The organism is Streptomyces kryoterrae, assembly GCF_054072135.1.
In genome coordinates this window covers 7,540,414-7,595,994 of record NZ_CM133358.1, presented here as the reverse complement: position 1 = coordinate 7,595,994, position 55,581 = coordinate 7,540,414, and the positions used below count along the sequence as shown (strand labels likewise).

Sequence of the window (55,581 nt, the reverse complement as noted above, 5' to 3'; positions counted from 1 at the left end):
CTGGAGTCCGGCGCTGTGGAAGGTGCCGACCAGCTCGTCGAGCCGGTGCAGACCGGGCGCGGGCTCGGTGGGTGCCGCCGGGTCCCCGGACTGGCGCAGCAGCCCGACGGTCGCGCGCAGCTCGTTCAGCGCCGAGCGGCTGGCCTCCCGTACGTGGGCGAGGGCCTCCTTGGCCTGGTCGGGGCGCTTGTCCATGACGTGTGCGGCGACCCCGGCCTGGACGTTGACCAGGGCGATGTGGTGGGCGACCACGTCGTGCAGGTCACGGGCGATGCGCAGCCGCTCCTCGGCCACGCGTCGGCGGGCCTCCTCCTCGCGGGTGCGTTCCGCCCGCTCGGCGCGCTCTCTCATGGCGTCGATGAAGCCACGGCGGCTGCGTACGGCGTCCCCGGCGGTCGCGGCCATGCCGGTCCAGGCGAAGATGCCGAGGTTTTCCTGCGCGTACCAGGGCAGCGGGCCGGCCAGCATCGCGGAACCGGTGAGGACGGTCATCGTGAGGAGGCCGACACGCCAGGTGGTGGGGCGGTCGGTGGTCGACGCGACGGTGTACAGGGCGATCACCGCGGACATCGCGACGGGAGCACGTGGGTCGGCGGTGACCGACTCGACGAGGGAGGCGGCGCCGGTGAACGCGAGCACCTTCATGGGGTCGCGTCGGCGCAGGATGAGCGCCGCGGCGCCGAGCACCATGAGGACCAGGCTGAGGACGTCCGGGGTGCGGGCGGTCCAGGCGCCGCCGTCCTGCCCGTGCGGGTCGACGAACGAGGTGCCCAGCATGCAGACGAGGACGGCTGCGGCGAGGGCCACGTCCAGCGCGAGGGGGTGCGCTTTTAGATGGCATCGGGCTCGCTGGAGGGCGGTCACATTCGTCAAGGTAGTCACCTGGGCGTTGCTGGGGGTTGCACCCCCAGACCCCTGCTACGGCCCTGAACGGGCCTTGTCCTCAATCGCCGGACGGGCTGAAGTTGATCAGGCCGCCGTCGCTCAGCAGCTCCCGGACCTGCTCCAGTGTCGCGTCCGGCGACGGAAGGATCAGTTCCGAGGGTTCCAGGGAGTCGTCCGGCAAGGGGTCGCCGAGTTCGCGGACCTTGTCCAGGAGGGACTGAAGGGTGCGGCGGAAGCCCGGGCCGTCGCCGAGCTCCATTTCCGCCAGGAGCACGTCGTCCAGCTTGTCCAGCTCGGTGAGGTGGCTGTCGGCCAGCCTCACCTGGCCCTCCCCCATGATCCGTACGATCATGTCGCCCTCCTCAGGCGTGGCCTACTGCTGTTGGCTACTGCGGTGGCTTACTGCTTGTCGAAGCGCGGAGCGTCCTTCGGCTGCTGCTGGGACTGCTGCTGGCCGCTGCCGCCCTCGATGGCCTGCTGCCCCGACGACGAACCGCCGGCCAGCTCCGCCTTCATGCGCTGCAGCTCCAGCTCCACATCCGTACCACCGGAGAGCCGGTCCAGCTCGGCCTGGAGGTCGTCCTTGGCCATGCCCGTGGGGTCGTTCAGGGCGCCGGAGGCGAGCAGCTCGTCGATCGCACCCGCCCGCGCCTGGAGCTGTGCCGTCTTGTCCTCGGCCCGCTGGATCGCCAGGCCCACGTCGCCCATCTCCTCGGAGATACCGGTGAACGCCTCACCGATCCGGGTCTGGGCCTGGGCCGCGGTGTACGTCGCCTTGATCGTCTCCTTCTTGGTGCGGAAGGCGTCGACCTTGGCCTGGAGGCGCTGCGCCCCGAGGGTGAGCTTCTCCTCCTCGCCCTGGAGGGTCTGGTGCTGCGTCTCCAGGTCCGTCACCTGCTGCTGGAGGGCGGCGCGGCGCGAGAGAGCCTCGCGGGCCAGGTCCTCACGGCCCAGCGCGAGCGCCTTGCGGCCCTGGTCCTCCAGCGTGGAGGACTGCTTGTTCAGCTGGGCGAGCTGCAGTTCCAGTCGCTTGCGGCTGGTCGCCACGTCGGCGACACCGCGGCGCACCTTCTGGAGCAGCTCCAGCTGTTTCTGGTACGAGTAGTCGAGGGTTTCGCGCGGGTCCTCGGCCCGGTCAAGGGCCTTGTTCGCCTTCGCGCGGAAGATCATCCCCATACGCTTCATGACACCGCTCATGGGCTTCGCGCGCCCCCTTCTGACGGACTCCAGCTCCAGCACCTGCAACAGGACCAACAGTACGGGCCCTGCCTCCATTACCGCACTGTTCCGGGCCCGATGCGCTCATCCCCAAGGACGACTGCGATCTGTCCCACTCCGGCGTAGGGAGTAGGTGACCCCCTACTGTCTGTCTCGTAAAGACGACCGGTGTTGCCGGATCGTTCCCCACTCGGCTGGGGTCCATGCCCCGATACCCATTACCCTTGGGTTTTGTGTTCCGTAGCCGCGCCAAGGAAGAGAAGGCCCCCGCCGACAAGGCGCTGGTGACCGACTCCAAGCAGACCCGTGACCCGCAGGCCCCGAAGGGCAGGCCCACTCCCAAGCGGAGTGCGGCCCAGTCCCAGCGCCGCAGCGTCGCCAGTACCCCCACGACGCGCAAGGAGGGGGCCAAACGACAGCGTGACGAGCGCCGAGCCGCGATGGAACGCCAGCGCCAGGCACTCGCCAGCGGGGACGAGCGTTATCTCCCCGCCCGCGACAAGGGCCCGGTGCGCCGTTTCGCGCGCGATTTCGTGGACTCGCGCCTCTGTGTCGCCGAGTTCTTCCTGCCGATGGCCGTGATCATCCTCGTCCTGAGCATGGTCCGGGTCGGCGCGCTGCAGAGCATCGCGCTGCTGCTGTGGCTCTTCGTGATCGTGCTGATCATCGTCGACTCGGTCTTCATCGCGCTCCGGCTGAAGAAGCAGCTGGCCGCGCGCCACCCGAACGAGCGGACGAAGGGCGCGGTCGCCTACGCGCTGATGCGTTCCCTCCAGATGCGTCGCCTCCGGCTGCCCAAGCCCCAGGTCAAGCGCGGAGAGCGGCCCTGAGCACGACGTCGTTCTCCGGGGGCGCGGCGGATGCCTGGCTGGACAGGCTGGGCGGGCTGCGGAATGTCGTACGGCAGGAGCTGGTGGCCCGGCAGCTCGACGAGCAGATAGCCGGGCGGTTCCCGGTCGGGCAGCGGCTGCGGGTGCTCGACGTCGGTATGGGCCAGGGCACGCAGGCGCTGCGGCTGGCCCGGGCCGGCCATCAGGTCACCGGTGTCGAGAAGGACCCGAGGATGCTCGGCGCTGCCCGTGAGGCGCTGGCCGCCGAGCCGGAGGGCATCCGTGATCGCGTCCGGCTCCTGGAGAGCGACGGCCGCGACACCGGGGTGCACTTTCTGCCGGGCAGCTTCGATGTCGTGCTCTGCCATGGCGTACTGATGTACGTCGAACTGCCGGACGCCCTGCTGGCGGGGCTGGCGCGGATGCTGGCGCCGGGCGGGCTGCTGTCCCTGCTGGTGCGCAACGGCGACGCGCTGGCCATGCGGCCGGGGCTCGCCGGGGACTGGGCGGGAGCGCTGGGCGCCTTCGACGCCGACTCGTACGTCAACCGGCTCGGCCTTGAGGTGCGCGCCGACCGGTTGTCCGTCCTCACCGGCACGCTCGCCGGTATCGGGGCGCCGCTGCACGCGTGGTACGGGGTGCGGGTGTTCACCGACACGGCGGACGACGACGCGGAGATTCCTTCCGCCTCCGACGTCGACGCGCTGCTGGCCGTGGAGGAGCGGGCGGGGCGGACGGATCCCTATCGGCAGGTGGCTGCTTTGTTGCACCTGTGCGGGGTCCGGGGCTGAGAGACGTCGTCGGCCGCGGGCCGGTCGAGGCTTGTCGCGCCCCGCGGCGGAGCCGCACATCAGATACAGCCCCGCGCCCCTGAAGGCTCGCCCCTGGCGGGGCGCCTTCGTGGCGCCCCGCCAGGTACCGCTACGCCTCCTGGGCGTCCTTCAGGCTCATCGGGCCGTAGATCTCTGTGGTGTCCTCGAACAGCCGTACCTGGTCCGCGCCGCCTGCGAGAAGTTCTTTCCAGTACTCACCGATCCAGGACTCGGCGTCCCCCTGCGTCGTGAACTCCTCGGGCTCCAGCGCGGGCTGGACCTCCGCCCCGTCGGTCTTCTCGAACCGCCACGTCCATGCCGCCATGTACGCCTCCAAGATATGAACCGCTGCAGACCAGGAGCCGGATCTTGATCCCGCTCCTGGTCCGAGAGCCTAGGGCCTGTCCGGCGGATCATGTCGGAGACGCAGGCCCCGGCACGCCCGTCTGCGGCGTTGTGTTCCCTCGCCGACGCTCCGCGTCGACTCCCTCCTCCGCCTTGCGGCCAGACGCACCAAGCCCCGCTCACCTGCGCTGATGAGGCGCCGCAGCTGTTCTCCGACCTGATCCGCCGGACAGGCCCAGGCCGGACGCGCAGGACCTGCGGGGACACGCGAAAATCAGGTTCGTGGAACTCACTCTGCTCGGTACCGGTGCCCCCGCGGGTCTGCCCCGCCCCGACTGTGCGTGCGCGGCCTGCACCGGCGCGCTCGGTGTGCACGCGCGCGCGGCCACCGCGCTGCTCGTGGACGGCACGCTGCTGCTCGACCTCACCCCCGGCGCCGTACTCGCGGCGGCGCGTGCCGGGCACTCGCTGGGCGGCGTACGGCAGGTGCTGCTGTCGCATCCGCACGACGGGCCCGCCGTCGAGGTGCCGGTGGGGCTCCCGCAGCCCGGACGGGTGCCGGACGGGCGGGAGTTGGCGCTGCTGACCGGCCACCGGGTGTGGGCGGTCCCGATGGACGCGCCGGGTACGGGGTACGCGGTGACCGGTCCCGACGGGCAGCGCCTGCTGTATCTGCCGCCGGGCGCGGCGCCGGCCGGGCTCGACGGGAACGGTCCCCCGTACGACATGGTCCTCGCGGACGTCGTCGGGCGGCCGGACGCCCTGGCCCGGCTGCGGGCGGTGGGTGCGCTCGGGCCGGCCACGGATGTCGTCGCCGTTCATCTGGACCATGACGTGCCGCCGGGTGCCGAGCTGCGACGCCGGCTCGCGGCGGCCGGCGCGCGGGCGGTGGCGGACGGTACGACGTTGACGGTCGGGGTCTACGAGGACGTACCGGACGTGCCCCGGCGGACGCTGGTGCTGGGCGGGGCGCGGTCCGGGAAGTCGGTGGAGGCGGAGCGGCGGCTGGAGGCGTTCCCGGACGTGCTGTACGTGGCCACGGGCGGGACGCGGAACGGGGACGGGGAGTGGGCGGCGCGGGTGCACGCGCACCGGGAGCGGCGGCCGGGGTCGTGGCGTACCGCCGAGACCTGTGACCTCGTACCGCTGCTGCGGGACGAGGGGGCGCCGCTGCTCATCGACTGTCTGTCGCTGTGGCTGACGGACGCGATGGACCAGGTCGGGGCATGGGACGACGCGGAGTGGGCGGGGGGCGGGGAGCGCGAGTTGCGGCGGCGGGTACGGGAGTTGACGGCGGCGGTCCGGTCCACGCGGCGGACCGTCGTCGCCGTGTCGAACGAGGTGGGGTCCGGGATCGTGCCCTCCACGGCGTCCGGGCGTCGGTACCGGGACGAGCTGGGGCGGCTGAACTCGGTGTTCGGGGCGGAGTGCGAGCACCTGCTGCTGGTGGTGGCCGGGCAGGCGCTGGTGCTGCGGGGGTGAGCGTTCTCCTCAGCCGGGCTCCTCAGCCGGTGGGATCGCGGCGCGCGATGATCCGGTACGTGTTCGCGAAGCGGGTGCGGCGCAGGAGGGGGGCCAGGGCGTGGTCCAGGGCTGTGGCGGCGGCCAGGAACGGGGTCGTCGCCCGGAGCAGGGCCGTGCGGGTTCTTCGCTGGAGCGGCGTCGGCGGGGTGGAGCGCCAGTGGGCGTCCGGGGCCGGGAGGGCGCGGGTGACGGCCAGGGAGAGGGCACCTGTCAGGTCGTAGGGGATGTGGGGTTCCCGGCGGTCCGTCGCGATGATCGTGCAGTGCTGGGACTCCAGTTCCGCCACCAGGTTGGCCAGCGGCATCAGGTGGAGGTGGCGGGGCTGGGCGTACCAGGGCCACCACTTGCCCAGCAGGGTGCCGAACGCGCAGTTCGGGTCCGGGACCTCGATGAGGAGGTGGCCGCCGGGGCGCAGGGCCCGCAGGGCGGCGCGGAGTTCCTCGCGGGGATCCTCGGTGTGTTCCAGGTGGTGAAACATGCTGACGACGTCGTACCGGGCGTGCAGACGGTTGACGATGTCCAGGTCGGTGAGGCGGCCCCGGTGGGCTTCCTCGATGTGGCCGGAGGCGCGGGCCTTCTGGACGCGGCGGGTGGTGTCCACGCCGTCGAAGGCCGTGTAGGGGAAATAGCGTTTCGCCGCCGCCGGGAAGGCGCCTTCGCCCGTGCCCACGTCGAGCCAGCTCTCCGGTTCCGGGAAGGGGAGCATCGCCCGGGCCGCCGCGCGGTGGCGGCGGGGCGCGACCGGGTGGGGTGCCTCGGGCAGGTCCTGGTGGTGGAGGGCCAGGCCCTCCGCGGTGAGGCGCGGGTTCTGGAAGGCGTGGGCGCAGTCGCGACACTCGTCGACGACGAACGTACCCGGCCCGCGCCGCCGGAGGTCCGACGTGCGCAGACGGGTGCGCAACCGCCTGGAACCGCACCAGGGGCAGTCCTCGCGGCGCGGTTCGTGGAACCCGTCGGCCCCGGTCTCCTGCGGGGCTGTCGCCTTGGGGGCGGGGGACATGGGCGGCTCCTGCTGAAGCGGTGTACCGAAGCGGTGCACTGATGCGGTGCGCTGAGGCGCCGTGCGACATTACGCATCAAAACGTTACGTAGGGGATCGCGATCCCGGGTGCAATGACATGGCTCCAACGTGACGGCGCCCTGTTCGATCGCTGCCGGTACTGTTCGGCGAATGAGCTCGCTTAATCTCGACGACTTCACCGATCTGATCGAGCGCCCCGACGGCGGCGTGCGCCGCGACGCGGAGGCACGGCGGGAGCGCCAGATCGTGCCGCCCGGGTCGCTCGGGCGCCTCGACGACCTGGGTGAGTGGCTCGCGGCGGCGCAGTCCTCCGTGCCGGTACGGGCGGTGGAGCGGCCGCGTGTCGTGCTGTTCGCGGGGGATCACGGGATCGCCGGGCAGGGTGTGTCGGCGCGCCCCGCCGGCAGCGCCGAGCGGTCCGTGCGGGCCGTACTGGACGGCTCCAGCCCCGTCGCCGTGCTCGCGCGGCGGCTCGGCGTGCCCGTGCGTGTGGTCGACATGGCGCTGGACTGCGAGCCGGACGCGCTGCCCGACGAGGTCGCGGGGCACCGGGCGCGGCGCGGCAGCGGGCGGATCGACGTCGAGGACGCGCTGACCCTCGAGGAGGCGGAGGCCGCCTTCCTGGCGGGGGTCGCCGTGGCCGACGAGGAGGCCGACTCCGGTACGGATCTGGTGGTGCTCGGCGATGTGAGCGTCGGCGGCACCACGGCCGCGTCGGTGCTGGTGGCCGCGTTGTGCGGGACGGACGCGTCCGTCGTCACCGGGCGGGGCGGGCTGCCGATCGACGACCTGGCGTGGATGCGCAAGTGCGCCGCGATCCGCGACGCGCTGCGGCGTGCCCGGCCGGTGCTCGGGGACCAGTTGCAGCTGCTGGCGACGGTGGGCGGCGCCGACCTCGCCGCGATGACCGGGTTCCTGCTGCAGAGCGCGGTGCGCAAGATGCCGGTGATCCTGGACGGTGTGGTGTCGGCCGCGTGCGCGCTGGTCGGGCAGCGGATCGCCTTCCGGGCGCCGGACTGGTGGCTCGCCGGGCACAACAGCGGGGAGCCGGCCCAGGCGAAGGCGCTCGACCGGATGGCACTGGAGCCGCTGCTCGACCACGGGGTGACCGTGGGCGAGGGAGCCGGGGCGCTGCTGGCCCTCCCGCTGGTCCAGGCCGCGGCGGCACTGGCGGCGGAGCTGCCGGAGGCGCCGGAGGCGTCCAAGACGGAGGACGTCGAGGAGCCGGAGGACGTAAAGGAGCCCGAGGAGCCCGAGGAGCCCGAGGCCCTCTGACCGCCGGGCCGACCACCGAGAGGCATATGGGGCATGTAGCACAACATGCCCCATATGATCACTCTCCATGGGAGATGACCGGCTCACGCCGAACGTTCAGCGCAGCGCCAGCACCACCGCCTCGCGGCGCGCCGCCGCGTTCGCCGTCTGGTATCTGCGGGTCGTCACCTTCGTCAATCTCCTCAGCGCGGTGTGGGTCTCCTTCGGGAACGACGTGCGGCGGCACAACGAGGAGAACTTCTTCACGCCGTACCTGCTGACCGCCGGCTTCGCCTCCGGTGTGTTCACGATGTTCCTGGCCATCACCATGCGGCGCCGCAAGCGGGCCGCCTGGATCCTGAACATCGTGATCAGCACGCTGTTCCTGCTGCTGTTCGCGTTCGCCATGTTCTTCGCGGAGATCCGGGAACACGGGCAGAACTGGATCTCGCTCGTCCTCACGGCCGCCTTCGTCGCCGCGCTCGTCGTCGGACGGCGCGAGTTCTACGCCAAGGGCGACCGGTCCAACCCGCGGCTCGCCGCCGCCGTCGCGGTCGGCGGCCTGCTCGTCTCCTCGCTCCTCGCCGCGCTCCTGGTCACCGTCGCCAACCAGGCGCACGACAGCCACCGCTCGACGTTCCTGGAGCGCTGGGGCTACGGCACGATGCGGCTGATCTCCGTCGCCGCCGACGACACGGGCTTCGCCGGGATCTCCACGCCCAACTGGGTCGACGTCACCATCAACGTCATCAGCACGGTGCTGATCCTCGCCGTCCTCTACGCCGCCTTCCGCTCCCGCCGTGCCGTCGACCCGCTCACCGAGGACGACGAGGCCCGGCTGCGCGCCCTCCTCGACCGGCACGGCGACCGCGACTCCCTCGGCTACTTCGCCCTGCGCAGCGAGAAGAGCGTCGTCTGGTCCCCCACCGGCAAGGCCGCCGTCGCCTACCGCGCCCTGGGCGGGGTCTCCCTGGCCGCCGGTGATCCGATCGGCGACCCGGAGGCCTGGCCCGGCGCCATCGAACCGTGGCTCGCCGAGGCCCGCGCCCACGGCTGGATCCCGGCCGTGATGGGGGCGAGCGAGGAGGCCGGCACGGTGTACGCGCGGCACGGGCTGGACGCCCTCGAACTCGGTGACGAGGCCATCGTCGAGACCGCCGAGTTCGCGTTGGAGGGGCGGGCCATGCGGACCGTCCGGCAGGCCTACAACCGGGTCGGGCGGGCCGGGTACACCGTACGCATCCGGCGCCACGCCGACATCCCGGCCGACGGGATGACGTCCCTCCTCCAGCGCGCCGACGACTGGCGGGACGGCGCCACCGAGCGCGGGTTCAGCATGGCGCTCGGACGGCTCGGCGACCCGGCCGACGGGCAGTGCGTGATGCTCGAGTGCTCGGACGGCGACGGGGAGCTGAGAGCGCTGCTCTCCTTCGTGCCCTGGGGGCCGCACGGCCTCTCGCTCGACCTCATGCGGCGCGACCGTGACTCCGACAACGGGCTGATGGAGTTCATGGTGATCGAACTTCTCCAGCGTGCCCAGGAGATCGGGATCACTCAGGTCTCACTCAACTTCGCGATGTTCCGTTCCGTCTTCGAACGTGGCGGGCGCATCGGCGCGGGGCCGGTGCTGAGGCTGTGGCGCTCGCTGCTCAGCTTCTTCTCCCGCTGGTGGCAGATCGAGTCGCTGTACCGCGCCAACGCGAAGTACCGGCCCATCTGGGAACCCCGGTTCCTGCTCTTCGAGAAGAGCGCGGACCTGCCGCGCATCGGCATCGCCGCCGCGCGCGCGGAGGGCTTCCTGGAGGCGCCGGGACTGCCGAAGTGGCTGCACCGCAGGCACCTCGGGCCGAAGAGATGAGCACGTAGACAGGGCACGCACGGATGAGGGTCGGGAGATGAGCACGGTCGCCCGCTGGGTCCGCGCCGAATGGGGGCGGCTGTACGTCGCCGTACGTGGGCCCCTGCTCCGGCGGCGGTGGCGGGCGGTGCCCATGACGCTCGGGGTGGTGTGCCTGACCGCGCTCGTCCAGTTCACGCAGAACCGGTCCTGGGGCTACCGGTTCGTCCAGGACGCCGGTGCCGTCCGCGCCGGGGACCCTCTCTGGCTCGCCCTTCTGCGCACCCCGCTCTCGCTCTTCGTGCCCGCCCCCGACCTGCCGGTGTGGGGCGCCCTGGCACAGATCCTGATCGCCTTCGGCCTCGCCGAGATCTGCCTCGGCCGGTGGCGCACCCTTGTCGTCGCGTACGCCGGCACGCTCTACGCGCGCGTGGGCATCGCCGTGGGCCCGGCGGGCTTCCTGGGGCTGCCCGGCACGGACGCGCACGTCGTGGACACCGGCCCGTCGGCGGCCGTGGTGGGCCTCGCCGTGTTCCTGGGGTGGCGCTACCGGGCTTGTGCGACCGCCGGTGCGGTGATCGTCGCGATGGTGGTGGAGGTGACCCTCAAGGACAACCTCGCGGGCAAGGAGCATCTGGCCGCCATCGTGGCCGTACTCGTCGTGTGCGGGGTCTCGGCGACGCGTCACCGGCTCACGGGGGTGTGGGCCGGCCGGGGGTCGGGCTTGCCGCCGATCAGGTCCTGGATACGGCGCCGGGGGCCGGCCCAGCGGCGGTCGTGGCGGTAGGCCCGCAGGGTGGAGCGGGAACGGGCGCGCGGTCGGCGGCCGTAGAAACGCTTCGCCCAGGGGGAACCGGGGCGGGCCAGGCGGAACGCGCCGAGGAGCGCGACGAAGGGGACGATCACGCCGAAGATCGCCGTGCGGGCCTTGCCCTTGCTCAGGGCGAGGAGGGAGAAGAAGAAGTTGACGCCGACGCTGAGCATGGCTTCGCCCCGGTTCTGGATGTCCTCGTCGGTGAGGTCGTTCACCCCGAACGGCAGGAAGCCCAGGAGGACCAGGCCGACCAGGGCCGCCGTCAGCACCACCACCTCGACGCTCTGCCGGCCGGCCTCGGTCCAGTAGACGTCGTCGAGGTGCAGGATCAGCGCGAACTCGTCCAGCACCAGACCGGCGCCCATCCCGAACAGCACCGCGCACAGACCCGCGCCGAACCCGCTCTGCCCGCTGGCCACGGCCCCGAACCCGCCCACGACGGTCAGCACGACGCCGGGGACGACGTGATGGATGTGCATCCCGCCCGCCTTGACGTTGCCGAACGGCCCCTTGCCCGCGCGGATCATCCGGGTGACGACCCGGGTGATGAGGAACGTCAGTACGAAGGCGGCGAGCGCCAGGAGCAGGGGCAGCTTGCCCGGCTCGATGATGTTCCGCTCCAGCCAATGACCCATGGGTGCACTTTATCCAGGTATGCACCATCCATGACGCCCGCTCACTGCCCGCCCTGGGCTGCCCGCACCCCGCCGGGTAATCTGCGCCGGTGTCCACACCCCCTCCCCCGCCCACGGAATCTCCCGGACCCCCCGCCTCCCTCGACGGGCTCCGCTTCGCCTTCGGCACGCTGACCGTGTTGCCGGTGCGGGTGACCCGCTGGGACCGGGACGCGGCGCGTGGCGGCATGCTGTGCGCGCCGGTGGCGGGGCTGGTCGTCGGTGTGTGCGCCGCCGGGGCCGGGCTGCTGCTGCTGTTCCTGGGCGCCGGTGCGCTGCTCGCCGCCGTGGCGACGGCCGCCGTGCCCGCCGTCCTCACCCGGGGGCTGCATCTCGACGGTCTCGCGGACACCGCCGACGGGCTGGGCAGCGGCAAGCCCGCCGAGGACGCGCTGCGCGTCATGAAGCGGTCGGACATCGGCCCGTTCGGTGTGCTCGCCCTCCTGTTCGTGCTGCTGGCCCAGGTGGCCGTGCTCGCCCAGGTGTACGGCGACTCGTGGGCCAGGGGTGCGCTCGCCGCCGTCGTCTCGGCGACCGCCGCCCGGCTGGCCCTCACCCTGGCCGCCCGCACCGGCGTACCGCCCGCCCGGCCGGACGGACTGGGGGCGGCGGTCGCGGGAACGGTGCCCGTGCGCTCGGCGCTGCTGGTCGCGGCCCTGGTGACGCTCGCGGCGGCCGGCTGCGGCGCGTTCTTCGGGGCGTTCGACACCGTCCGCACCGCCTTCGCGGTCGTCGTGGCCTGCGCCGCCGCCGAACGCCTCCTGCGGCACTGCACGCGCCGCTTCGGCGGAGTCACCGGCGATGTCTTCGGCGGCCTCGCGGAGACGGCGGCCACGGCGGCACTGGTCGTGCTGTCACTGGGCTGAGGGACCGGCCGCTCGGCCCACGGGCACGGCGTGGGGCAGGGTGCCCCAGGGGTGGTCCCCGGTGCCGGGCACCGCGCAGTGCAGGTCGGCGCCCCGGTTCCTGGCCTCGGTTTCGAGATCGGCGTCCGGCGGGACGCCGTACACGAGGTGGCACAGGCGTGTTCCCGGGGTGCGCCAGGGTGGGGGACGCTGGGTGCGGTACGTGTCCCAGGTGCCCTCGAAGGTCACCAGGACGTCGGCGATCCTGGCGTACGAGGGGTGCGGCGGGACGCCGTGGTTGAGGGCGAGGGTGCGGAGGCCGGCGCCCCAGGCCGCCGACGCGAGACGCCGGTAGTGGTCGAGCCGGTCCGGTTCCGAGGTGACCTGGTCGAGGAAGGCGCCGTCCGCGCCGTACCACTCGTGATGGCGGACCAGGTCGCGGATGACGGCGGTGACCGGTCTGCGGGCGTAGTCGGTGTCGGCGTACCCGAGGACCCGTACGCCCTCGGCGCGCAGTCGGGCGGCTATCCCGGCGAACGCCGGGTCGGGGTGGTCGCCGGGGCCGCCGGCCGGGTTCAGGACCACTCCGTACAGGCCGGGCGCGGCGGCGAGGATCGCCTCCCATTCGGCTGGGCGGACGGACGGGTGTTCGTAGTACGGGACCAGGAGACTGCTCGGACTCATGTGGGGGTTCTTATCCGTTCGTTCGGCTGGGACCGGCTCGGCGGTGGGCGGTCGCTCGGCCCAGGAGGCCGCTGACCAGGGCCACCTGGACGCCGGCCACCGTTGCGTACACGGCCGGGCCCACCCAGGGCGGGCTGCCGGCGTGGGTCGTCAGGGCCAGGGTCTGGGCGAGGGCCGCGACACAGCAGATCACGGCCGCGCCGAGGACCGGCCGGTGAACTCCGCGCGCAGAAAGCGGGAGCTGACGCCCTTGAGGGAGTTGACGAGCTTGGACAGGGCGATTTTCAGCGGGTGGACGAGCAAATGGATGTGATCACCTTCGCCGTTGAGGTGAACGCTCGCAAGAATGAGCGAACCCGGCCACCGAGCGTAGGCTCGTGCCGGGTGTACCAACCCTGGTACGGACTGCTCCCCGGAGCCGGACTTAGGGTCGCTTGTCGGGCCTGGTCGACCCATTCCACTCGGCCACAGAAGTTTTCAGACGGAAGCGAGAATTCACCACCGTGACTGCTCTCACTCTCAGCACCGCCGCGGCGCCCGGCCTTCGGGCCGACGCGATCGTCGTCGGTGTCGCCAAGGGCGGCAAGGGCCCCGTCGTCGCACCGGGCGCCGAGGCCGTGGACAAGGCGTACGACGGCAAGCTCGCCGACGTCCTGGGGACCCTCGGCGCCTCGGGTGCCGAGGGCGAGGTGACCAAGCTGCCCGCCCCGGCCGGCTTCAAGGCACCCGTCGTCGTGGCCGTGGGCCTGGGCGCGCTGCCCGAGAAGGACGAGTCCTTCGGCGCCGAGTCGCTGCGCCGGGCCGCCGGTGTGGCCGCCCGTACGCTCGCCGGCGCCAAGAAGGCCGCCTTCGCCCTGCCGATCGAGGACGCCGCCGACGCCGGGGCGATCGGCGAGGGCGCGCTGCTCGGGGCGTACAGCTTCGACGCGTACAAGGAGATCGGCAAGGACGCCAAGAACGGCAAGGCGCCGCTCGGCGAGATCGCCCTGCTCGGCGGCAAGCCCCGCGACGCCGCGTACAAGGCGGCCGTCGCCCGCGCCACCGCCGTGTCCGAGGAGCTCAACCGGGCCCGCGACCTGATCAACACCCCGCCGAACGACCTCAACCCGGAGGCCTTCGCCGCCGTCGCGCAGGCCGCGGCCGAGGAGCACGGCATCAAGGTGCAGGTGCTCGACGTGAAGGCGCTGGAGAAGGGCGGCTACGGCGGCATCCTCGGCGTCGGCATCGGCTCCGTGGCCGGTCCCCGGCTGGTGAAGCTGACGTACACGCACGAGGCGGCGAGCAAGCACCTCGCCTTCGTCGGCAAGGGCATCACCTACGACTCGGGCGGCATCTCGCTCAAGCCCGCCGGGCACAACGAGACGATGAAGTGCGACATGAGCGGCGCGGCGGCGGTCTTCGCCGCGGTCGTCGCCGCCGCACGGCTCGGCCTCCAGGTCAACGTCACCGGCTGGCTGGCGCTCGCCGAGAACATGCCGTCCGGTTCCGCCACCCGTCCCGGTGACGTGCTGCGCATGTACAGCGGCAAGACCGTCGAGGTCCTCAACACCGACGCCGAGGGCCGTCTCGTCCTCGCCGACGCCCTGTGGGCCGCGTCGGCGGAGAAGCCGGACGCGATCGTCGACGTGGCGACGCTGACCGGCGCGATGATGCTGGCGCTGGGCAACCGGACGTACGGGATCATGGCGAACGACGACGCGTTCCGCTCCACGGTGCACGAGGCGGCCGAGGAGGTCGGGGAGCCGGCGTGGCCGATGCCGCTGCCGGACCACCTGAAGAAGGGGATGGAGTCCCCCACGGCCGACATCGCGAACATGGGTGAGCGGTACGGCGGCGGGCTGGTCGCCGGCCTGTTCCTGCAGGAGTTCGTGGGTGAGGGGATCACCTGGGCGCACCTCGACATCGCGGGGCCCGCGTACAACGAGGGCGGGCCTTTCGGGTACACGCCCAAGGGCGGGACGGGGACCGCGGTTCGTACGTTGGTGCGGCTGGCCGAGTTGACCGCCGCGGGCGATCTGGGCTGAGGTCCGTCTTCGCGACGGGACCCCGTGGGCGGGTAGTCCGGGGTCCCGTCGCCGGTGGGGCGTCTCTCACAGTGGCCCGGCGTCTCGTCCGGCTCCGACAGGTGCGAAGATGGGCTCGGCAGGATGGGGCCCCCACCACAGGGCCGAAGAAAGAGCGGCCGGACACCAGCCGCCGCCCGGTCATTGACGACCGGCGTACGGCGCAATGCATGGAGGACGTGACGTGGCGAACGACGCCAGCACCGTTTTCGACCTAGTGATTCTCGGCGGTGGCAGTGGCGGTTACGCCGCGGCGCTGCGCGGGGCCCAGCTGGGGCTTGACGTCGCCCTGATCGAGAAGGACAAGGTCGGCGGTACCTGCCTGCACCGGGGATGCATCCCCACCAAGGCCCTGCTCCACGCGGGCGAGATCGCCGACCAGGCCCGCGAGAGCGCGCAGTTCGGCGTGAAGGCCACCTTCGAGGGCATCGACGTCCCGGCGGTCCACAAGTACAAGGACGAGGTCATCTCGGGCCTGTACAAGGGACTCCAGGGCCTCGTCGCCTCCCGCAAGGTCACCTACATCGAGGGTGAGGGGCGGCTCTCCTCCCCCACCTCCGTCGACGTGAACGGGCAGCGGATCCAGGGCCGCCACGTCCTGCTGGCGACCGGCTCCGTGCCGAAGTCGCTGCCGGGTCTGGAGATCGACGGCAACCGGATCATCTCCTCGGACCACGCCCTCGTCCTGGACCGGGTGCCGCAGTCGGCGATCGTCCTCGGCGGCGGCGTCATCGGCGTCGAGTTCGCCTCGGCGTGGAAGTCCTTCGGTACGGATGTCACGATCATCGAGGGCCTCAAGCACCTGGCCCCCCTCGAGGACGAGAACTCCTCCAAGCTTCTTGAGCGCGCGTTCCGCAAGCGCGGCATCAAGTTCAACCTGGGCACCTTCTTCTCGAAGGCCGAGTACACCGCGAACGGTGTCAAGGTCACCCTTGCCGACGGCAAGGAGTTCGAGGCCGAGGTGCTGCTCGTCGCCGTCGGCCGCGGCCCGGTCTCGGCCGGCCTCGGCTACGAGGAGCAGGGCGTCGCGCTGGACCGCGGCTACGTCCTGGTCGACGAGTACATGCGGACGAACGTCCCGACCATCTCCGCCGTCGGTGACCTGGTCCCGACGCTCCAGCTCGCGCACGTCGGCTTCGCCGAGGGCATCCTGGTGGCGGAGCGTCTGGCCGGTCTGAAGGCCGTTCCGATCGACTACGACGGTGTGCCCCGGGTGACGTACTGCCACCCCGAGGTCGCCTCCGTGGGCATCACCGAGGCCAAGGCCAAGGAGATCTACGGTGCGGACAAGGTCGTCGCTCTGAAGTACAACCTCGCGGGCAACGGCAAGAGCAAGATCCTCAAGACCGCGGGCGAGATCAAGCTCGTCCAGGTCAAGGACGGTGCCGTGGTCGGCGTCCACATGGTCGGCGACCGCATGGGCGAGCAGGTCGGCGAAGCCCAGCTGATCTACAACTGGGAGGCGCTGCCGGCCGAGGTCGCGCAGCTCATCCACGCCCACCCGACGCAGAGCGAGGCGCTCGGCGAGGCCCACCTGGCCCTGGCCGGCAAGCCGCTGCACTCCCACGACTGACCCTCGGTCGACGGACGACGACACAGACTTCCGCAATTCGTAAGGAGCAACCGAAACCATGGCGGTTTCCGTAACCCTTCCGGCGCTCGGTGAGAGCGTCACCGAGGGCACTGTCACCCGCTGGCTGAAGGCCGAGGGCGAGCGCGTCGAGGCCGACGAGCCGCTGCTGGAGGTGTCGACCGACAAGGTCGACACCGAGATCCCCTCGCCCGTCTCCGGCGTTCTGGCGTCCATCAAGGTCGCCGAGGACGAGACCGTCGAGGTCGGCGCCGAGCTGGCCCTCATCGACGACGGCACCGGCGCCCCCGCGCCCGCTGCCGCCCCCGCCCCGGCGGCCGAGGAGGAGCCCCCCGCGGCCCCCGAGCCGGCGCCGCAGGCCCAGCCTTCCACCGAGCAGGCGGCTCCGGCCCCGGCTCCCACCGCTGAGGCCGCCACCGGCGGCGGCTCCGCCGAGGGCACGGACGTCGTTCTGCCCGCGCTCGGCGAGTCCGTCACCGAGGGCACCGTCACCCGCTGGCTGAAGTCGGTCGGCGACAGCGTCGAGGAGGACGAGCCGCTGCTCGAGGTCTCCACGGACAAGGTCGACACCGAGATCCCGGCGCCCACCTCCGGTGTGCTCCTGGAGATCGTGGTCGGCGAGGACGAGACCGCCGAGGTCGGCGCCAAGCTGGCCGTGATCGGCGCCCCGGGTGCCGCTCCGGCGGCTGCTCCGGCTCCGGCCGCCCCGGCTCCGGCGCCCGCCGCCGCTGCCCCGGCGCCCGCTCCGGCGGCCCCGGCCCCGGCCGCGCCCGTCGCGGCTCCGGCCCCGACGGCTCCGGCCCCCGCTCCGGCTCCGGCTCCGGTCAAGGCCGCGGCTCCGGTCGCGCCCCCGGCGCCCGCGCCGGCCGCTCCGGTCGCCCCCGCGGCTCCGGCCGCCGCCGCACCCGCCGCCGCCTCCGGTGACGACGGTGCCTACGTCACCCCGCTGGTGCGCAAGCTCGCCGCCGAGAACGGCGTCGACCTGGGCTCCGTCAAGGGCACCGGCGTCGGCGGTCGTATCCGCAAGCAGGACGTGCTGGCCGCCGCCGAGGCCGCGAAGGCCGCCGCGGCTGCTCCGGCGCCCGCCGCTGCCGCCGCCGCTCCGGCTGCCTCCACGGCACGCAAGACCCCCGTCCTGGAGGTCTCGCCGCTGCGTGGCCAGACCGTCAAGATGACCCGCATCCGCAAGGTCATCGGCGACAACATGGTCAAGGCGCTGCGCGAGCAGGCGCAGCTGTCCTCGGTCGTCGAGGTCGACATCACCCGCCTGATGAAGCTCCGCGCGCAGGCGAAGGACTCCTTCGCCGCCCGTGAGGGCGTCAAACTCTCCCCGATGCCGTTCTTCGTGAAGGCGGCGGCCCAGGCGCTGAAGGCCTACCCGGTCATCAACGCCCGGATCAACGAGGCCGAGGGCACGATCACCTACTTCGACACCGAGAGCATCGGTATCGCGGTGGACTCCGAGAAGGGCCTGATGACCCCGGTCATCAAGCACGCGGGCGACCTCAACATCGCCGGTATCTCCAAGGCCACGGCCGAGCTCGCGGGCAAGGTCCGGGGCAACAAGATCACCCCGGACGAGCTGTCCGGCGCGACCTTCACCATCTCCAACACCGGCTCGCGCGGCGCGCTCTTCGACACGATCATCGTGCCGCCGAACCAGGTCGCGATCCTGGGCATCGGCGCGACGGTCAAGCGCCCGGCGGTCATCGAGACGGAGGAGGGCACGGTCATCGGCGTACGCGACATGACGTACCTGACCCTGTCCTACGACCACCGTCTGGTCGACGGCGCCGACGCGGCCCGTTACCTGACGGCCGTCAAGGCGATCCTGGAGGCGGGCGAGTTCGAGGTCGAGCTCGGCCTGTAACCAGCCGCCAGCCGCCTGGGCTGTACGTGTGTACGACGGTGCCCCGTCCGGAGTCCTCCGGGCGGGGCACCGTCGTACGTGCTGTGGCGTGGGTCCTGTCCGGTCTGTAACGCTCGTCTCACGTTCGGCCGCACCGTCTCCCGGAACCCCTCCGGGCAGGGACGCGGCCGTATTGTCTATAGGTCAACGCCCCTGGGGCCGAAGCCCCTCCCTCTAGGAGCCCTCATGACCGCGCCCGTCGTCCACTCGCTGCGCGAGCAGATCCGCGAGCACATCGTGGAGGGGATCGTCAGCGGGCGCTGGAAGCCGGGCGAGCGGATCGTGGAGCGCAGGATCGCGACCGAGCTGGAGGTCAGCCAGACCCCCGTCCGGGAGGCGCTGCGGGAGCTGGAGTCGCTGCGGCTGATCGAGTCGGCCCCCAACAAGGGCGTACGCGTACGGAATCTGACCGCCGCCGACCTGGAGGAGAGCTACCCCGTCCGGGCCGGCCTGGAGGCCATCGCGGCGGAGCTGGCGGCGGAGAAGCTGGCGGACGACTGCTCGGCCCTCGAACCGCATGTCGCCGCCCTGTACGAGGCCGACCGCGCGTCGGACGGAACCGGCCAGGTCCGGCACACCGTGGGGTTCCACCGCGAGATGGTGCGCGCGGCCGGGAACTCGGTGCTGCTGCACACCTGGGAGGGGCTGGGCATCGAGGTGTTCACGGCCCTGTCGATCCGCTGGCTGGGGACGGTCCAGCAGTCGTACGCGGAGGAGCACGAGGAGCTGGTCGCCGCGTTCCGCCGCCGGGATCCACGGATCGCCGAGCTGGTGAAGGCCCATGTGCTGGGGTGCGCGCCGCGGGCCTGACGCAAGCGAGCCTTTAGCCGCTCACCTGCGGAAACGACCCAGAATCGCGGCACGCCGTGCCCGCCCTCAAGGCACCCCGTGCCTACTTTCTCGCGATCAAGAGGTTTTGCCCTCAACCCTTTGATCGATCATCGATCAGCGAGTTACAGTCGCCACCGGACCCGCGGCGGAGCCACAAACCCGACACCGCCAAGGACCCGCAGCCCTGTCCTGCCAAAGACCGAGGGCACCCCCGAACCCTTACCGACAAGGGAACCCCCTTCGACTGAGGAAGGCGGCGACATGACCGACCCCAAGGCCATCCAGCCGAGCGAGCTCGACCAGCTCCCCGACCGCGACCCCGAGGAGACCGCCGAATGGCAGGCCTCCCTGGACGCGGTCACCAAGGCGGCCGGGCCGCACCGGGCCGCGTATCTGATGCGCCGCACACTGGAGCGCGCCGAGGGCAACGGCATCGCGCTGCCCAAGCTCCTGGAGACGGACTACGTCAACACCATCCCCACCGCCGCCGAGCCCGCGGTGGACGGCGACGAGGCGATGGAGCACCGGATCGCCGCCTGGAACCGCTGGAACGCGGCGGCCATGGTGACCCGGGGCAGCAAACACGGCGTGGGCGGCCACATCGCCACCTTCGCCTCGGCCGCCTGGCTGTACGAGACCGGCTTCAACCACTTCTTCAAGGGCAAGGAGTCGCAGGAGTCCCCCGGCTCCGGTGACCAGCTCTACATCCAGGGCCACGCCTCCCCCGGCATCTACGCCCGCGCCTTCCTCGACGGCCGGCTGACCGAGGACCACCTCGACAACTTCCGCCGCGAGTCGGGCGGCAACGGCCTCCCGTCGTACCCGCACCCGCGCCGGCTGCCCTGGCTGTGGGAGTTCCCGACGGTGTCGATGGGCCTCGGCCCGCTGTCGGCGATCTACCAGGCCCGCTTCAACCGCTACCTCACCAACCGCGACATCAAGGACGTCTCCGCGTCCCACGTCTGGGCGTTCCTCGGCGACGGCGAGATGGACGAGCCGGAGTCGACGGCGGCACTGGCGCTGGCGTCGCGAGAAGGTCTCGACAACCTGACCTTCGTCATCAACTGCAACCTCCAGCGGCTCGACGGCCCGGTCCGCGCGAACTTCAAGATCGTGCAGGAGCTGGAGGCACAGTTCCGGGGCGCGGGCTGGAACGTCGTCAAGACCCTCTGGGGCACGGCGTGGGACGAGCTGTTCCAGCTCGACACGACGGGCGCGCTCGTACGCCGCCTGCGCGAGGTACCGGACGCCCAGGTGCAGACGTACCAGACCCGCGACGCCGCCTACATCCGCGCCGACTTCTTCGGCAAGGACCCGGCGCTCGCCGAGATGGCGAAGCTGCTGAGCGACGACAGGATCCTCGAGTGTTTCCACCTCTCGCGCGGTGGTCACGAGTCCCGCAAGGTGTACGCGGCCTACAAGGCGGCGGTCGAGTTCAAGGGCGCGCCGACGGTCATCCTGGCCCAGACGGTCAAGGGCTTCACCCTGGGCGAGGGCTTCGCGTCGAAGAACGCCAACCACCAGATGAAGAAGCTGACGGTGGACGAGTTCAAGCAGATGCGTGATCTGCTCGAACTCCCCATCTCCGACGCGCAGTTCGTGGACGGTGTGGTGCCGTACGGCCACCCGGGCGCCGACTCGCCCGAGGTCCGCTACCTCCAGGAGCGCCGCGCGGCCCTCGGCGGCCCGGCTCCGGCCCGCCGTACGCAGGCGCTCGCCCCGCTCCCCGCTCCGGCGGACAAGACGTTCACTTCGTTCGACAAGGGCTCCGGCTCGCAGAACATCGCCACGACGATGGCCTTCGTACGCCTGGTCAAGGACCTGGTCCGCGACAAGGAGACGGGCCGCCGCTGGGTGCCGATCGTGCCGGACGAGGCACGCACCTTCGGCATGGAGTCGCTGTTCCCCTCCCTCGGGATCTACTCCCCCAAGGGCCAGACGTACGAGCCGGTCGACCGCGACCAGCTGATGTACTACAAGGAGGCCAAGGACGGCCAGATCCTCAACGAGGGGATCACCGAGGCCGGTTCCATGGCGGACTTCATCGCCGCGTCGACGTCGTACTCCACGCACGGCGAAGCGATGATCCCGTTCTACATCTTCTACTCGATGTTCGGCTGGCAGCGCACGGCCGACCAGATGTGGCAGCTCGGCGACCAGCTCGGCCGCGGCTTCCTGGTCGGCGCGACGGCCGGCCGTACGACGCTGACCGGCGAGGGCCTCCAGCACGCGGACGGCCACTCCCCGGTGATCGCCGCGACGAACCCGGCCGCGCTGTCGTACGACCCGGCCTTCGCGTACGAGGTGGCGGTGATCGTGCGGGACGGTCTGCGCCGCATGTACGGGGAGACGGCGCCCGGCGAGGACCCGAACGTCTTCTACTACCTGACCGTCTACAACGAGCCGATCCCGCAGCCCGCGAAGCCGTCGGGCCCGGCCGGTACCGGCATCGACGAGGGCATCGTCAAGGGGCTGTACCGCTTCAACACGGCGGAGTCGGCGGGGCTCTCACCGGCCGCCAACGCGCCGCGCATCCAGCTGCTCGGCTCCGGTACGGCGATCCACTGGGCCCTGAAGGCGCAGCGGCTGCTCGCCGAGGAGTGGGGCGTGGCGGCCGACGTGTGGTCGGCGACGTCCTGGACCGAGCTGCGGCGGGACGCGCTGGACGCCGACGCGGCGCTGCTGCGGGGCGAGGAGCGGGTGCCGTACGTCCGTCAGGCGCTGCAGGGGGCCGAGGGGCCGGTGCTGGCGGTGTCCGACTACATGCGGCAGGTGCCGGACCAGATCGCTCAGTGGGTCGAGCAGGACTACTCGTCGCTGGGCGCGGACGGATTCGGGCTGTCGGACACGCGGGACGCTGCGCGGCGGTACTTCGGGGTCGACGCGGAGTCGATCGTCGTGGCGGGGTTGGCGCAGTTGGCGCGGCGGGGGGAAGTGGGGGCCGCGGCGGTGAAGGAGGCGCGGGAGCGGTACGGGTTGTAGGGGGCGGGTTCACCCACCCACCCGCCCGTTTCCAGTCCGATTGCCGGGCGCCGTCGAACTTCGCGAGTGCGCCCGGCGAACGAAGGGCGAGGCCCGTGCAGCCCAGGTCGTGTTTCCCACCCACCCACCCGTTCACCGCATATGTCCAGCCCGTCCGGCGTTTGAGGACGAGCGCGTTCAGCGCGAAAGGGGGGTCTGGGGGCGCAGCCCCCAGGGATGGGACGGGTAGGGGCGGCGGGGGCGAAAACCTCTCTCGCACCCCCGGGCATCATGAACCCATGCGTGCTGCCCGCCTCATCAAAATGGTGCTGCTGCTCCAGTCCAGCCCCTCCATGACCGCCGCCGAGCTGGCCCGGGAACTGGAGGTGTCCGAGCGCACCGTCACCCGGGACGCGCAGGCCCTGTCCGAGGCGGGCGTGCCCGTGTACGCCGACCGGGGGCGGGCCGGCGGATACCGGCTGGTCGGCGGATACCGTACCCGCCTCACCGGACTGGCCCGCGGCGAGGCGGAGGCACTGTTCCTGAGCGGAGTACCGGGCGCCCTGCGTGAGATGGGGCTGGAGGACACCGCCTCGGCGGCCCGCCTCAAGGTGTCCGCCGCTCTCCTGCCCTCCCTCCGCGACGCCCCCCGCACAGCCGCCCAGCGCTTCCATCTGGACGCCCCCGCCTGGTTCAGCGAGCCCCCGACTCCCGAGTCGCTGCCCGCCGTCGCGGAGGCGGTGTGGGACGACCGTCGGATCCTGGCCCGCTACCGGCGCGGCTCCGGTGACACCGACGTGGAGCGCACGTTGGAGCCGTACGGGCTCGTCCTCAAGGCGGGCGTCTGGTACCTGTGCGCCCGGGTGCCGGAACACGCCGGTCCTGAGCCCGGGGCCGGACCCTTCCGGGTGTACCGCGTCGACCGCTTCACCGCCGTCCAGGCCACCGGCCAGGCCATCGGCCCCCACGCACGCTTCACGCGCGACGCCGACTTCGACCTGCCCGCGTTCTGGGAGGAGCGTGCGGAACAGTTCGCGCGGTCGATCCTGCGCGCCGAGGTCGTCGTACGGCTCTCGGCGGAAGGGGCGCGCAGACTGCCGTACACCGTCGAGCCCGTGTCCGCCCGGGACGCTCTGTCGGCCGGCGGCGAGCCCGACGAGCGGGGCCGGGTCACCGTGACACTCGCCGTGGAGTCGGCGGAGATCGCCCATACGCAGCTGGCGGGACTCGGGCCGGAGGCGGAGGTGCTGGCCCCGCCGGAACTGCGGGCCCGGTTCACGCGGGACGCGCAGCGGCTGGGGGCGCTGTACTCCCCTCCGCCAACGCATAGCTCCCCCGAAGGTCAGGCACCGACCCCACACGAGCACGGAACCCGCAACAGCTGAGAACGCCGCGCCGCTTCTCCCCGTGAGGTCCGCGGGTCTGTACGCCCCGTCACATTCCGCGAATCTCCACGTGCGTCCCGCCCCTCCAGGCCCGATGCTGGACCCGTGATGGACGAGACGGAGTTCTGGAAGCTGGTGGACGCGACCCGTGAGGCCGCCGAGGGTGACCCCGAGGATCAGGCCGATCTGCTGGTCGAGCAGTTGCTCCAGCTCGACCCGGACTCGGTCCTCGACTTCGCCCGGCATTTCGAGGCCCGTTACAACAGGGCCTACCGCTGGGACCTGTGGGGCGCCGCCCGGGTGCTGCTCGACGGGGCCGACGACGACGCCTTCGACTTCTTCCGGTGCTGGCTGATCGGCCAGGGCCGCGAGGTCTTCGAGGGTGCACTGCACGGCGACCCGGACTCGCTCGCCGATCTCCTGGACGACTTCGACGCGGAGATCGACGGGGACGGTGAGGAGTTGGGCTACGCGGCCGACGAGGCGTACGAGCAGCTCACCGGCACCGTCGCCCCGGATCTGGGTATTCCGCCCGCGCCGGCGGAGCCCGAGGGGACGCCCATCGCCCTGGCGGACGAAGGGGCGCTCGCCGACCGGTATCCCAAGCTGTGGCAGCGGTTCAAGGGCGCCTGAGAGCCGTCTCTCAGGCCGCCGTACCGCGGCGGCGGGTCAGGTCCGACGGGATGTACGCCTGCTGCGTGTGGTCGACCCGTACGGCGTGGTGGTGGCGCATGGGCGCCGCGTTGGCCTGGTCGAGGGCGGATGCCGTGACCGCCGCCGGGCCCAGGACGACCGTCGCCACCGCGCAGAGCACGGTCCACGGATTCCGCGCGGCCCCGGCCCAGCCGCCGGACGGCCTCTTGCCGCCGGCCCGTTCGGTCCGCTCCACGGGGTTGTTACGACTGCTGCTGCTCATGATCCCCACCTCCGGTCAGTGCGTATGACGAAGGTAGGACGGGGAGTTGGGGCGCCTCGTTGAACCCGCTGTGGTGTACCTGTGAGCCCGTGTGGGCACGTGTGAGCCCTGGCTTGGCTCAGCGCCTGCCCTGCAGACGTGCCGCCGCCTTTCTGATCGCCGGGAGGCGGGCCGTGAGGGCGGCGCCGGGGCAGCTCGTCATGTAGCCGGCGTTGTGGCCCGCCAGGGCGGGCAGGGTGACGGCGGTGCCGGACGCGTAGCGGCTGAGGTCGTTGCTGGAGACCAGGCGTGCGGTGCCGCGCGGGTCGGTGTTCGAGAGGCCGAGTTTCCAGGCGGTGAGGGCGGCGATCGCGTCGGTCATGGCCTGCGGCACGGGCACGCCCGTGGTGAAGGTGCCGAGGGCGGCGATACCGGCGGTGCGATGGTTGAAGCCCTGGGTGTGGGCGCCGGTGACGGGACGGTCGACTCCGCCCGCACGGCCTTCGTAGACGGTGCCGCACCGGTCGACGACGAAGTTGTAGCCGATGTCGTCCCAGTCGCGGGAGTCGACCTGGCCGACGTACAGGTAGCGGATGATGCGGGGCGCGTCGGCGCAGTCGTAGCCGTTGGGCGAGTCGGTGTGGTGGACGAACACGGCGACGACCCGGTCGTCGTAGCGCGGCGGCGGCTGCTCGCGTTCGGCGTCCGCGATCCAGGCGGTACGGGGCACGATGCGCGGCTTGGCGGCGGAGTGGACGACGGCCGGGCGGGCCACGACGGGGGGTGTCCGGCGGGAGGTCGTACGGTCGACGCCGGTCGTCGCGCACAGGAGCAGCCCGACGGCGACGGCGATTCCGGGCAGGCAGACGAGCACCACGCGGGCGGCGCCCGGTACGCGGCGGACACGCGAGTCACCCATGGACTCCTTGGACCCCATGGGCCCCACTGTTGGTCAGTGCGGTTCCGCCCGCGATGTGTGGTGTGCCACTTGGTGGAACCAACGTCCGGGTCCGGGACGTTTTTACGGGTCCAGGCGTCTGATGCGCTCATGTGACCGATCGGCGACTGATCACCGGGCCCGTCCCGCGCGTACTACCGCATGCGAGGCATGTGTACGGGGGACCAATGGGTCCAGAGAGAAAGGCGGCCGGAGTGGACCTGCTCGACATCCTGCTGTTGCTGGTGATCGTCGGCTATGCGGCGTCCGGTTACCGGCGTGGCCTGGTGGCGGGCTGTGTCTCTCTGGCCGGGTTCGTGGGCGGCGCCGTCATCGGGGTGTGGGTGCTGCCCTGGATCATGGAGCTGGCGACGGCGGGGACGCCCGCGGCGACGGTGACGGCCGTGCTCACGGTGCTGGTGCCGGCCGTGGTGGGCCACGAACTGATGGGCAGGTTCGCGCTGAGGCTGCGCCGCGAGCTGGACCGGGGACCGCTGCGGGTCGCCGACGGGGTCGGCGGGGCCGTGGCCAACGCGGTCGCCGTGCTGTTGGTGGCCTGGGTGGCCGCGAGCGTCCTGGGCGCCTCCTCGTCGCCGGTGGTCACGACGGCGATCCGGGACTCGGCGCTGCTGGGCGCGGTGCAGGACTCGATGCCGGAGACGACCCCGACCTGGTTCTCGCGGGCCACGTCCGCGCTCACCGAGGCGGGCTTTCCGCAGGTCTTCAACCCCTTCGAGAACGAACCGGCGACGAGCGTCGCCAAGCCCACCGGGGACAGTGTCACGGCGAGCGCGACGAACGCGGCCAAGCTGAGCACGGTCAAGATCGAGGGCGTCGCGGGCACCCAGGGCCGCGAGGGCAGCGGTTTCGTGTACGCGGCCCGGCATGTGATGACCAACGCCCATGTGGTGGCGGGCATCGACAACCCGACCGTCCGGGTCGGCGGGGTCGGGACGGCGTACGAGGCCCGGGTGGTGCTCTTCGACCCCGAGAAGGACGTGGCCGTGCTGTACGTCCCCGATCTGCGCGCGCCCGTCCTGCGCTTCGACGACAGTGCGAAGCGGGGCGACTCGGCGGTGGTCGCGGGCTATCCGCAGGACGGCGACCTGAATCTGCAGGCCGCCACGGTCGCCGACAAGGTGCGGGCGAGGGGCCAGAACATCTACAACAGCGAGACGGTGACCCGCCAGATCTACTCGATCCGCTCGACCGTCCGCCCCGGCAACTCCGGCGGCCCGCTCCTCACCACCGACGGCAAGGTGTTCGGTGTGGTCTTCGCCCGCTCCACGTCCGACGACGAGACGGGCTACGTCCTGACGGCGGACGAGGTCTCCGGCGACGCGAAGGGCGCGGCGACCGCGACGGCGGCGGTGGACACGGGCGACCTGGTCACGTCCTAGACGCCCGCGCCCGGGTGACTACAGCGCCCGGCCCATGAGGACGTCGTCCACGAACTCCCCGTCCAGCAGGAACTCCCTGGGCTGTACGCCCTCGACGACGAAGCCCTCCGACTCGTACAGCCGCCGGGCCGGGGTGTTGGGTCCGAGGACGCGCAGCGAGAGGCGCAGGGCGCCCCGGCGGCGGGCCTCGGCCACGGCGGCCCGGATCAGCAGCCGCCCGACGCCCATGCCGCGCGCCTCGTCGGCGACGGCGAGCCCCTGGATCTGCCGGACGTGCGCGTTCGACGCGAGCGGAGTGGGCCGGCCGAGCTTGGCATAGCCCACCACCAGACCGTCCCCGGCGACGGCGACCAGGTGGTCGCCCGGGGCGGAGTTCTCGTGGAAGAACGGCGTGTACGGCGGTCTGGGCCGGGGTGAGACGGCGTGCAGGGTGGACCAGGTGGCGCGGTCGAGTCTGCCGAGGGCGTCGTCGTCGTCGGGCACGGCGAGGCGCACGAACGGCTGGTGGCCGACAGGGGACTCCTGGTCCTCGTGTCCGTCGTACGGCTGGTGCGGTTGGCGCGGCTCGGGCGGCATGGGGATCACTCTAGAGCGGGGGTACGACAACGGGCCCGGGGCGGGTGGCGCAGGATGGGGGCATGGAACGCTCGCGAATCGCGGTGGCCGGTGCGTCCGGTCTCATCGGTACGGCCCTGGTGCGGTCCCTGACCGCCGACGGGCACGAAGTCGCCCGCCTGGTACGGCATGCGCCCCGGACGAAGGACGAGGTCCGCTGGGACCCCGCACGGCGGACGATCGACACGGCCGGGCTCGCGGGCTGCACCGCTGTGGTGAACCTGGCCGGGGCGGGGGTCGGCAGCCGGCGCTGGACGGACGCGTACAAGCGGACGATCCGTGACAGCCGGGTCCTGGGCACGACGACGCTCGCCGAGGCCGTCGCCTCGCTGGACGAGCCGCCGCGGGTCTTCGTGAACGGCAGCGCGATGGGCTACTACGGGGAGACCGGCGAGCGGGCCGTGGACGAGGACTCCCCCGCGGGAGAGGGCTTCCTGCCGTCGGTGTGCGTGGAGTGGGAGGCGGCCGCGGGCGCCGCCGAGGCGGCGGGCGTGCGGACGGTCTTCGCGCGGACCGGGCTGGTGGTGGCGCGCGGCGGCGGTGCCTGGGGAAAGCTGTTTCCGCTGTTCAAGGCGGGCCTGGGCGGACGGATGGGCGACGGCTCCCAGTACTGGTCGTTCATCGCGCTGCACGACGAGGTGGCGGCGATCCGGCATCTCATCGACACCGACGGACTGTCCGGGGCGTTCAACCTGACGGCGCCGCAGCCGCTCACCAACCGGGAGATCACGGCGGCGATGGGACGCGTGCTGGGGCGGCCGACACTGTTCACGGTGCCGGCGCCCGTGCTGCGGCTGGTGCTGGGCGAGATGTCGGGGGACGTGCTCGGCAGCGCGCGGGTACTGCCCAAGAGGCTGCTGGAGTCCGGGTTCACGTTCGCGTACCCGGAGATCGACGACGCGATCCGGGCGGCGCAGGCCTGATCCTCCTCCGCGCCCCTGGCCCACGCCTGGGTGACAGGGTGCGACCACATGCGCTCGGTGTGCGACCGTGCCCTGTTCATGCGCGACTTCCGCCTGCCGCGAGCCGCCCTACTCTCGATCCGAACTCGCTTATCCCGTAAGCCTGTTGGGGCATCGGCGCCCTGGCCGGCCGCGTCACCGCGATCGAGGGAGGGCACGTGCTTGAGCCCGCGTACCAGGCGGACGTCGTCATCGTGGGGGCCGGGGTCGCCGGACTCGCGGCGGCCCATCGGCTGACCAGCGCAGGAGTAACGACCGTTGTCCTGGAGGCCGCCCCTTACGTCGGCGGCCGGATGGCGACCGAGAAGGTCGACGGTTTCCGGCTCGACCGGATCGGGCAGCTGCTGTCCACCTCGTATCCCGAACTGGGGCTGACGCCCGGCCTCGACGCGCTCGTCCTGCGGCCCTTCGCACCGGGTGTCCTGGTGCACAGCGACGGACGCCGCCACCGCGTGGGCGCCCCGCTGAGCGGCGGGGGCGCACGGGGCGCGCTCGGAGCTGTGCGCGCCCTGGCGAGCGCCCCGAGGCCGGTGAGGACGACCAGGTCCCCCCGCCTGACGGCATCGGCGGGGGCGCGCACCGGCGCACAGCTCGGCGCGGCAGTGGGCGGGGCGGTCGGCGGCGCGGTCGATCAGGCCCGGCTGGGCGCCGCGTTGAGCCGGCTCGCCGGGGTCCCCGTGCAACGGCTGCTGGCGCGCCCCGAGCTGCCGGCCGCCCGCGCCCTGGCGGGCCGCGGCCTGCCCGCCCGTACGGTCGAGGGCTTCCTGCGCCCGCTGCTCGCCGCGCTGCTCTGCGACCCCGAGCTGACCACGTCGAGCCGGTGCGCGGATCTCGCGCTGCGGTCGTTCGCGAGCGGCCGGCTGTGTGTGCCGGAGGGCGGTGCGGAGACGCTGCCGGAGCTGCTCGCGCGGGCGTTGCCGCCCGGCACGGTGCACACCGGGGTCCGGGTCACGTCCGTCGCCACGAACCTCGTGACCACCGCCGACCACGGCGAACTACGCTGCCGGGCCGTCCTGGTGGCGACCGACGCCCGCGCCGCCGCCGGTCTGCTGCCCGGCCTGCGCGTACCCGGCTTCCACCCGGTGACCGTCGTCCACCACACGGCCGACGAGGCGCCCGCGACCGGCGCGTTCCTGCTCCTGGACGCGGACCGCGGGGGCCCGGTCGCGTACACGGCGGTGGTCAGCCGCGTGGACCCGTCCCGCTCCCCCGCCGGCCGCCCGCTGATCTCGTCGACGGTGCTGGGCACCCCTCCCCAGGACGTGGACACGGCCGTACGGGCCCATCTGTCCCGCCTCTACGGGATGTCGACCGCGCGCTGGGAGACGCTCGCCGTGCACCACACCGCCGAGGCGGTGCCCGCGATGCGTCCGCCGCACGACCTGCGTCGCCCGGTGCGGCTGCTGGCGGGCCTGTACGTGTGCGGTGACCACCGGGACACGAGCACCGTCCAGGGCGCCCTGCACTCCGGTCACCGGGCCGCGTCCGCGATCCTGACGGACCTGGGCGCGGGCCCGATGCACGCGGCGGAGCCGTCGCGGACGACAGTGACTGCGACGACGACAGCGGCGGACGACGACGAGGATGAGGCGGAGGAAGCGGCAGCCGCATGAGCGATCGGCGCTATCCGAGCGCGGCGACCTTGTCGCGGTACCCCCTGACCGGTGCCGCGTCCCGGTAGGGCTCCAGGCGCCGCTCGAAGTCCCGTACGTACTCGAGCGCCCGCACCGAGCGCATCTCCGTCGCCGCGCCGGCCGCCTCGGCGCCCAGCTGGCAGGCCTGGTCGAGCTCGCCGAGGCCCAGCCGGGCGGAGGCGAGCACGACGCGGCAGAAGAGGCGGCTGCGGGCGAAGGCGGGGGCACGCAGCTGGAGTGAGCGCTCCGCGTGCTGGGCGGCGGCGCGGAACTGCTGGAGATCGCGGTGGCAGTGCCCGAACTCGTCGGCGAGCTGTGCCTCGTCGAAGAACCTTGCCCAGTGCGGGACTTCGTCGCCGGGCCGGGCCGCTTCGAGAGCGCGTTCGGCCCGTACGAGGGAGGCGGTGCAGGCCCTGACCTCGCCCAGCACCCCATGGGCGCGTGCCTCGCAGGCGTGCAGCAGGGACTGGACGATGGGCGGCGCGGCGGTGCCGACCCCCTGCTGGGCCACCCGCGCGAGCTGCACGGCCTCCCGCCCGTGCCCGAGGTAGACGGCCTGCCGGCTCATGGTGGCCAGCACGTACGAGCCGTACGCCCGGTCCGCCGCCGCCTGCGCGAGCCGCAGCGCCTGCACGAAGTAACGCTGGGCGAGGCCGTGCGCGGCGATGTCGTAGGAGGTCCAGCCCGCGAGCCGGGTGAGGTCGGAGGCCGCCGCGAACAGCCGGCGGCCCGTCTGCTCGCCGTACGTGCCGCGCAGCATGGGCTCGGTCTCGTGTTCGAGGTAGCGGACGAGGGCCTGCCGGGCGTGGCCGCCCCCGTAGGCGTCGTCGAGGGTGCGGAACAGCTCGCCGACCGAGCGGAGCGCGGCGATGTCGCCCCCGGTGACCTTCTGGCCGGGGCCGCGTTCGGCCTGCCCGCGCTGCCGGGGCACGCCGGGGCGCCCCTGGACGGGCACCCGTACGACGGGCTGGTCACCGCCGCCGCGTCCGACGCGGTCGTCGGGGCGGCCGATCAGCCAGTCCCGGCTGGGCACGACGAGTCCGGCCGGGGTGAAGGCGATCTTGCGCAGCTCGGCGTGGCTGCCGGAGTCCTTGCGCCACAGCCCGCTGACGATGTCGACGGCCTCCTCGGGGGTGGCCGCGAACTCCAGCCCCGCGTAGACGGGCGCGCAGGCGTCGAGCCCCAGGTCCTGGGCGGTGAGACGTCTGCCGAGGCGCCGGGTGAACACCTCGGCGATGAGCGCGGGAGTGGTGCCGCGCGGCTGCTGCCCGCGCAGCCAGCGGGTGACCGATGTCTTGTCGTATCTCAGATCAAGGCCGTGTTCGAGACCGAGCTGGTCGACCCGGCGGGCCAGACCTGCGTTGGAGAATCCCGCTTCTGCGATGAGCGCGGCGAGCTGTCGGTTGGGCGTGCGCTGCGCGGGTCGTTCCGTCATCTGCGGTGCGGTCTCCTGCCTTCGGGCCCTCTGATGTGCCCGGATTGCTGGTGAGCAGCCCTATTTGGCCTCGTGAACGGCGCGAATGTAGCGGAGCGTAAGCAGCCGATCGCACATTCCGCCGCACATTCATCCGATCGTGTGAGAATCGGGCGTCGGACTGACGGGGATCGACCGGACGTACAGTGGCTTGGGCGCGTTACGTGCCTGACGCACAGCTGCTGAGGAAGCCGCTGAAACAGCCAGGGAGGCGCCCCCGTGAGTGGTGAGTTGCGGTTCGTCCGGATGGGATTCGGTGCGGACGGCGTCGAGTACGTCGACTACCAGGTGGCCTGGGACGAGCAGCGCCGGGTGCACGCGGCCCGTTTCGCGGACGAGATCCCCGACACGTGCCTGCTCCTCGAACACCAACCGGTGTACACGGCCGGCCGGCGCACCGACCCCAGCGAGCGACCCCTCGACGGCACTCCGGTCATCGACGTGGACCGCGGCGGCAAGATCACCTGGCACGGTCCGGGCCAACTGGTCGGCTACCCCATCCAGAAGCTGCCGCGTCCGGTGGACGTCGTGGCGCATGTACGGCGGCTGGAGGACGCGCTGATCCGTACATCCGCGGAGTTCGGCGTGGAGACGTCGCGGGTGGAGGGGCGCAGCGGGGTGTGGGTGCTGGGTGACCCGGTCGAGCAGCGGGCCGCCGCGCTGGGCGGTCTCTCGCTGGACCTGGACCCGCGGCTGACGGACGACGAGTTCGATCCTCGGCTGAACGGGCCCGAGTACGCGCCCTCGAACGCCGGGCAGCGACGGGAGGACCGGAAGCTGGCGGCGATCGGGATCCGGGTGGCGAAGGGGGTCACGATGCACGGCTTCTCGCTGAACGTGAACCCGGACAACGTCTGGTTCGACCGGATCATCCCGTGCGGCATCCGGGACGCGGGGGTGACGTCGCTCGCGAACGAGCTGGGGCGGGATGTGACGGTGTCGGAGGTGCTGCCGGTGGTGGAGCGGCACCTGCGGGACGTGCTGGAGCACGCGGAGCTGCGGGCGAGGGTGGTGGAGGGGGCGTCGGCGTGACGGGGCACCCCCGGATTGCCCCTGGGGGCTGCGCCCCCAGACCCCCCTTCGCGCTGAACGCGCTCGTCCTCAAACGCCGGACGGGCTGGTTGGTCAGCCCCTTGGGGGTCCCCCTCTGGGGGAGTTTGAGGAGCGGGGTCTGGGGCGGAGCCCCAGAAGGACGGGACGGGTAGGGGCGGCGGGGGCGAGAAACCCGGCCCCGGGAATGCACCCTCCGTCTCAAAGGTTGCCCGTCTCGTAGGGCGGGAAGCTCACGGGCGTACCCTGGTGTACGCCGAAGAATCGAAGCTACAGGGAGCCATCGTGTCCGCAGTCGCACCCGACGGACGCAAGATGCTGCGCCTGGAGGTCCGGAACGCCCAGACCCCCATCGAGCGCAAGCCCGAGTGGATCAAGACCCGGGCGAAAATGGGTCCCGAGTACACGAAGATGCAGAACCTCGTGAAGAGCGAGGGCCTGCACACCGTCTGCCAGGAAGCCGGCTGCCCCAACATCTACGAGTGCTGGGAGGACCGCGAGGCCACCTTCCTCATCGGCGGCGACCAGTGCACCCGGCGCTGCGACTTCTGCCAGATCGACACCGGCAAGCCCGAGGCACTCGACCGCGACGAGCCCCGCCGCGTCGGGGAGTCCGTGGTCACCATGGACCTCAACTACGCCACCATCACCGGCGTCGCCCGCGACGACCTGGAGGACGGCGGCGCCTGGCTGTACGCCGAGACCGTGCGCCAGATCCACCAGCAGACCGAGGGTCGGGAAGAGGGGCGCACCAAGGTCGAGCTGCTCGCGCCCGACTTCAACGCCGTACCGGAGCTGCTGGCCGAGGTCTTCTCCTCCCGGCCCGAGGTCTTCGCGCACAACGTCGAGACGGTCCCCCGCATCTTCAAGCGCATCCGCCCCGGCTTCCGCTACGACCGCTCGCTGAAGGTCATCACCGACGCCCGCGACCACGGTCTGGTCACGAAGTCGAACCTGATCCTCGGCATGGGCGAGACCCGCGAGGAGGTCAGCGAGGCGCTCCGGCAGCTGCACGAGGCCGGCTGCGAGCTGATCACCATCACGCAGTACCTGCGGCCGACCGTCCGGCACCACCCCGTCGAGCGCTGGGTCAAGCCGCACGAGTTCGTCGAGCTGAAGGAGGAGGCCGAGCAGATCGGTTTCTCCGGCGTCATGTCCGGCCCGCTGGTGCGTTCCTCGTACCGCGCCGGCCGCCTCTACCGGATGGCGATCGAGCTGCGTCAATCAGCTGCCCCGCAGCGGGGGGGCTCCTACATCGCCTCGCAGGCGGTCTGAGCGGGCCTCCGGCCCCGGGTACGGCGCCTGACACACCGTCACCCTCCCTGCCCAGCAGAGGCGCGGTAAACGTGTGAACTCGCGCACAAGTGACTACCCGCCAGTAACGGCCGATTCCGTGCGGTCCTGACCGTCCTCCCAGTTGAGGGCATACGTCAGGGCCGCGCCGGTGTTTTCACCTTCCGTATCAAGGCTTCATCGGTGTTTGACCGGCAGGTCACGCCCTGGTAACACCAATCAGTGAGCCTGGCTTCACACGATGTGCACCCTTACCCAGAGCCGTTCCGAGGGGGGACCTCCACCATGCAGACCGCGCCCGTCCGCGCCACACCCATTCCGTCGTTCACCGACGCACTGCGCGCCGTCGAGTCGCTGCTCATGAGCAGTGGCCAGCGCACCGCCCGCCAGAACGCCTGGACCTCCGTCCAGGAGGACCGCCGTCGCGCCAAGGACCGGGGCGAGGCGCAGCGCGTCCTCGAGCAGGCCCTGGCCATGTACCCCTGACCCCCGCTCCCACACCTCCCGGCGGCACCGCCGTCGTCGGCGCTTCCCAGGCCACGTAGACTTCACGGCATGGCGAGGAAGGAAACCGCGGCGGACGCCGCGAACCCCGGGCGACTCAAGCAGATCGCCCTGACGTACAAGATGACCCGCAAGGCCGACAAGAAGATCGGTCTTGTACTCGCGGCCGTCGGAATCTTCACCTTCGGTGTCTTCCTTGCGATCGGCTTCCTGATCGGTCACCCGATCTATCTCGGCGTTCTCGGCCTTCTGCTCGCCTTCCTCGCGACGGCGATCGTGTTCGGGCGCCGGGCCGAGCGGGCCGCCTTCGGGCAGATGGAGGGCCAGCCGGGCGCTGCCGCGGCCGTACTGGACAACATCGGCCGAGGCTGGACGACGACTCCGGCGGTGGCGATGAACCGCAGCCAGGACGTGGTGCACCGCGCGGTCGGCAAGGCCGGCATCGTGCTGGTCGCCGAGGGCAACCCGAACCGGGTGAAGAGCCTGCTGGCCGCCGAGAAGCGGAAGATGGCCCGCATCGTCGCGGACGTACCGGTGCACGATCTGCTGGTCGGCACGGGTGAGGGTCAGATCGAGCTGAAGAAGCTCCGCACGACGATGCTGAAGCTGCCCCGCGTTCTCGCCGGCCCCCAGGTGACCGCCACCAACGACCGGTTGCGGGCGATGGGCGACCTGATGAGCAACATGCCGGTGCCGAAGGGCCCGATGCCCAAGGGGACGCGCATGCCGCGCGGCGGCAAGATGCGCTGACGCACGCGACCTCGTACGACGACAGCGACCTCGTACGACGATGGGGGCGCCCGGATCACTCCGGGCGCCCCCATCGTCGTACGGCGTATGTCATGCCTGTCATGCCTGTCGTGCCATGGAAGCGCTAGATCCGCACTTCCACCGTGCGGGCCAGCCGGTCGTGCAGGCCGCGGCCGTCGCGGTCCCAGATCAGGGGCGGGAGGGCGAGGAAGAACAGGACCGTTCGCAGTGCGGCACGCAGGGGGTTGACACGGCCGGTGTCCACGGCGACGACCCGCAGGCCGAACAGCCGCTTGCCCGGGGTGTAGCCGAGTGTGCCCAGCGTGAGAAGGAGCAGCGCGAGGAGAATGAGCGGCGCCCACACCTGTGCCGCCTCGTTGTAGCTGTCCGTGATGAGGCCGTATGCGATCAAGAGGCACAGGCCCCAGTCGACGGCCAGGGCGCCGAGCCTGCGGCCCGGGCGGGCGATCGAGCCGGGGCCCTCCTTCGGCAGACCGAGCTGTTCGCCCCGGTATCCGAAGTCGACACCGGCTTCCTCCGCGGCTGCGCGCGGTCCGGAGAGCCACGATCCGATTGCTTGCCTGTTGTCCACCCGACCACGGTACTGCGCGCGATTCTCGATCCGTCCAGGTGGGTCGTCCGGCCGGAGTCCGGTTAACTTGGTCGAAACAAATGGGTCATGCCTGAGAAATCACCTGTCCCTATGGTCGGATCCAACGTGTGCCACCGCACTGGCCGCACGAACGAACTACCACCCCGGCACGGACGGCCGGGAGTAGGAGGAGCTGGATGTTCCAGAATGCCGACGAGGCCAAGAAGTACATCGCGGACGAGGACGTCAAGTTCATCGACGTCCGCTTCTGCGACCTGCCGGGTGTGATGCAGCACTTCACGCTGCCGGCGACGGCCTTCGACCCGGACGAGGAACTTGCCTTCGACGGCTCCTCGATCCGCGGCTTCCAGGCCATCCACGAGTCCGACATGGCGCTCCGCGCCGACCTCTCCACGGCGCGGGTCGACCCGTTCCGCCGTGACAAGACGGTCAACATCAACTTCTTCATCCACGACCCGATCACGGGCGAGCAGTACTCCCGTGACCCGCGCAACGTGGCCAAGAAGGCGGAGGCGTACCTGGCGTCGACCGGTATCGCGGACACCGCGTACTTCGGTCCCGAGGCCGAGTTCTACGTGTTCGACAGCGTGCGCTTCGCGACCGGCGCGAACGAGTCCTTCTACCACATCGACTCCGAGGCCGGCGCCTGGAACACCGGTGCGGTCGAGAACAACCGTGGCTACAAGGTCCGTTACAAGGGCGGGTACTTCCCGACCCCGCCGGTCGACCACTTCGCCGACCTGCGTGCCGAGATCTCCCTGGAGCTGGCCGCGTCCGGCCTCCAGGTCGAGCGTCAGCACCACGAGGTGGGCACCGCCGGCCAGGCCGAGATCAACTACAAGTTCAACACGCTGCTCGCCGCGGCCGACGACCTCCAGCTCTTCAAGTACATCGTGAAGAACGTGGCGTGGCGCAACGGCAAGACCGCGACCTTCATGCCGAAGCCGATCTTCGGTGACAACGGCTCGGGCATGCACGTCCACCAGTCGCTGTGGACGGGCGGCTCGCCGCTCTTCTACGACGAGTCCGGTTACGCGGGCCTGTCGGACATCGCCCGCTACTACATCGGCGGCATCCTCAAGCACGCCCCGTCGCTGCTCGCCTTCACCAACCCGACGGTGAACTCGTACCACCGTCTGGTCCCGGGCTTCGAGGCGCCGATCAACCTGGTGTACTCGCAGCGCAACCGCTCCGCGGCCATGCGTATCCCGATCACGGGCTCCAACCCGAAGGCCAAGCGCGTCGAGTTCCGCGCGCCCGACTCCTCCGGCAACCCGTACCTCGCCTTCTCCGCCCTGCTGATGGCGGGCCTGGACGGCATCAAGAACAAGATCGAGCCGGCCGAGCCGATCGACAAGGACCTGTACGAGCTGGCTCCCGAGGAGCACGCGAGCGTGGCGCAGGTCCCGACCTCCCTCCCGGCCGTCCTCGACTCCCTCGAGCGCGACCACGAGTTCCTCCTCCAGGGCGACGTGTTCACGCCGGACCTGATCGAGACGTGGATCGACTTCAAGCGCACGAACGAGATCGCGCCGATCCAGCTGCGTCCGCACCCGCACGAGTTCGAGCTGTACTTCGACGTGTGATCGACCCGCCTCACCAGCGTTCCAGGGCCGTCCCCGCGAGGGGGCGGCCCTGCCGTGTTCGGGCTGATCGATATCCTTTCCCGCTTCACAGACCGGCCACGGTCAAGGGATCATCCTTGTCTATTGTCCAGACGGTTGTTCGAACCAGACATGAGAGAGGTAAACGGGGATGTCCGAACAGGACGACGTGGAGCGGGAGTTCGACGTCAGATGGGCCGACAGCGCCGAGCACAAGGAGCCCTCCGCACGGGCCCGGATGCTGGCCGCGCGGTGGAAGGAGAACCCGCCGGAACCGGTGCCGTTCCGGGGGGAGCCGGACTACTCGGGACCGCGTCGGTCGTCGTGGGTGTCGACGGCGGTCGTACTGGGGTGTGTGGCCGCGGTGATCCTGCTGCTGGGGTACGCGAACTTCCGGGCTCCGTACTAGCCGTAGCAGCTGCGCTGGCCGTATCGCCGTATCGGCCGTACTGGAGTGCGTTGCCGGCCGCCCGTATATCGCGCGACCGGCGGCCGGGTCCCGGCCTACCATCGCGCGATACGGCAGGCGAACCGGGGGCGGGCAATGCGCGAGGACATCAGGGGTGGCGAAGTGGCGGCGCGGCGACTGGCCACGGGGGCCGCTCTGCCGGACGTGCTCGATGCCGGGGACCCGATGGCCTGGCTCGGGCTGGACACGGAGGTTCGGTACTGGCTCCCGCCGGAGCTGCTGCCGACCCTGACCGAGGTCGACGGCCGGCGCCCCTGGCTCGCCGCCCCCACCGAGGCCCGGCTCGCGCTCGCCCTGTGCCACCGCGACGGGCGGGTGCGTGAGGCGGCGCTCGGCCAGGCGGTGCGGTGTCCCGGGCTGTGGCCGCTGGTCGTCGTCCGTACGGCCGACTGGGTGCTTCCCGTGCGGGAACGTGCCCGGGAGGTGCTGCGGGCGGTCCTCGACCTGGACGCGGCCGTCCGGCTCGCGCCGCTGATCCTGCTCGGCGCCCGCCGCGGCCGGGGTGTCTTCGCCGTCGACCTGCTCGACGACGTGCTGCGCCGGGCACCCCGTGAGCGTCTCGCGCCGCTGTTCACCGACCCCGACCGCGGTGTACGCCGCTACGCGTACCGGCTGGCCGTCGACGAGGGCCGCCTCTCCCCCGCCGAACTCGCTCGCGCCGCCGCCCGCGACACCGACCCCGTCGTCCAGAACCTGTGCGCCGAGGCCGCCTTGGCCGCCGTACCGGAGTGCGATGCGGCGGGTGGTGTGGACGTCGGCGTACTCGACGCGCTGCTCGGCGCGCGCGGGCCCCGGGTGCGGTCCGCCGGGGTGACCGCGCTGCGGCGGGCCGGGCAGGGGGAACGGGCGGAGCGGTTCCTCGCCGACCGGTCGGGGCTGGTGCGGGCCTGTGCGCGGTATGTCGTACGGCAGGCGGGCGGCGACCCCCTGGCCTGGTACCGGCAGCGGTGTGCCGGGGCGGGCGATCCGGCGCTCTCCCCCGGCGCGGTCGCCGGGCTCGCGGAGTGCGGGGTACGGGCGGACGCGGAGCTGCTGTGGCCGCTGCTCGGCCATCCCGCCCCCGGGGTACGGGCGCGGGCGGTGGCGGGGTTGCGGACGCTGGACGTGACGGACGTACGACGGTTGCGGGCGCTGCTCGACGATCCGGAGCCCGGCGTGGTGCGGGAGGTGACGTCGGCGCTGCTGCCCTTCGCGCGGTCGCTGGACACCGACCGGCTGGCGGAGCGGCTGGGCGACGGAGCGCCGCGGCATGCGCGGGTGGCCGCGTTCCGGCTGCTGGAGGCGCACGGCGGGCTGGTGCGGCTGCGGGCGGCGGTCGCGCTGCTCGACGATCCGGACGTCCGGCTGCGGACCTGGGCCGCGCACTCCGTACGGGCCTGGTCTCCGACTCCGGATGTGCCGCGTGGGTCGGCGGAGGTGGGTGAACTGCTCGGACGGGCGCGGCGCCTGCTCGGCGAGTCCGCGCTGAGAACGCCGATGTGGGAGGCCGGTATCAGACGCTGAGCTTTGCTGGGCCCAGGACCGATCGCGACCGTTTCATGGGACGGGGCGGGTGCACACTGGGCAGTGGGGCGAGTGCCTGACTGCGGGGTGGTAGGGATGCCGAACCGAATGCGGAGCGATCGGCGACTGACCGTGCGGATGACGGTCACGCTGTTTCTGCTCGGACTGCTGTACGTGGCCTTCGTCGCCGCGTTGATCGTGTTGCTGAAGTCCTGGGTGCTGGTCGTGGTGGTCGCGGCGGGGTTCCTCGCCGCGCAGTACTGGTTCTCCGACCGGGTCGCCCTGTTCGCGATGCGCGGGCGGGTCGTGGAGCGCGAGGAGTATCCGCAGCTGCACGGGGTGATCGACCGGCTGTGTGCCGTGGCCGACCTGCCCAAGCCCGTGGTCGCCGTTTCGGACATGGATATGCCGAACGCGTTCGCGACCGGTCGGAACGCCGATCACGCCGTGGTGTGCGTGACGACGGGGTTGCTGCGGCGGCTGGAGCCGGAGGAACTGGAAGGTGTGCTCGCGCACGAGTTGTCGCATGTCGCCCACAAGGACGTCGCGGTGATCACCGTCGCGTCCTTCCTCGGCGTCATCGCCGGGCTCATCGTGCGGTTCGCCTTCTACTCGCAGCTGTTCGGCGGGGGCCGGCGGGACCAGAACACCGCCGTCGTCTTCATGGCGGTGATGGGCGTCTCCGCGGCCGTGTACACGATCAGCTTCCTGCTGATCCGCGCGCTGTCCCGGTACCGGGAGCTGGCCGCCGACCGCTCCGCCGCGCTGCTCACCGGGCGGCCCTCGGCCCTGGCCTCCGCGCTCACCAAGGTGTCCGGTGACATCGCGCGGATCCCGTCGAAGGACCTGCGGACCGCGCAGGCCTTCAACGCCTTCTACTTCACGCCCGCCCTCGGCAAGGAGCCGGGCCTGGCCCGGTACTTCTCCACCCATCCCAGTCTGGAGCAGCGGCTCGACCAACTGGGGCGGATCTCCGGCGAGTTGGGTGAGGCTACGGCTCCCGGCACGGGAAACCCGTGAGCTGAGGAGCGAGGAGAACGGAACCCATGGGGCTGCTGGACATTCTGCTGGGGCGCACCAAGCCCGTCGCGCCCGACCTCGACCGGCTCTTCGGGCTGCCGTCGGCCGCCGTGACCCTCCAGGCCGCGGCCGGCCTCACACCCACGGGCGGGGGGTCGGTGTGCTTCGCCACGGTGGAGGGCGCGGCCTTCGACGACGTACGCAAGGATGTTCAGGCCCTGCTCGACGCGGACGCGGAGCGGACCGGGCCGCCTGTCGAGCTGGTCCGGGACGAGTACGGGTACTCGTGGCTGGTGTCGCGGCGTGGGCCGGAGGATCTGCCGGCGCTCGTGGGGGATCTGCACGCGGTCAACAGCGCACTGGAGGCCGGTGGGTTCGGGCCTCAGTTGTTGTGTTCTGTGGTCGGGTTCGAGGATGTGGGGGGCTCTGGGAGTTCGGGGGGTTCGGGTGGGGGTGCTCGGCGGCTTGGGCTTGTCTATCTGTACAAGCGCGGGACCTTCTATCCGTTCTCGCCGTTGACCGGGGGTGACGGCCGCGGTGACGGTCAACGGCGGGACAGCGCGCTGGAGTTGCAGGTGCGGGCCGCGCTCGCCGACGATCTGCGGATCGAGCAGGACCTGAACCGCTGGTTCCCGGTGTGGGGTGCCCCCGGTCTGTGAGACGGCCCGACCGGAGACACGCCCTTCTTCCCGACTTCTCTCACTTGCCCCGGCGGTCCTGGCGGCGGGCCTGGACCGGGTGCTCGCGGCGGTAGCGGCGCTCCCACCTTGCCTGCTGGTCCCGGCGCCGGCGGTAGGCGCGGTAGCTGGCAGGTGCGGAACCCGTGGCCGGGCCGCCGCCTCCGGACGAGGTCGCCGTACCGCTCCCCGTGCGGCCGTAGCGGAAGTAGACGAAGAGCAGGCCGGCTGCGGCGAGCCACAGGACGCTGTTCTTGAAGCCCATGATGATCAGAACGACGATCGCGGAAATGATCAAGGTGCCCATGACGGGACTCCTTGTGAGTGACGTGGGTGGCTGAGCGGTGATGTACGTGACGGTGTGTGCCGGGCGGGGCGCCTGGGGTGGGTGACCGTCCGTCGGTGCGTAGAGAGTAGCCCCGACTCCTGGAAGTCATGCCTGTCCGGCGGAAAGCGGTGTGGACGGCTTCGCTCTGCCTGTCCAGCGTAGGGACGACAGGGGAGCCCGCGCATCCGTATTTCGCGGTGCTCGTGACGGGAGTGGCGTGAGTGAATGGGCACATGAGTGAGCTGCTGCCCTTCGTGTGCGACGTTGACGGTGAACGACTCAGCGGGGTGTACGGGAGTGCCCCGGGCAGTGATTTGGGTGGGGATTCGAGCGGTGATTCGGGTGGTGAGTTGGGTGGGGCCGCCGTCGTTCTGCTGCACGGTGCCGGCAACGGGAGCAAGGAGCGGCTGGTGCCGTTGCTCGCCGAGTTCGTCGCGCGTGGCTGTCAGGGGCTCGCCTTCGACTTCTCCGGGCACGGTGAAAGTACGGGTGAGCTGCGGGAGTTGAGCTTGCGGCGGCGGTTCGAGCAGGCCGTGGGTGTCATCGGGGCGCGGGTTCCCGTGGACAGCCCGCTCGTGCTGGTCGGGTTCAGCATGAGCGGGCAGACTGTGGCCGATCTTGTCGGGCACTACGGCGAGCGGGTCGCCGGTGTGGGGTTGTGCGCGCCTGCCGTGTACGGGGCCGAGGCGTGGGATGTGCCGTTCGGTGAGGGAAGTGGCCGCTTCAGCGAGTTGATCCGGACGCCGGGCAGTTGGCGCGGGGCGCCCGCGCTGGGTGTGCTGCGGGCGTTCGCGGGGCGGGCGGTGCTGGTGGTGCCGGGGACCGATCACGTCGTTCCGGGTGAGGTGACGGAGGCGGTGGCGGAGGCTCTGGTGGCGCGGGCGCGGTTCACTCGGCTCGAACTGGCGGACGCGGACCACTTCTTGGGGCTGTGGTTGCGTGAGCATCCGGAGGATCGGCGGCAGTTTGTGGATGCGGTGCTGAAGGGGGTGGGGTGAGTGGGGTTTTCGCCCCCGCCGCCCTTACCCGTCCCATCCTGTTTCTGGGGGCTGCGCCCCCAGACCCCCGCTTTCGGCCCTGAAGGGGCCTCGTCCTCAATCGCCGGACGGGCTGGAGGGTGCCGGCCGGTGCTTGAAGAGGTGCCGGGTGCCCCTGCAGCGGACGAGGCACCCGGCGGTCGTTCAGCGGGAGTAGCGCATCAGGGCTCGTACCATGTGGCACGTCGTTTCCGACGGGGGGTGGATGCCGATCAGATCCGCCGCGCTGCGGATCGTTTCGTTGCGGGCCTGGTTCGGCATGTAGACGCCGGAGTCGAGCAGGGCGATCGCGAGCCGCATCGCCTTGAGTCGGCGGTTGTGCGTGACGTACCACTCGCGGGGGCGCCCCGGCGGCAGCGGGCGCTTCTCCACGGGGGCGCACGGCAGTTCGAGCGGGACCCCCCTCTTGGCGGTGGACTGGGTGGGCATCGGCTTGAGAGCGGCAGCGGGCACAGGCATCCTCCGTCGCGGTCAGGGTGGCACCGGACCCCCCGGCGACACCCTCGAACACTGCTTCTATTCTACTGCCCGGCACTGACAAAAGCCCCTGGCCACAAGGCCTCTGGCGTACCGTGAGCCCCATGGAAATCTGGATCAACCCGGCCTGCTCCAAGTGCCGTGGAGCCCTGTCCCTGCTCGACGCCGAGGGCGCCGAATACACCGTCCGCCGCTACCTGGAGGACCTGCCCACCGAGGCCGAGATCCGCGACGTACTCGACCGGCTCGGGCTCGAACCCTGGGACATCACCCGGACCCAGGAGACCGTCGCCAAGGAGTTGGGGCTGAGGGAGTGGGGCCGGGAGACTGCGGACCGGGAGCAGTGGGTCGCCGCTCTCGCCGCGCATCCCAAGCTCATCCAGCGGCCCATCATCACCGCTGACGACGGGAGTGCCGTCGTGGCCCGTACCGACGAGGCCGTGCGGGATGCTCTGGGGCGACGTCCGACTGCGTGACGTACGTCACTTCGGCGGCGCCTGTGACCGCTGAGTGACCTCGTTCGGTATCTCGTACATAGCGGCGTACGCTCCCCTATCTCTTCAGGAGGCGCGCATGTCGCGTAGGAGAACTGTCAGTACGAAGAAGAAGCTGGCGCTGCTGATCGGCGCCGGCGTGGTGGCGGGCGGTGGTGCTTTCGCCATGGCGGCCACCTCCAACGCGGCGCAGACCGCCGCGGACTCGACCGTCTGCCAGGGGCTCGCCACCGCCCTCGGCAACAACCAGAAGTTCATCGCGGACCAGCGGGCCGATCCCGACGCCCAGTCGACGGCCCGCATCGCGAACCGTGACGCGGTCGTCGCACAGATCAAGGTCCAGCAGGAGGCGTCCGGTTGCGTGGTTGGGGAGTCGGCTCAGGACTCCCAGATCACACAGCCCGTCACCCAGCCCGCATCGCCTGCGACGCCCGCATCGCCCGCCCAGACCACCTCTCCCACCTCACCTGACACGCCGGCCACGCCGGCCACGCCGGCCACGCCGGCCACCCCGGCCGCGCCCGGCGACGGGCAGCAGGTCTGCGCGGGGTCCACCGTCACCCTCTCCGGGGAGGGCGGGGTCCCCGCCGCGTCCAGCAACCAGTTCCCCGCCGGGACCACGTTGCGCGTCACCAACCTGGACAACAACAAGTCCACGACGGTGGAGGTCACTTCGGTCTCCGGCAGTTGCGCTCTGCTCAACAACGCGGCCTTCGAGCAGGTTCGCGAGCCCGGCAAGTTCCTGATCCGCCGGGCACTGATCGAGAAGGTGGGGTGAGGTTCCAGCGCCGACCCGCTCGGACAAGGGTCCTGTCACTCCCGGCCAGGGGTGGCGGGACCCACCCGTTTCCGGGATTTTCCCAACCCCTTCGCATACGAGTCCCGGAGCGCTCCCCGTCGATTCCCCTCCGTGGTCCGTGCGGCCCTCCCCGCGTGAAAAGCACCACAAGAACACCAGGTAACACGGGGTTCACATTCGAGCAATGATCGGGAAATCGCCTGTTGACAGGCTCGCGGGTACCAAGAGCGGCGCCTCAGTGCCGCAGCGCCGCAGCACCCGCAAGTGCGCCTAGAGACCCACCCCGAAGGATGTGTCCCGTGACCTTCAAGGCTGAGTACATCTGGATCGACGGCACCGAGCCGACGGCCAAGCTCCGCTCCAAGACCAAGATTCTGGCCGACGACGCCAAGGGCGCCGAGCTGCCGATCTGGGGCTTCGACGGGTCTTCCACGAACCAGGCCGAGGGGCACTCCTCGGACCGCGTGCTCAAGCCGGTCTCCTCCTACCCGGACCCGATCCGCGGCGGTGACGACATCCTCGTCATGTGCGAGGTCCTCGAGATCGACATGACGCCGCACGCGTCCAACACGCGTGCCGCGCTGACCGAGGTCGCCACGAAGTTCGCCGCTCAGGAGCCGATCTTCGGCATCGAGCAGGAGTACACCTTCTTCGACGGCTCCCGCCCGCTGGGCTTCCCCGAGGGCGGCTTCCCGGCCCCCCAGGGCGGCTACTACTGCGGTGTCGGCGCCGACGAGATCTTCGGCCGCGAGATCGTCGAGGCCCACCTGGAGAACTGTCTCAAGGCCGGTCTCGCCATCTCCGGCATCAACGCCGAGGTCATGCCCGGTCAGTGGGAGTTCCAGGTCGGTCCGGTCTCCCCGCTGGAGGTCTCCGACCAGCTGTGGATCGCCCGCTGGCTGCTCTACCGCACCGCCGAGGACTTCGGCATCAGCGCGACGCTGGACCCGAAGCCGGTGAAGGGCGACTGGAACGGCGCCGGCGCGCACACCAACTTCTCCACGAAGGCGATGCGCGAGGGCTACGACGCGATCATCACCGCGTGCGAGTCCCTCGGTGAGGGCTCGAAGCCGCTCGACCACGTCAAGCACTACGGCGCCGGCATCGACGACCGCCTCACCGGTCTGCACGAGACCGCCCCGTGGAACGAGTACTCGTACGGCGTCTCCAACCGTGGCGCCTCGGTCCGTATCCCGTGGCAGGTCGAGCAGGACGGCAAGGGTTACATCGAGGACCGCCGCCCGAACGCCAACGTCGACCCGTACCTCGTGACGCGGCTGATCGTCGACACCTGCTGCTCCGCCCTGGAGAAGGCCGGACAGGTCTGATTCCCGTCTGATCCCCGCCTGACCCTGTCTGATCCCAGATAGTGAGAAGGGGTGTCCACCGGACGGTGGACACCCCTTCTCTGCTTCGCCCCTTCTCTGCTTCAATGGACCCATGGCCAGCTTCCAGAAGTGCATCGCGACAGGTCGCCACGACCTCGAGCCCTTCTGGCCTTCCCGCCAGCACCACGACTTCGACCGGGTGTGTTGTCGCGCGATGAACGCGCCGGCCCTCTAACACCAGCTGTACGGCCCTTCTGACGCCGTACCTCTCGGTCTTCCGCCGACGCGCACGACGTACGTCCCCGACGAACTCCTCGCGCGAAAGAGCTGACCTCACATGGCGACCACTCGTACTCTCCCTGCTCTGGCCCCCCTCTCCCCCCTGCCCCCTGTCTCCCCCGGCGGCTCCGCCCGGCACCGGCTGCGCGCCGTCGACCGGGACGAGGTGGTCGACGTCAGGGACTTCCTGCCGCCGGGTGCCACCTGGCTGCCCGCTCCGCCGCACACCCTGCCCACGCTGCCGGGCCAGCCGCCGATGATCGGCTACCTGGTGCTCGTACCGGCCGACCAGCAGCCGCCCGTACTGCCGTTCGCGTTTCCGGACCCGGAGCAGCCGGCCCCGGCCGTGGCCCCGGAGCAGCCCGGGACCGACGCCGGCCGTCACCTCGTACATGTCGACAACGTGCAGCGCACCGCCGAGGTCGAAGGGCGTCCGCTGGATCTCACGTACCTCGAGTTCGAGCTGCTCGCCCATCTCGTCGCCCACCCGAACCGGGTGCACACCCGTGACCAGCTGGTCACCACCGTGTGGGGCTACGGGCATGTGGGCGACGGCCGGACCGTCGACGTCCACATCGCCCGGCTGCGCCGCAAGCTCGGCGCGGAGCACCGGAAGGCCATCCAGACGGTGCGCCGGGTGGGCTACAAGTACACGCCCCCGACCGCGCGCTGACCTGTCGCCCTGTCCAGGGGGTGTCCCTGACACCACCCCCCGGTACGGGTGTTCGGGCCCGTGACCCGGCGGGTGTGCTCGGCGAGACTGACCGCATGGACGACGCCATCAACGCACGGGTTCGGATTCGGGTCCGCACGGTCGTGCTCGCCGGGGCTCGGGGGCTGCTGCTGGCCGTCGGCTCGATCGCCGTGTCGGTGCCGCTGTTCGTGCTCCTCCTCGTCTCCCTCTCGCTCGTGCCCGCCCTGGGCATCGGTCTCCTCACCACGCCTCGGGTCGTCGGCCGGGTGCGGGCCTGGGCCGACTGGCGGCGGCTGACGGCCCTGCGGTGGGGCGGGGTGCGGATTCCGCCCCGGATGCCGGCGACGGACGCGGGGCGGTGGGCACGGGCCTTCGGGGTACTGCGTGATCCGGCTACCTGGCGGGAGTTCGCGTGGCTGCCCCTCGACGTGGTGCTGGGGTTCGTCACCGCGCTGGTGCCGGCCGCGCTGGTCTTCTACCCCGTCGAGGGGTTCGCGCTGGCCCTCGGGCTGTGGCGGGTGTTCACGGACGGGACGTACGTCGGCTGGTGGTACGGCTTCGTGCCGATCGGCGGGCAGGGCAGCGCGCTCGCCGCCGGTGCCCTGGGGGCAGTACTCCTCGTGCCCTCGTACCGCCTCACACCCGCCCTGCTGCGCCTCCACTTCCTGTGCACCCGGGCGCTGTTGGGTGTCGGACGCGGTGAACTCCGCGAGCGGGTGCGGGTGTTGACCGAGTCGCGACGGGATGTCGTGGACACCGCCGCCGCCGAACTGCGGCGGATCGAAAGGGACCTGCACGACGGTGCGCAGGCGCGGCTGGTCGCCATGGGGATGGATCTGGGGACCGCCGAGGCGCTCATCGAGAAGAACCCCGAGAAGGCGCGGGAGTTGCTGGCGCGGGCCCGGCGGTCCTCCGCCGAGGCGCTCGCCGAGCTGCGCGACCTGGTGCACGGCATCCATCCGCCGGTGCTGGCCGAGCGTGGACTGGGCGACGCCGTAAGGGCGTTGGCGCTGCGGCTGCCGGTGGACACCGAGGTCACGGTGGAGCTCGGGGACGGCCGGGTGGAGGCGCCGGTCGAGTCGGCGGCGTACTTCGCGGTGAGCGAGGTGCTGACCAACGCAGTGAAGCACTCCGGTGCCGAGCGGGTACGGGTCGATCTGCGGTACGCGGGCGGCTCGCTGCGGATCGCCGTCACCGACGACGGGCGGGGCGGGGCCCGCGTCGAGGACGGGTCGGGGCTGGCCGGGGTGCAGCGGCGAATCGGTACATTCGACGGCGTCCTGGCCGTCAGCAGTCCCGCGGGCGGTCCCACCATGGTGACCATGGAGATTCCTTGCGAGTTGTCCTAGCCGAAGACCTGTTCCTCCTGCGCGACGGGCTGGTCCGGCTGCTGGAGGCGTACGACTTCGAGATCGCCGCGGCGGTGGAGAGCGGCCCCGAGCTGGACCGGGCGCTCGCCGAGCTGGCACCGGACGTCGCCGTGGTCGACGTACGTCTGCCGCCGACGCACACCGACGAGGGGCTGCAGTGCGCGCTGCGGGCCCGCCGGGCGCGGCCGGGGATGCCGGTGCTGGTGCTGTCGCAGCACGTGGAGCGGCTGTACGCACGGGAGTTGCTGGCCGACGGGGTGGGCGGGGTCGGCTATCTGCTCAAGGACCGGGTGTTCGACGCGGAGCAGTTCGTGGACGCCGTACGACGGGTCGCGGCGGGCGGTACCGCCATGGACCCGCAGGTGATCCAGCAGCTGCTGGCGGGGCGCGCCGGAGACCGCCGGCCACTGGGACGGCTGACACCCCGGGAGCTGGAGGTGCTGGAACTCATGGCCCAGGGACGTTCGAACGCGGCGATCGCTGGGCATCTGGTTGTCACGGAGCGGGCGATCGCCAAGCACACGTCCAACATCTTCGCCAAACTCGGACTCGAGGTGTCGGACGATGACAACCGACGCGTCCTGGCGGTACTGACATATCTCGACCAGGGACGCTGAAAGCACGCCAAAGTCGGCGGCATCCGTTCCCTCGCCGAACACTTGCCGTAAGAGATCCGCAACTCCCGGTACAACCGGTGGAGTTCGGGCTGAATTGTCCTACGAATCTCTCATCAATTTCTGAGGCGGCTGAACACTCCTGAGGTCCCCCTCGTATGGAACGACGCCGCTTCAACTCCTGTCGGGCGCCTCGATAGCCCCGCAAGGAAGTCAGAGGAGTTCCATGGGACGCAATGCACGTAAACGACGCTCACCACTGGCCGTTCGCGCCGTGGCCGCATCCGCGGCCCTCGCGATCGGTGGTGGTGGACTTGTCTGGGCGAATTTCTACGCCTCCGCACACGAGGAGAACGGCGCCCAGAACCAGACCAAGGCCGCTGCCGCACAGATCGCCACGATCGACTGCCCGGACATCGGTCAGAAGCTCTCGAACGTCCCCAGCGGCGCCCGCGCCGGTGTGGACAAGGAGCTCGCGAATCTGGACAACCAGATCACCGAGGCCTACGCACGTCTCGCCTCCACTCGCCAGGCTCAGGCCGGCGACGCCAGCTTCGTTCAGAACGCGATCGTCGGTCCGCTGAAGGACAAGCGGGTCGCCGCGATCGACCGGATCCGCATCAACATCAAGCGGGCCGGTGGTTCCGGGGCTGACAACCTGGCGCAGTTCGCCCAGTGCACCGGTGTCGCGGCCGCGCCGCAGACCAACGCCGGCCAGGGCCAGGGCAACAACAACCAGGGCAACGGCCAGAACAACAACGGCAACCAGAACAACAACGGCCAGGCCAACGCCGGTGCGGGCAACGCCGGTGCGGGTAATGCCGGCGCGGGTAACGCCGGTGCGGGCAACGCTGGTGCCGGCAACGCCGGTGCGGGCGCCGGTGCGGGCAACGCCGCCGGTGGCGGCCAGGGCGGCAACGGTCCGGTGGCCTCCGACTTCGTCGACATCACCACGGTGCAGGCCAACGCCCAGCTGGGTGTGGGCGCGAACGGACTCGCTGCGAACGGCAACAGCGGCTCGCGTGGCTCCTTCACCACGAAGTGCGGCACCAACGGGAACGACAACCACAACACGGACAACGTGATCGTCGCCCCCGGTGTCGCCAACGGTGCGCACCACCTGCACGACTACGTCGGCAACCAGAGCAACGACGCGTTCGCCAGCGACCAGGAACTGCTCGCGGCCCAGACGAGCTGCCAGAACCAGGGCGACAAGTCGTCGTACTTCTGGCCGGTACTGCGTCTGCAGGACGGTTCGCAGGACTTCGACCAGAACGCGGACGGCGGTGGCAAGGAGGGCAACGTCGGCAAGATCCTCCAGCCCGTCCAGGCCCAGCTCAAGTTCGTCGGCAACAAGAAGGGCAACGTCGTCGCGATGCCGTCCGCCCTGCGCATCATCACCGGTGACGCCAAGGCCTTCGTCAACGGCAACGCGAACGCCAACGTGAACTGGAGCTGCACCGGCTTCGAGAACAAGGTGCAGCTGAAGGACAAGTACCCGATCTGCCCCCAGGGCAGCTCCGTGGTCCGTACGACCGACTTCCAGAGCTGCTGGGACGGCCAGAACATCGACAGTGCGAACCACCGCACTCACGTGTCCTTCGTCCAGGCCGACGGCACCTGCGCCAACGGCTTCAAGGCGATCCCCCAGCTCCAGGTCCGTCTGGTCTACAACGTTCCGGCCCCCAAGCTGCAGAACGGCACGGTCGTGAACCCGTACGCGGTGGACTCCTTCCCGGAGAACCTGCACAAGCCGATCACCGACCACAACGACTTCATCAACTTCTTCTCCGTGAACACGATGAACAAGATGGTCAACTGCATCAACACCGGCAAGAAGTGCCAGTAGATCCACCAGTGGCCCACCGACGGTGGGCCACCTGAGAAAGCCGGTGGCGGGTTCTCCCGCCACCGGCTTTCTCTTGTCCTTCTTGTTCCTGCTTCCGCTCAGCCTTCGTGGCCGGCCGCGTGGTGGTCGGCGCCCGCCTCGGTGGTCCCGCCGAGCTTGCCCTGCAGCTTGGCGATCATCTTCTGGTCGCCGACCGCGGTCCACTTGCGGCCGAGGAGGTAGAAGCCGCCGTAGTCCTTGGCCCCGTTGATCCACTCGCGCTGGCCGCGGTCGGTGGCGTAGGTCAGGAGAAGGAACTTGCCGTAGGTGGTGGTCTTGCAGGCGGCCTGGCGGAGCTCGTCCGCGTCGATCTGCATGATCGGCTTGCAGCCCGCCTTGCTCGCGAGCTGCTCCAGGCTGCCCGTCGCGGCGACCGGCGTGGCGTCGATCGCCGTCGCCCGATCGCTGTCGCCGCCCGAGCAGCCCGTCAGTGCCAGCGCCGCCACGGCTGTGACCGCGGCAGCCGCGAGCTTCGGTCGCGTCACCATCATCTGTTCGTCCTCCGGTCCGTTCGCCGCCGACATTACTCTCGGCCCATGCCGCGGGAAGCTCCGTCGAGGAGCCCCCGCCCTCGATACGGCTGCCGGGCACAGACCACTCAATCAGGGAACGTGTGTGCGAGAGTGGGCAAGTGCTGCATCTTCCCGGGGGCTCCGACATCTGCGGCTGCCGCCGCGGGCCCCGGACCCCCAGCAGAAAAGCAGGTCAGCAAGCATGACCGGCACGGACATCGCGAGGCGACCTGAGTGAACGCGGACTGGAATGAGCGCGTGGACGCGGCCTGGGCCACCTTCGACGACTACGACGAGGACCACGGGGCCGACTTCCGCGCCGTGATCGACACCCTCGTCGCGGAACTGCCCGCCGACAGCCCCCTGGCCCCATTCGAACAGGCGTGCGCCTGGGACTCCACGGGCCACTCGGACCGGGCGGCACCGCTCTACCGGGAGGCTCTCGCGCTCGGGCTCAGCGAAGACAGCGGCTACAAGGGCCGCCGCGCCAAGATCCAGCTGTCGAGTTCACTGCGGAACCTCGGGCAGGCCGAGGAGGGCGTCAAACTGCTCACGCCCGAACTGGACGCCCCCTCCGACGAGTTGGACGACGCCGTACGAGCGTGTCTGGCGCTGTGTCTGTCCAGCCTCGGCCGTGACCGTGAGGGCCTCTCGCTGGTCCTCGGCGCCCTCGCTCCCCATCTGCCGCGCTACCAGCGGTCGATGGCGAACTACGCCCGTCTGCTGACCGACCCCGACCAGTGACTCCGGGCGGGCCAGGTGACCATCCGACGATTCGCTCGTTCTGCTGAACGTGCAGTCACAGGATGTCGCCTTCAGTCCCACCCCCGGTAACAGCGCGAAGGGCCGCCCCGTCATCGACGTGGAGCAGGCCGAGGCCGCGCTCGTCGAGCACTACCCCCGGCTTGTCCGGCTCGCCTATCTGGTGCTGCCGCCGAGCCTCGGCCTGGGCCGACGGGTCCTGACCGCGCACGCCCTCACCCAGCGCGCGCTGCCCAGGGGACGCACGGCGACGGCCGCGATCCCGGCCCAGCCGAAGGGCCGCGCGGGCGACCCCGGTTACGCGCTCGTCCGCCTCCAGGTGCTGCGTACGGCACTCGCGGCGGGGCAGCCGTGGCGGGGCCGCACGCTGCCGAAACGGTCGCAGCTGCCGCCGCTGCTCCCCCAGGTGTGGGGCCTGCGGCTCTTCCCGCGTGCCGGCGGCGCCGAGGAACTCGCCCTGGACCAGCGGCTGTCGGCCCTCTCCGGCCCCGCGCGGGCCGCGTACGTCCTGCGCGGTCTGGAGAGGCTCCCGGACTCCGACGTACGCACCGCCCTGGAGGCCGCCGGGGTCGACCGGCCGATCGAGGCGCTCCGCGAGGCGGACGAGGTCCCGGCGCAGTACGCGCTGCTCGACTCCGCCGAGTTCGACCCCTGTTCGCTCCAGGCCCGCCCGACCGACCTGCTGCGGCGCAGGCAACACCTGAAGGCCGCGCTCGTCGCCGCCGCGGCCGTCGCGGTGTGCGGCGCGCTGCTCGGTCTGCCCGGCGACGGCTGGGCCCCGGACGGTGCCGCCGCCCCCGCGTACGCGAAGAACCCGGCCGCCGAAGCCGCCCTGGACCCGGCCCGGCTGACCCTGGTGGCGCCCGCCACCTGGAAGTCCTCCGCGCGCACCGACTTCTCCGTCTGGCCCGCGCGCGGTGACCTCGTCGGCGACAGCGCCCTGCTGCGCCGCGCCCTCGCCGTCTGGGCCCGCCCCGGCGAGGCGGTCCAGGTGTCGGCGACCCCGGGCACCCCGTCCGGCGGCCCGGCCGGCCCGCCCCAGCTCCTCTACGCGGGCACGGTCGACGCGGCCCACGTGGTGATCCTCTACGACGGTCTGCGCATCGCCCGGTACGCCGAACCGAAGGACGGCACGAGCGGGGCCGCCCTCGACTTCGCCCGCGTCGACGGCGCGACCGGCGCCGAGGCCGACGCGGTGGTCCTCGACCGGGCCGACGGCAACGTCCGCTATCTGACGGCGCCCTGGGTGCTCAAGGCGGAGATGCGGGACCTGCGCACGCCGGCCGGGACGCCGATCGACCTGGGGCTGACCGACGGGGCGACCGGACCGCTGGCCAGCCCGGTCGCGCAGACCGGCACCTGCCAGTCCTGGAACACGCTCCAGGTGACCGACGCCGGTGGCGCCCGTCTGCTGAGCGACCTCGGCGAACTCGTCCCGGCCCACCTCACCACGGGCCGCCCGACCGCACCCCGCGAGGCCTCGGCTCCGGCGGCGCTGGCGACATGGTCGCCGTTCGCCTGCTCCCTCGCCACGATGCACTCCCAGGGCGTGCGCTCCGTGAACGCCTGGCAGTACGCCGAGCAGCCACTGCCCGACGCGAGCGGCGCCGCCGACTGGGTGTGCACCCGCGCCGAGACCTGGCGGGGCGACGGCGCCCGGGTGCTGGCCCAGTTCCACACGCCGGGCGGGCAGTACGGGGCGGTCGCGGCGAAGTCCGAGAGCAGCCCGGCGTGCGGCCCCCGCGACCCGAACGTGCTCGCCGGAGTGCTGTGGAAGTCGGGGGCGGGCGAGTGGTTCATGCTGGCCGCCGGCACCGAGAACACGGCGTCGATCACAGCGACGGGCGGGGTGAGTTCTTCGGCGCGGGGTGCCATGCTGGCGGCGAAGACCCGGCAGGGCGCTCAGGCGGGCCTGAAGGGAACTCTCAAGGACGGGCGGGCCATCGGGGGGTTGCGCTAGCTGACACTGGCGTCAACAAGTCTGCACAGGAGGGTTTCCTCACCTCCTACTCATCAGTACATTGACGCCATGTCCAACAGCCCCGATCCCGTCGCCGCCGAACACGTTCCACCGCACATACCGGCTCACACACCGCTCAAGGCGCGCAAGGTGTCCTTCTCCTGGGAGGGCACCCCGCTGCACTGGGTGCCGGGGGATCCGTTCACCTCGCACACCATCAACGTGCTGCATCTGCTGCTGCCCGCCGGTGAGCGGTGGTTCGTGCACGTGTACAAGCAGGTGCTGCCGTACATCCGCGACGAACGGCTGCGGGCGGACGTCGTCGGGTTCATCGGCCAGGAGGCGATGCACTCCCAGGCCCACGACGAAGTCCTCCCGCATCTGAGGGAGTCGGGGCTCGATCCGACGCCGTACACCGCCCAGATCGACTGGCTCTTCGAGAAGCTGCTCGGCGACCGGTTCCCCCTGCCGGGCCGCCGGGCGCGCGAGTGGTGGCTGATGGAACGGGTCGCCGTCATCGCGGCCATCGAGCACTACACGGCGTTCCTCGGCGACTGGATACTCAACGCGCCGGAGCTGGACCGGCGCGGCGCCGATCCGACCATGCTGGACCTGCTGCGCTGGCACGGCGCCGAGGAGGTCGAGCACCGGTCGGTCGCCTTCGACCTGTTCACACACGTCGACGGGAGCTACCGGCGGCGCGTGCGGACCTGGCTGACCGGGCTGCTGGTGATGTTCTTCCTGTGGCAGCGCGGGGTGCGCTTCTTCATGGCGAACGATCCGGCCCCGAACCTCCGCAAGCCGACCTTCCGGGGCTTCTACGTGCGCGGGAAGCGGGGCCTGCTGCCGTCGACCCGGGCCATGGCGAGATCGGTGCCGCGCTATCTCGCCCGGGGCTACCACCCGTCCCAGGAGGGCTCCACCGAGCAGGCCGTCGCCTATCTGGCCTCCTCCCCCGCCGCCGTGGCCGCCGACCGGGGCGCCGCCTGATGCCCCGGCCGCTGACTCTCGCGCTCACCGCGGGGGCCGCGCTGCTCGCCCGGCGGGCCGTGCGGCGCCGGATCGAGGGCTCACCGCTGTGGCCGCTGCCGGCGCTGGCGGAGCCGGTCTCCGGCCGGCCGCGCTCCCGGGCCCTGCGGCTGACGGTCGCCGCGCACGAGACGGTCGCCGACGGGGTCGTACAACTCCGCTTGGAGGGACGGGAGTTGCCGGGCTGGGCGCCGGGTGCGCATCTCGATCTGGTGCTGCCGTCGGGGCTCGTACGGCAGTACTCGCTGTGCGGGGACCCGGCGGACACCTCGTCGTACACCGTCGCCGCACGGCTGGTGCCGGACGGACGCGGAGGCTCGCGCGAGGTGCACAAGGGACTGCGGGCGGGCATGACCGTCGAGGTGCGCGGCCCGCGCAACCGTTTCCCGCTCACCCCGGCTCCGGCGTACGTCTTCGTGGCCGGCGGCATCGGCATCACTCCGATCCTGCCGATGCTCCGGGCGGTGCACGCACAACCCGGCCTGGAATGGCGGCTGTTGTACGGGGGCCGGAGCCGGGCCTCGATGCCGTACCTCGCCGAGATCGAGGAACTGGGCGCGGGCGACGGCCGGGTGAGAGTCGTCGCGGAGGACGAGGACGGGCTGCCCGACCTCGACGCGCTGTTCGCGGATGTGGCGGCGGACCTGCCCGAAGGCACCGCCGTTTACTGCTGCGGCCCCGAGGCGCTGACGGCCGCGGTGGAGGCCCGGGTGCCCGAGGGTGCCGTGCTGCGTCTGGAGCGCTTCACCCCGCGTACGTCGACCGGGGGCGATCAGCCTTTCGAGGTCGAACTCCGGCGCAGCGGGCGGACGTTGACGGTGGCCGCCGACTCCACGGTGCTGGCCGCGGTACGGGCGGAGCTGCCGGACACCGCGTACTCGTGCGAGCAGGGGTTCTGCGGGACCTGCCAACAGCGCGTGCTCGCGGGGGAAGTCGACCATCGTGACGGGCTGCTGACCGACGCCGAGCGGGTGGACTCGATGCTGATCTGTGTGTCGCGGGCACGACGGAGTCCACTTGTGCTGGATTTGTGAACATCCTCGGTCGGACCCGTCCGTTGCGGGCCGTATCCGATCGGTAAGGTGTTCGCATGACAACCGGGGTTCGCCGCAGAATGGGAGTCGAGG

54 protein-coding genes and 1 pseudogene (2 of these 55 cut by a window edge) are annotated in these 55,581 nt (G+C 71.3%); 39 read left to right on the top strand and 16 right to left on the bottom strand.

Annotation, left to right across the window (positions count from 1 at the left end; all coding sequences use genetic code 11):
• The 3 genes from ACW4TU_RS33665 to ACW4TU_RS33655 form a co-directional block, all read right to left on the bottom strand.
• A protein-coding gene (locus ACW4TU_RS33665) for a sensor histidine kinase (RefSeq protein ID WP_457430457.1) crosses the window boundary here: on the bottom strand, positions 1-864 show its 5' portion. It extends 387 nt beyond the left edge of the window; only the first 864 of its 1,251 coding nucleotides appear in the window; it begins with the start codon at positions 862-864; its stop codon lies beyond the left edge, outside the window.
• 79 nt (positions 865-943) lie between these two features.
• Positions 944-1,237, bottom strand: coding sequence for a PspA-associated protein PspAA (gene pspAA / locus ACW4TU_RS33660; RefSeq protein ID WP_457419405.1), 294 nt, complete (start codon positions 1,235-1,237; stop codon positions 944-946).
• Positions 1,238-1,284: 47 nt separating this feature from the next.
• A complete protein-coding gene (locus ACW4TU_RS33655; protein ID WP_457430455.1) occupies positions 1,285-2,082 on the bottom strand; it encodes a PspA/IM30 family protein in 798 nt (265 codons plus the stop codon).
• Positions 2,083-2,306: 224 nt separating this feature from the next.
• Here ACW4TU_RS33655 and ACW4TU_RS33650 point away from each other — a divergent pair, with 224 nt between their 5' ends.
• Together ACW4TU_RS33650 and ACW4TU_RS33645 are read left to right on the top strand one after the other, a co-directional pair.
• Positions 2,307-2,933, top strand: a complete 627-nt coding sequence (locus ACW4TU_RS33650) for a DUF3043 domain-containing protein (protein WP_457419404.1) — start codon at positions 2,307-2,309, stop codon at positions 2,931-2,933.
• Positions 2,934-3,016: 83 nt separating this feature from the next.
• Entirely contained in the window at positions 3,017-3,724 is a 708-nt protein-coding gene (locus tag ACW4TU_RS33645) for a class I SAM-dependent methyltransferase (RefSeq protein ID WP_457419402.1), read from the top strand.
• 130 nt (positions 3,725-3,854) lie between these two features.
• On the opposite strand, the gene ACW4TU_RS33640 is transcribed toward ACW4TU_RS33645, so the two are convergent.
• The gene (locus ACW4TU_RS33640) at positions 3,855-4,070 is read right to left on the bottom strand and encodes a hypothetical protein (protein ID WP_457419400.1); all 216 of its coding nucleotides are present in this window, start codon (positions 4,068-4,070) and stop codon (positions 3,855-3,857) included.
• A gap of 302 nt (positions 4,071-4,372) precedes the next feature.
• On the opposite strand from ACW4TU_RS33640, the gene ACW4TU_RS33635 reads away from it, so the two are divergent.
• Positions 4,373-5,572, top strand: coding sequence for a bifunctional adenosylcobinamide kinase/adenosylcobinamide-phosphate guanylyltransferase (locus ACW4TU_RS33635; RefSeq protein ID WP_457419398.1), 1,200 nt, complete (start codon positions 4,373-4,375; stop codon positions 5,570-5,572).
• Between the two features lie 22 nt (positions 5,573-5,594).
• Here the strand turns inward: ACW4TU_RS33635 and ACW4TU_RS33630 are convergent, their stop codons facing one another.
• Entirely contained in the window at positions 5,595-6,614 is a 1,020-nt protein-coding gene (locus ACW4TU_RS33630; RefSeq protein ID WP_457419396.1) for a class I SAM-dependent methyltransferase, read from the bottom strand.
• Positions 6,615-6,785: 171 nt separating this feature from the next.
• Between ACW4TU_RS33630 and cobT the strand changes: the two genes are divergently transcribed.
• From cobT to ACW4TU_RS33615, 3 genes are all read left to right on the top strand, one after another.
• Complete coding sequence (gene cobT / locus ACW4TU_RS33625; RefSeq protein WP_457419394.1) at positions 6,786-7,910, top strand: nicotinate-nucleotide--dimethylbenzimidazole phosphoribosyltransferase; 1,125 nt, start codon at positions 6,786-6,788, stop codon at positions 7,908-7,910.
• Between the two features lie 67 nt (positions 7,911-7,977).
• On the top strand, positions 7,978-9,747 hold the full coding sequence (locus ACW4TU_RS33620) for a phosphatidylglycerol lysyltransferase domain-containing protein (protein WP_457419392.1): 1,770 nt from the start codon (positions 7,978-7,980) through the stop codon (positions 9,745-9,747).
• A gap of 37 nt (positions 9,748-9,784) precedes the next feature.
• Positions 9,785-10,513, top strand: coding sequence for a hypothetical protein (locus ACW4TU_RS33615; protein WP_457419390.1), 729 nt, complete (start codon positions 9,785-9,787; stop codon positions 10,511-10,513).
• Here ACW4TU_RS33615 and ACW4TU_RS33610 read toward each other — a convergent pair.
• Positions 10,411-11,175 (bottom strand): hypothetical protein, encoded by a 765-nt coding sequence (locus tag ACW4TU_RS33610; RefSeq protein WP_457419388.1) that lies wholly within the window; start codon positions 11,173-11,175, stop codon positions 10,411-10,413. The two genes, ACW4TU_RS33615 and ACW4TU_RS33610, sit on opposite strands and share 103 nt — an antisense overlap.
• Before the next feature lie 89 nt (positions 11,176-11,264).
• On the opposite strand from ACW4TU_RS33610, the gene ACW4TU_RS33605 reads away from it, so the two are divergent.
• Positions 11,265-12,080 carry an adenosylcobinamide-GDP ribazoletransferase gene (locus ACW4TU_RS33605; RefSeq protein WP_457419386.1) on the top strand — a complete coding sequence of 272 codons (816 nt, stop codon included), beginning with the start codon at positions 11,265-11,267 and terminating at the stop codon, positions 12,078-12,080.
• Here the strand turns inward: ACW4TU_RS33605 and ACW4TU_RS33600 are convergent.
• Together ACW4TU_RS33600 and ACW4TU_RS33595 are read right to left on the bottom strand one after the other, a co-directional pair.
• A complete protein-coding gene (locus tag ACW4TU_RS33600) occupies positions 12,069-12,743 on the bottom strand; it encodes a spherulation-specific family 4 protein (RefSeq protein ID WP_457419384.1) in 675 nt (224 codons plus the stop codon). The two genes, ACW4TU_RS33605 and ACW4TU_RS33600, sit on opposite strands and share 12 nt — an antisense overlap.
• Before the next feature lie 219 nt (positions 12,744-12,962).
• A pseudogene (locus tag ACW4TU_RS33595) lies at positions 12,963-13,067 on the bottom strand (transposase); the annotation flags it as partial.
• Between the two features lie 179 nt (positions 13,068-13,246).
• Between ACW4TU_RS33595 and ACW4TU_RS33590 the strand changes: the two are divergent.
• From ACW4TU_RS33590 to ACW4TU_RS33560, 7 genes are all read left to right on the top strand, one after another.
• Positions 13,247-14,767, top strand: a complete 1,521-nt coding sequence (locus tag ACW4TU_RS33590) for a leucyl aminopeptidase (RefSeq protein ID WP_457419383.1) — start codon at positions 13,247-13,249, stop codon at positions 14,765-14,767.
• Between the two features lie 223 nt (positions 14,768-14,990).
• Positions 14,991-16,379 (top strand): dihydrolipoyl dehydrogenase, encoded by a 1,389-nt coding sequence (gene lpdA / locus ACW4TU_RS33585; RefSeq protein WP_457419381.1) that lies wholly within the window; start codon positions 14,991-14,993, stop codon positions 16,377-16,379.
• 58 nt (positions 16,380-16,437) lie between these two features.
• Complete coding sequence (gene sucB / locus ACW4TU_RS33580) at positions 16,438-18,267, top strand: 2-oxoglutarate dehydrogenase, E2 component, dihydrolipoamide succinyltransferase (RefSeq protein ID WP_457419379.1); 1,830 nt, start codon at positions 16,438-16,440, stop codon at positions 18,265-18,267.
• Between the two features lie 225 nt (positions 18,268-18,492).
• Positions 18,493-19,116 carry a GntR family transcriptional regulator gene (locus ACW4TU_RS33575; RefSeq protein WP_457419377.1) on the top strand — a complete coding sequence of 208 codons (624 nt, stop codon included), beginning with the start codon at positions 18,493-18,495 and terminating at the stop codon, positions 19,114-19,116.
• Positions 19,117-19,398: 282 nt separating this feature from the next.
• Complete coding sequence (gene aceE, locus ACW4TU_RS33570) at positions 19,399-22,119, top strand: pyruvate dehydrogenase (acetyl-transferring), homodimeric type (RefSeq protein WP_457419375.1); 2,721 nt, start codon at positions 19,399-19,401, stop codon at positions 22,117-22,119.
• A gap of 278 nt (positions 22,120-22,397) precedes the next feature.
• Complete coding sequence (locus tag ACW4TU_RS33565) at positions 22,398-23,483, top strand: helix-turn-helix transcriptional regulator (protein WP_457419373.1); 1,086 nt, start codon at positions 22,398-22,400, stop codon at positions 23,481-23,483.
• A 108-nt stretch (positions 23,484-23,591) separates the two neighbouring features.
• The gene (locus tag ACW4TU_RS33560; protein ID WP_457430453.1) at positions 23,592-24,116 is read left to right on the top strand and encodes a DUF4240 domain-containing protein; all 525 of its coding nucleotides are present in this window, start codon (positions 23,592-23,594) and stop codon (positions 24,114-24,116) included.
• A gap of 10 nt (positions 24,117-24,126) precedes the next feature.
• Here ACW4TU_RS33560 and ACW4TU_RS33555 read toward each other — a convergent pair whose 3' ends face one another.
• Positions 24,127-24,399 (bottom strand): hypothetical protein, encoded by a 273-nt coding sequence (locus ACW4TU_RS33555; RefSeq protein ID WP_457419371.1) that lies wholly within the window; start codon positions 24,397-24,399, stop codon positions 24,127-24,129.
• Between the two features lie 118 nt (positions 24,400-24,517).
• Complete coding sequence (locus tag ACW4TU_RS33550) at positions 24,518-25,297, bottom strand: peptidoglycan recognition protein family protein (RefSeq protein WP_457419369.1); 780 nt, start codon at positions 25,295-25,297, stop codon at positions 24,518-24,520.
• 233 nt (positions 25,298-25,530) lie between these two features.
• Between ACW4TU_RS33550 and ACW4TU_RS33545 the strand changes: the two genes are divergently transcribed.
• Positions 25,531-26,715: a MarP family serine protease gene (locus tag ACW4TU_RS33545; RefSeq protein ID WP_457430451.1), complete on the top strand. Its 1,185-nt coding sequence runs from the start codon at positions 25,531-25,533 to the stop codon at positions 26,713-26,715.
• 18 nt (positions 26,716-26,733) lie between these two features.
• On the opposite strand, the gene ACW4TU_RS33540 is transcribed toward ACW4TU_RS33545, so the two are convergent.
• Entirely contained in the window at positions 26,734-27,291 is a 558-nt protein-coding gene (locus ACW4TU_RS33540) for a GNAT family N-acetyltransferase (RefSeq protein ID WP_457419367.1), read from the bottom strand.
• A gap of 62 nt (positions 27,292-27,353) precedes the next feature.
• Between ACW4TU_RS33540 and ACW4TU_RS33535 the strand changes: the two genes are divergently transcribed.
• On the top strand, positions 27,354-28,253 hold the full coding sequence (locus tag ACW4TU_RS33535; protein WP_457419365.1) for a TIGR01777 family oxidoreductase: 900 nt from the start codon (positions 27,354-27,356) through the stop codon (positions 28,251-28,253).
• Between the two features lie 197 nt (positions 28,254-28,450).
• Complete coding sequence (locus ACW4TU_RS33530) at positions 28,451-29,905, top strand: NAD(P)/FAD-dependent oxidoreductase (RefSeq protein ID WP_457419363.1); 1,455 nt, start codon at positions 28,451-28,453, stop codon at positions 29,903-29,905.
• 10 nt (positions 29,906-29,915) lie between these two features.
• Here ACW4TU_RS33530 and ACW4TU_RS33525 read toward each other — a convergent pair whose 3' ends face one another.
• The gene (locus ACW4TU_RS33525; RefSeq protein ID WP_457419361.1) at positions 29,916-31,361 is read right to left on the bottom strand and encodes an NsdA family TPR-like regulatory protein; all 1,446 of its coding nucleotides are present in this window, start codon (positions 31,359-31,361) and stop codon (positions 29,916-29,918) included.
• A 285-nt stretch (positions 31,362-31,646) separates the two neighbouring features.
• Here ACW4TU_RS33525 and lipB point away from each other — a divergent pair, with 285 nt between their 5' ends.
• The 4 genes from lipB to ACW4TU_RS33505 all read left to right on the top strand — a co-directional run bounded on the left by lipB (position 31,647) and on the right by ACW4TU_RS33505 (position 34,997).
• Positions 31,647-32,432, top strand: coding sequence for a lipoyl(octanoyl) transferase LipB (gene lipB / locus ACW4TU_RS33520; RefSeq protein WP_457430449.1), 786 nt, complete (start codon positions 31,647-31,649; stop codon positions 32,430-32,432).
• A 303-nt stretch (positions 32,433-32,735) separates the two neighbouring features.
• A complete protein-coding gene (lipA, locus tag ACW4TU_RS33515; protein ID WP_457419359.1) occupies positions 32,736-33,725 on the top strand; it encodes a lipoyl synthase in 990 nt (329 codons plus the stop codon).
• Between the two features lie 303 nt (positions 33,726-34,028).
• Entirely contained in the window at positions 34,029-34,229 is a 201-nt protein-coding gene (locus ACW4TU_RS33510; protein WP_457419357.1) for an SCO2195 family GlnR-regulated protein, read from the top strand.
• Positions 34,230-34,298: 69 nt separating this feature from the next.
• A complete protein-coding gene (locus ACW4TU_RS33505; RefSeq protein WP_164407768.1) occupies positions 34,299-34,997 on the top strand; it encodes a DUF4191 domain-containing protein in 699 nt (232 codons plus the stop codon).
• A 124-nt stretch (positions 34,998-35,121) separates the two neighbouring features.
• On the opposite strand, the gene ACW4TU_RS33500 is transcribed toward ACW4TU_RS33505, so the two are convergent.
• On the bottom strand, positions 35,122-35,589 hold the full coding sequence (locus ACW4TU_RS33500) for an RDD family protein (protein WP_457419355.1): 468 nt from the start codon (positions 35,587-35,589) through the stop codon (positions 35,122-35,124).
• A gap of 197 nt (positions 35,590-35,786) precedes the next feature.
• Between ACW4TU_RS33500 and glnA the strand changes: the two genes are divergently transcribed.
• From glnA to pspAB, 5 genes are all read left to right on the top strand, one after another.
• Positions 35,787-37,196 carry a type I glutamate--ammonia ligase gene (gene glnA / locus ACW4TU_RS33495; protein WP_457419353.1) on the top strand — a complete coding sequence of 470 codons (1,410 nt, stop codon included), beginning with the start codon at positions 35,787-35,789 and terminating at the stop codon, positions 37,194-37,196.
• 169 nt (positions 37,197-37,365) lie between these two features.
• Positions 37,366-37,623, top strand: coding sequence for an SCO2583/SCO2584 N-terminal domain-containing protein (locus tag ACW4TU_RS33490; protein ID WP_457419351.1), 258 nt, complete (start codon positions 37,366-37,368; stop codon positions 37,621-37,623).
• A gap of 135 nt (positions 37,624-37,758) precedes the next feature.
• Entirely contained in the window at positions 37,759-39,186 is a 1,428-nt protein-coding gene (locus tag ACW4TU_RS33485; RefSeq protein WP_457419349.1) for a hypothetical protein, read from the top strand.
• A 96-nt stretch (positions 39,187-39,282) separates the two neighbouring features.
• The gene (gene htpX, locus ACW4TU_RS33480; RefSeq protein WP_457419347.1) at positions 39,283-40,206 is read left to right on the top strand and encodes a zinc metalloprotease HtpX; all 924 of its coding nucleotides are present in this window, start codon (positions 39,283-39,285) and stop codon (positions 40,204-40,206) included.
• 26 nt (positions 40,207-40,232) lie between these two features.
• Positions 40,233-40,865, top strand: a complete 633-nt coding sequence (pspAB, locus tag ACW4TU_RS33475; protein ID WP_457419345.1) for a PspA-associated protein PspAB — start codon at positions 40,233-40,235, stop codon at positions 40,863-40,865.
• A 40-nt stretch (positions 40,866-40,905) separates the two neighbouring features.
• Here the strand turns inward: pspAB and ACW4TU_RS33470 are convergent, their stop codons facing one another.
• Positions 40,906-41,190 carry a hypothetical protein gene (locus tag ACW4TU_RS33470; RefSeq protein WP_457419343.1) on the bottom strand — a complete coding sequence of 95 codons (285 nt, stop codon included), beginning with the start codon at positions 41,188-41,190 and terminating at the stop codon, positions 40,906-40,908.
• Between the two features lie 254 nt (positions 41,191-41,444).
• On the opposite strand from ACW4TU_RS33470, the gene ACW4TU_RS33465 reads away from it, so the two are divergent.
• Positions 41,445-42,209 (top strand): alpha/beta hydrolase, encoded by a 765-nt coding sequence (locus ACW4TU_RS33465; protein ID WP_457419341.1) that lies wholly within the window; start codon positions 41,445-41,447, stop codon positions 42,207-42,209.
• Positions 42,210-42,392: 183 nt separating this feature from the next.
• On the opposite strand, the gene ACW4TU_RS33460 is transcribed toward ACW4TU_RS33465, so the two are convergent.
• The gene (locus tag ACW4TU_RS33460) at positions 42,393-42,701 is read right to left on the bottom strand and encodes a hypothetical protein (RefSeq protein WP_457419339.1); all 309 of its coding nucleotides are present in this window, start codon (positions 42,699-42,701) and stop codon (positions 42,393-42,395) included.
• Positions 42,702-42,829: 128 nt separating this feature from the next.
• Here ACW4TU_RS33460 and ACW4TU_RS33455 point away from each other — a divergent pair, with 128 nt between their 5' ends.
• The 7 genes from ACW4TU_RS33455 to ACW4TU_RS33425 all read left to right on the top strand — a co-directional run bounded on the left by ACW4TU_RS33455 (position 42,830) and on the right by ACW4TU_RS33425 (position 50,152).
• Positions 42,830-43,201 carry an arsenate reductase family protein gene (locus ACW4TU_RS33455; protein ID WP_457419337.1) on the top strand — a complete coding sequence of 124 codons (372 nt, stop codon included), beginning with the start codon at positions 42,830-42,832 and terminating at the stop codon, positions 43,199-43,201.
• Positions 43,202-43,298: 97 nt separating this feature from the next.
• Complete coding sequence (locus tag ACW4TU_RS33450; protein ID WP_457419335.1) at positions 43,299-43,997, top strand: RlpA-like double-psi beta-barrel domain-containing protein; 699 nt, start codon at positions 43,299-43,301, stop codon at positions 43,995-43,997.
• A 320-nt stretch (positions 43,998-44,317) separates the two neighbouring features.
• Positions 44,318-45,346 carry a glutamine synthetase gene (gene glnII, locus ACW4TU_RS33445; protein WP_457419333.1) on the top strand — a complete coding sequence of 343 codons (1,029 nt, stop codon included), beginning with the start codon at positions 44,318-44,320 and terminating at the stop codon, positions 45,344-45,346.
• Positions 45,347-45,683: 337 nt separating this feature from the next.
• Positions 45,684-46,298: a winged helix-turn-helix domain-containing protein gene (locus tag ACW4TU_RS33440; protein ID WP_457419331.1), complete on the top strand. Its 615-nt coding sequence runs from the start codon at positions 45,684-45,686 to the stop codon at positions 46,296-46,298.
• Positions 46,299-46,393: 95 nt separating this feature from the next.
• The gene (locus tag ACW4TU_RS33435) at positions 46,394-47,668 is read left to right on the top strand and encodes a sensor histidine kinase (RefSeq protein WP_457419329.1); all 1,275 of its coding nucleotides are present in this window, start codon (positions 46,394-46,396) and stop codon (positions 47,666-47,668) included.
• Positions 47,653-48,306: a response regulator transcription factor gene (locus ACW4TU_RS33430; RefSeq protein WP_457419327.1), complete on the top strand. Its 654-nt coding sequence runs from the start codon at positions 47,653-47,655 to the stop codon at positions 48,304-48,306. Before ACW4TU_RS33435 ends, ACW4TU_RS33430 begins: the two co-directional genes overlap by 16 nt.
• A gap of 223 nt (positions 48,307-48,529) precedes the next feature.
• Positions 48,530-50,152: a DUF1996 domain-containing protein gene (locus ACW4TU_RS33425; RefSeq protein WP_457419325.1), complete on the top strand. Its 1,623-nt coding sequence runs from the start codon at positions 48,530-48,532 to the stop codon at positions 50,150-50,152.
• A gap of 98 nt (positions 50,153-50,250) precedes the next feature.
• On the opposite strand, the gene ACW4TU_RS33420 is transcribed toward ACW4TU_RS33425, so the two are convergent.
• On the bottom strand, positions 50,251-50,682 hold the full coding sequence (locus ACW4TU_RS33420) for a hypothetical protein (protein WP_457419323.1): 432 nt from the start codon (positions 50,680-50,682) through the stop codon (positions 50,251-50,253).
• Positions 50,683-50,937: 255 nt separating this feature from the next.
• Here ACW4TU_RS33420 and ACW4TU_RS33415 point away from each other — a divergent pair, with 255 nt between their 5' ends.
• From ACW4TU_RS33415 to ACW4TU_RS33395, 5 genes are all read left to right on the top strand, one after another.
• Positions 50,938-51,447, top strand: a complete 510-nt coding sequence (locus ACW4TU_RS33415; protein WP_457419321.1) for a tetratricopeptide repeat protein — start codon at positions 50,938-50,940, stop codon at positions 51,445-51,447.
• A 49-nt stretch (positions 51,448-51,496) separates the two neighbouring features.
• The gene (locus ACW4TU_RS33410; RefSeq protein ID WP_457419320.1) at positions 51,497-53,425 is read left to right on the top strand and encodes a hypothetical protein; all 1,929 of its coding nucleotides are present in this window, start codon (positions 51,497-51,499) and stop codon (positions 53,423-53,425) included.
• Between the two features lie 69 nt (positions 53,426-53,494).
• Entirely contained in the window at positions 53,495-54,415 is a 921-nt protein-coding gene (locus tag ACW4TU_RS33405; RefSeq protein ID WP_457419318.1) for a metal-dependent hydrolase, read from the top strand.
• Positions 54,415-55,488, top strand: coding sequence for a PDR/VanB family oxidoreductase (locus ACW4TU_RS33400; protein WP_457419316.1), 1,074 nt, complete (start codon positions 54,415-54,417; stop codon positions 55,486-55,488). Before ACW4TU_RS33405 ends, ACW4TU_RS33400 begins: the two co-directional genes overlap by 1 nt.
• Positions 55,489-55,544: 56 nt before the next feature.
• Positions 55,545-55,581: the 5' end (the start) of a TetR/AcrR family transcriptional regulator gene (locus ACW4TU_RS33395; protein WP_457419314.1), read on the top strand. Its footprint extends 683 nt past the window's final position; the window shows 37 of its 720 coding nt (coding positions 1-37); it begins with the start codon at positions 55,545-55,547; its stop codon lies beyond the right edge, outside the window.

Excerpts from the sequence above, each read along its gene's own strand:
- pspAA (WP_457419405.1), bottom strand. The coding sequence starts at position 1,237 with ATGATCGTACGGATCATGGGGGAGGGCCAGGTGAGGCTGGCCGACAGC.
- ACW4TU_RS33655 (WP_457430455.1), bottom strand. The coding sequence starts at position 2,082 with ATGAGCGGTGTCATGAAGCGTATGGGGATGATCTTCCGCGCGAAGGCG.
- ACW4TU_RS33650 (WP_457419404.1), top strand. The coding sequence starts at position 2,307 with ATGCCCCGATACCCATTACCCTTGGGTTTTGTGTTCCGTAGCCGCGCC.
- ACW4TU_RS33640 (WP_457419400.1), bottom strand. The coding sequence starts at position 4,070 with ATGGCGGCATGGACGTGGCGGTTCGAGAAGACCGACGGGGCGGAGGTC.
- ACW4TU_RS33630 (WP_457419396.1), bottom strand. The coding sequence starts at position 6,614 with ATGTCCCCCGCCCCCAAGGCGACAGCCCCGCAGGAGACCGGGGCCGAC.
- cobT (WP_457419394.1), top strand. The coding sequence starts at position 6,786 with ATGAGCTCGCTTAATCTCGACGACTTCACCGATCTGATCGAGCGCCCC.
- ACW4TU_RS33620 (WP_457419392.1), top strand. The coding sequence starts at position 7,978 with ATGGGAGATGACCGGCTCACGCCGAACGTTCAGCGCAGCGCCAGCACC.
- ACW4TU_RS33615 (WP_457419390.1), top strand. The coding sequence starts at position 9,785 with ATGAGCACGGTCGCCCGCTGGGTCCGCGCCGAATGGGGGCGGCTGTAC.
- ACW4TU_RS33610 (WP_457419388.1), bottom strand. The coding sequence starts at position 11,175 with ATGGGTCATTGGCTGGAGCGGAACATCATCGAGCCGGGCAAGCTGCCC.
- ACW4TU_RS33600 (WP_457419384.1), bottom strand. The coding sequence starts at position 12,743 with ATGAGTCCGAGCAGTCTCCTGGTCCCGTACTACGAACACCCGTCCGTC.
- sucB (WP_457419379.1), top strand. The coding sequence starts at position 16,438 with ATGGCGGTTTCCGTAACCCTTCCGGCGCTCGGTGAGAGCGTCACCGAG.
- ACW4TU_RS33575 (WP_457419377.1), top strand. The coding sequence starts at position 18,493 with ATGACCGCGCCCGTCGTCCACTCGCTGCGCGAGCAGATCCGCGAGCAC.
- aceE (WP_457419375.1), top strand. The coding sequence starts at position 19,399 with ATGACCGACCCCAAGGCCATCCAGCCGAGCGAGCTCGACCAGCTCCCC.
- ACW4TU_RS33565 (WP_457419373.1), top strand. The coding sequence starts at position 22,398 with ATGCGTGCTGCCCGCCTCATCAAAATGGTGCTGCTGCTCCAGTCCAGC.
- ACW4TU_RS33560 (WP_457430453.1), top strand. The coding sequence starts at position 23,592 with ATGGACGAGACGGAGTTCTGGAAGCTGGTGGACGCGACCCGTGAGGCC.
- ACW4TU_RS33555 (WP_457419371.1), bottom strand. The coding sequence starts at position 24,399 with ATGAGCAGCAGCAGTCGTAACAACCCCGTGGAGCGGACCGAACGGGCC.
- ACW4TU_RS33550 (WP_457419369.1), bottom strand. The coding sequence starts at position 25,297 with ATGGGTGACTCGCGTGTCCGCCGCGTACCGGGCGCCGCCCGCGTGGTG.
- ACW4TU_RS33540 (WP_457419367.1), bottom strand. The coding sequence starts at position 27,291 with ATGCCGCCCGAGCCGCGCCAACCGCACCAGCCGTACGACGGACACGAG.
- ACW4TU_RS33535 (WP_457419365.1), top strand. The coding sequence starts at position 27,354 with ATGGAACGCTCGCGAATCGCGGTGGCCGGTGCGTCCGGTCTCATCGGT.
- ACW4TU_RS33525 (WP_457419361.1), bottom strand. The coding sequence starts at position 31,361 with ATGACGGAACGACCCGCGCAGCGCACGCCCAACCGACAGCTCGCCGCG.
- lipB (WP_457430449.1), top strand. The coding sequence starts at position 31,647 with ATGGGATTCGGTGCGGACGGCGTCGAGTACGTCGACTACCAGGTGGCC.
- ACW4TU_RS33510 (WP_457419357.1), top strand. The coding sequence starts at position 34,029 with ATGCAGACCGCGCCCGTCCGCGCCACACCCATTCCGTCGTTCACCGAC.
- ACW4TU_RS33505 (WP_164407768.1), top strand. The coding sequence starts at position 34,299 with ATGGCGAGGAAGGAAACCGCGGCGGACGCCGCGAACCCCGGGCGACTC.
- glnA (WP_457419353.1), top strand. The coding sequence starts at position 35,787 with ATGTTCCAGAATGCCGACGAGGCCAAGAAGTACATCGCGGACGAGGAC.
- ACW4TU_RS33490 (WP_457419351.1), top strand. The coding sequence starts at position 37,366 with ATGTCCGAACAGGACGACGTGGAGCGGGAGTTCGACGTCAGATGGGCC.
- ACW4TU_RS33485 (WP_457419349.1), top strand. The coding sequence starts at position 37,759 with ATGCGCGAGGACATCAGGGGTGGCGAAGTGGCGGCGCGGCGACTGGCC.
- htpX (WP_457419347.1), top strand. The coding sequence starts at position 39,283 with ATGCCGAACCGAATGCGGAGCGATCGGCGACTGACCGTGCGGATGACG.
- pspAB (WP_457419345.1), top strand. The coding sequence starts at position 40,233 with ATGGGGCTGCTGGACATTCTGCTGGGGCGCACCAAGCCCGTCGCGCCC.
- ACW4TU_RS33470 (WP_457419343.1), bottom strand. The coding sequence starts at position 41,190 with ATGGGCACCTTGATCATTTCCGCGATCGTCGTTCTGATCATCATGGGC.
- ACW4TU_RS33465 (WP_457419341.1), top strand. The coding sequence starts at position 41,445 with ATGAGTGAGCTGCTGCCCTTCGTGTGCGACGTTGACGGTGAACGACTC.
- ACW4TU_RS33455 (WP_457419337.1), top strand. The coding sequence starts at position 42,830 with ATGGAAATCTGGATCAACCCGGCCTGCTCCAAGTGCCGTGGAGCCCTG.
- ACW4TU_RS33450 (WP_457419335.1), top strand. The coding sequence starts at position 43,299 with ATGTCGCGTAGGAGAACTGTCAGTACGAAGAAGAAGCTGGCGCTGCTG.
- ACW4TU_RS33440 (WP_457419331.1), top strand. The coding sequence starts at position 45,684 with ATGGCGACCACTCGTACTCTCCCTGCTCTGGCCCCCCTCTCCCCCCTG.
- ACW4TU_RS33435 (WP_457419329.1), top strand. The coding sequence starts at position 46,394 with ATGGACGACGCCATCAACGCACGGGTTCGGATTCGGGTCCGCACGGTC.
- ACW4TU_RS33425 (WP_457419325.1), top strand. The coding sequence starts at position 48,530 with ATGGGACGCAATGCACGTAAACGACGCTCACCACTGGCCGTTCGCGCC.
- ACW4TU_RS33420 (WP_457419323.1), bottom strand. The coding sequence starts at position 50,682 with ATGATGGTGACGCGACCGAAGCTCGCGGCTGCCGCGGTCACAGCCGTG.
- ACW4TU_RS33405 (WP_457419318.1), top strand. The coding sequence starts at position 53,495 with ATGTCCAACAGCCCCGATCCCGTCGCCGCCGAACACGTTCCACCGCAC.
- ACW4TU_RS33400 (WP_457419316.1), top strand. The coding sequence starts at position 54,415 with ATGCCCCGGCCGCTGACTCTCGCGCTCACCGCGGGGGCCGCGCTGCTC.